General features: G+C 71.9%; 48 protein-coding genes, 2 tRNA genes and 2 pseudogenes (1 of these 52 running past the window's edge). 29 read left to right on the forward strand and 23 right to left on the reverse strand.

From position 1 onward, the window contains the following. Window positions 1-225: hypothetical protein (locus ACWCXX_RS06465; protein ID WP_451124941.1), on the forward strand; the 225-nt coding region annotated here is incomplete at its 5' end. A gap of 181 nt (window positions 226-406) precedes the next feature. On the opposite strand, the gene ACWCXX_RS06470 is transcribed toward ACWCXX_RS06465, so the two are convergent. Both ACWCXX_RS06470 and ACWCXX_RS06475 read right to left on the reverse strand, forming a co-directional pair. After that, on the reverse strand, window positions 407-892 hold the full coding sequence (locus ACWCXX_RS06470) for a hypothetical protein (protein WP_451124943.1): 486 nt from the start codon (window positions 890-892) through the stop codon (window positions 407-409). Window positions 893-1,039: 147 nt separating this feature from the next. After that, window positions 1,040-1,873 (reverse strand): thiopeptide-type bacteriocin biosynthesis protein, encoded by an 834-nt coding sequence (locus ACWCXX_RS06475; protein ID WP_451124945.1) that lies wholly within the window; start codon window positions 1,871-1,873, stop codon window positions 1,040-1,042. Window positions 1,874-2,485: 612 nt separating this feature from the next. Here ACWCXX_RS06475 and ACWCXX_RS06480 point away from each other — a divergent pair. The 3 genes from ACWCXX_RS06480 (at window position 2,486) to ACWCXX_RS06490 (ending at window position 5,230) form a co-directional block, all read left to right on the forward strand. Next, window positions 2,486-2,893, forward strand: coding sequence for a peptidase inhibitor family I36 protein (locus ACWCXX_RS06480; protein WP_451124947.1), 408 nt, complete (start codon window positions 2,486-2,488; stop codon window positions 2,891-2,893). Between the two features lie 245 nt (window positions 2,894-3,138). Further along, window positions 3,139-4,296: an acyl-CoA dehydrogenase family protein gene (locus tag ACWCXX_RS06485; protein ID WP_451124949.1), complete on the forward strand. Its 1,158-nt coding sequence runs from the start codon at window positions 3,139-3,141 to the stop codon at window positions 4,294-4,296. A 19-nt stretch (window positions 4,297-4,315) separates the two neighbouring features. Further along, window positions 4,316-5,230 carry an acyl-CoA thioesterase gene (locus tag ACWCXX_RS06490; RefSeq protein ID WP_451124951.1) on the forward strand — a complete coding sequence of 305 codons (915 nt, stop codon included), beginning with the start codon at window positions 4,316-4,318 and terminating at the stop codon, window positions 5,228-5,230. 28 nt (window positions 5,231-5,258) lie between these two features. Here the strand turns inward: ACWCXX_RS06490 and ACWCXX_RS06495 are convergent, their stop codons facing one another. The 5 genes from ACWCXX_RS06495 to ACWCXX_RS06515 form a co-directional block, all read right to left on the reverse strand. Beyond that, on the reverse strand, window positions 5,259-6,893 hold the full coding sequence (locus ACWCXX_RS06495; RefSeq protein WP_451124953.1) for an NACHT domain-containing protein: 1,635 nt from the start codon (window positions 6,891-6,893) through the stop codon (window positions 5,259-5,261). 195 nt (window positions 6,894-7,088) lie between these two features. Next, window positions 7,089-7,874, reverse strand: a complete 786-nt coding sequence (locus ACWCXX_RS06500; RefSeq protein ID WP_451124955.1) for a phosphatase — start codon at window positions 7,872-7,874, stop codon at window positions 7,089-7,091. A gap of 75 nt (window positions 7,875-7,949) precedes the next feature. After that, window positions 7,950-9,491, reverse strand: a complete 1,542-nt coding sequence (locus ACWCXX_RS06505) for a DUF6056 family protein (protein WP_451124957.1) — start codon at window positions 9,489-9,491, stop codon at window positions 7,950-7,952. Beyond that, window positions 9,488-10,498 (reverse strand): glycosyltransferase family 2 protein, encoded by a 1,011-nt coding sequence (locus tag ACWCXX_RS06510; protein ID WP_451124959.1) that lies wholly within the window; start codon window positions 10,496-10,498, stop codon window positions 9,488-9,490. Before ACWCXX_RS06510 ends, ACWCXX_RS06505 begins: the two co-directional genes overlap by 4 nt. 166 nt (window positions 10,499-10,664) lie before the next feature. Next, window positions 10,665-11,273, reverse strand: coding sequence for an SACE_7040 family transcriptional regulator (locus ACWCXX_RS06515; RefSeq protein ID WP_451124961.1), 609 nt, complete (start codon window positions 11,271-11,273; stop codon window positions 10,665-10,667). Between the two features lie 189 nt (window positions 11,274-11,462). Between ACWCXX_RS06515 and ACWCXX_RS06520 the strand changes: the two genes are divergently transcribed. The 4 genes from ACWCXX_RS06520 to ACWCXX_RS06535 are packed head-to-tail and all read left to right on the forward strand — an operon-like array spanning window position 11,463 to window position 17,352. After that, entirely contained in the window at window positions 11,463-13,085 is a 1,623-nt protein-coding gene (locus tag ACWCXX_RS06520) for a carboxyl transferase domain-containing protein (RefSeq protein WP_451124963.1), read from the forward strand. Window positions 13,086-13,098: 13 nt separating this feature from the next. Continuing rightward, complete coding sequence (locus ACWCXX_RS06525; RefSeq protein ID WP_451125350.1) at window positions 13,099-15,216, forward strand: acetyl-CoA carboxylase biotin carboxylase subunit; 2,118 nt, start codon at window positions 13,099-13,101, stop codon at window positions 15,214-15,216. After that, window positions 15,213-16,154, forward strand: a complete 942-nt coding sequence (locus tag ACWCXX_RS06530) for a hydroxymethylglutaryl-CoA lyase (RefSeq protein ID WP_451124965.1) — start codon at window positions 15,213-15,215, stop codon at window positions 16,152-16,154. Before ACWCXX_RS06525 ends, ACWCXX_RS06530 begins: the two co-directional genes overlap by 4 nt. Window positions 16,155-16,185: 31 nt before the next feature. After that, a complete protein-coding gene (locus tag ACWCXX_RS06535; RefSeq protein WP_384222630.1) occupies window positions 16,186-17,352 on the forward strand; it encodes an acyl-CoA dehydrogenase family protein in 1,167 nt (388 codons plus the stop codon). A 116-nt stretch (window positions 17,353-17,468) separates the two neighbouring features. Here the strand turns inward: ACWCXX_RS06535 and ACWCXX_RS06540 are convergent, their stop codons facing one another. Further along, window positions 17,469-17,684, reverse strand: a complete 216-nt coding sequence (locus ACWCXX_RS06540; protein ID WP_451124967.1) for a hypothetical protein — start codon at window positions 17,682-17,684, stop codon at window positions 17,469-17,471. 120 nt (window positions 17,685-17,804) lie between these two features. On the opposite strand from ACWCXX_RS06540, the gene ACWCXX_RS06545 reads away from it, so the two are divergent. Then, window positions 17,805-18,164 (forward strand): hypothetical protein, encoded by a 360-nt coding sequence (locus ACWCXX_RS06545; RefSeq protein WP_451124969.1) that lies wholly within the window; start codon window positions 17,805-17,807, stop codon window positions 18,162-18,164. A 68-nt stretch (window positions 18,165-18,232) separates the two neighbouring features. Here the strand turns inward: ACWCXX_RS06545 and ACWCXX_RS06550 are convergent, their stop codons facing one another. Continuing rightward, a complete protein-coding gene (locus tag ACWCXX_RS06550) occupies window positions 18,233-19,879 on the reverse strand; it encodes a beta-N-acetylhexosaminidase (RefSeq protein WP_451124971.1) in 1,647 nt (548 codons plus the stop codon). 135 nt (window positions 19,880-20,014) lie between these two features. Here ACWCXX_RS06550 and ACWCXX_RS06555 point away from each other — a divergent pair, with 135 nt between their 5' ends. From ACWCXX_RS06555 to glmS, 3 genes are all read left to right on the forward strand, one after another. Then, complete coding sequence (locus ACWCXX_RS06555; RefSeq protein ID WP_451124973.1) at window positions 20,015-20,953, forward strand: DUF4429 domain-containing protein; 939 nt, start codon at window positions 20,015-20,017, stop codon at window positions 20,951-20,953. An 86-nt stretch (window positions 20,954-21,039) separates the two neighbouring features. Then, window positions 21,040-21,315, forward strand: a complete 276-nt coding sequence (locus tag ACWCXX_RS06560; protein WP_072489218.1) for a hypothetical protein — start codon at window positions 21,040-21,042, stop codon at window positions 21,313-21,315. Between the two features lie 110 nt (window positions 21,316-21,425). After that, the gene (gene glmS, locus ACWCXX_RS06565; RefSeq protein WP_451124975.1) at window positions 21,426-23,255 is read left to right on the forward strand and encodes a glutamine--fructose-6-phosphate transaminase (isomerizing); all 1,830 of its coding nucleotides are present in this window, start codon (window positions 21,426-21,428) and stop codon (window positions 23,253-23,255) included. Window positions 23,256-23,590: 335 nt separating this feature from the next. Here glmS and ACWCXX_RS06570 read toward each other — a convergent pair whose 3' ends face one another. After that, window positions 23,591-24,112, reverse strand: a complete 522-nt coding sequence (locus tag ACWCXX_RS06570; protein WP_451124977.1) for a universal stress protein — start codon at window positions 24,110-24,112, stop codon at window positions 23,591-23,593. Between the two features lie 952 nt (window positions 24,113-25,064). Here ACWCXX_RS06570 and ACWCXX_RS06575 point away from each other — a divergent pair. From ACWCXX_RS06575 to ACWCXX_RS06585, 3 genes are all read left to right on the forward strand, one after another. Continuing rightward, complete coding sequence (locus ACWCXX_RS06575) at window positions 25,065-26,300, forward strand: helix-turn-helix domain-containing protein (RefSeq protein ID WP_451124979.1); 1,236 nt, start codon at window positions 25,065-25,067, stop codon at window positions 26,298-26,300. A 9-nt stretch (window positions 26,301-26,309) separates the two neighbouring features. Beyond that, window positions 26,310-26,912: an oligoribonuclease gene (gene orn, locus ACWCXX_RS06580; RefSeq protein WP_451124981.1), complete on the forward strand. Its 603-nt coding sequence runs from the start codon at window positions 26,310-26,312 to the stop codon at window positions 26,910-26,912. Window positions 26,913-27,038: 126 nt separating this feature from the next. Continuing rightward, a tRNA-His gene (locus tag ACWCXX_RS06585) sits at window positions 27,039-27,111 on the forward strand. Window positions 27,112-27,314: 203 nt separating this feature from the next. Here ACWCXX_RS06585 and ACWCXX_RS06590 read toward each other — a convergent pair. The 9 genes and pseudogenes from ACWCXX_RS06590 to ACWCXX_RS06630 all read right to left on the reverse strand — a co-directional run bounded on the left by ACWCXX_RS06590 (window position 27,315) and on the right by ACWCXX_RS06630 (window position 36,443). Further along, entirely contained in the window at window positions 27,315-28,346 is a 1,032-nt protein-coding gene (locus tag ACWCXX_RS06590) for a LacI family DNA-binding transcriptional regulator (protein WP_451124983.1), read from the reverse strand. Between the two features lie 219 nt (window positions 28,347-28,565). After that, a complete protein-coding gene (locus ACWCXX_RS06595) occupies window positions 28,566-30,029 on the reverse strand; it encodes a GH1 family beta-glucosidase (RefSeq protein WP_451124985.1) in 1,464 nt (487 codons plus the stop codon). Between the two features lie 188 nt (window positions 30,030-30,217). Then, window positions 30,218-31,135 (reverse strand): carbohydrate ABC transporter permease, encoded by a 918-nt coding sequence (locus tag ACWCXX_RS06600; protein ID WP_451124987.1) that lies wholly within the window; start codon window positions 31,133-31,135, stop codon window positions 30,218-30,220. A gap of 15 nt (window positions 31,136-31,150) precedes the next feature. Continuing rightward, a complete protein-coding gene (locus ACWCXX_RS06605) occupies window positions 31,151-32,149 on the reverse strand; it encodes a carbohydrate ABC transporter permease (RefSeq protein WP_451124989.1) in 999 nt (332 codons plus the stop codon). Window positions 32,150-32,312: 163 nt separating this feature from the next. Then, window positions 32,313-33,644 (reverse strand): ABC transporter substrate-binding protein, encoded by a 1,332-nt coding sequence (locus ACWCXX_RS06610; protein ID WP_451124991.1) that lies wholly within the window; start codon window positions 33,642-33,644, stop codon window positions 32,313-32,315. Between the two features lie 601 nt (window positions 33,645-34,245). Continuing rightward, window positions 34,246-34,473: pseudogene (locus tag ACWCXX_RS06615) on the reverse strand (hypothetical protein); the annotation flags it as partial. Beyond that, window positions 34,452-34,841, reverse strand: a pseudogene (locus ACWCXX_RS06620) (response regulator); the annotation flags it as partial. The pseudogenes ACWCXX_RS06615 and ACWCXX_RS06620, both read right to left, overlap by 22 nt. 103 nt (window positions 34,842-34,944) lie before the next feature. Next, window positions 34,945-35,880 (reverse strand): spermidine synthase, encoded by a 936-nt coding sequence (locus tag ACWCXX_RS06625; protein WP_451124993.1) that lies wholly within the window; start codon window positions 35,878-35,880, stop codon window positions 34,945-34,947. 119 nt (window positions 35,881-35,999) lie between these two features. Beyond that, the gene (locus tag ACWCXX_RS06630) at window positions 36,000-36,443 is read right to left on the reverse strand and encodes a hypothetical protein (protein WP_451124995.1); all 444 of its coding nucleotides are present in this window, start codon (window positions 36,441-36,443) and stop codon (window positions 36,000-36,002) included. Window positions 36,444-36,699: 256 nt separating this feature from the next. Here ACWCXX_RS06630 and ACWCXX_RS06635 point away from each other — a divergent pair, with 256 nt between their 5' ends. After that, window positions 36,700-38,043 carry a tetratricopeptide repeat protein gene (locus tag ACWCXX_RS06635; RefSeq protein ID WP_451124997.1) on the forward strand — a complete coding sequence of 448 codons (1,344 nt, stop codon included), beginning with the start codon at window positions 36,700-36,702 and terminating at the stop codon, window positions 38,041-38,043. A 227-nt stretch (window positions 38,044-38,270) separates the two neighbouring features. On the opposite strand, the gene ACWCXX_RS06640 is transcribed toward ACWCXX_RS06635, so the two are convergent. After that, window positions 38,271-38,867, reverse strand: coding sequence for a histidine phosphatase family protein (locus tag ACWCXX_RS06640; protein ID WP_451124999.1), 597 nt, complete (start codon window positions 38,865-38,867; stop codon window positions 38,271-38,273). 243 nt (window positions 38,868-39,110) lie between these two features. On the opposite strand from ACWCXX_RS06640, the gene ACWCXX_RS06645 reads away from it, so the two are divergent. From ACWCXX_RS06645 to ACWCXX_RS06685, 9 genes are all read left to right on the forward strand, one after another. After that, window positions 39,111-40,103, forward strand: coding sequence for a phosphatase PAP2 family protein (locus ACWCXX_RS06645; protein WP_451125001.1), 993 nt, complete (start codon window positions 39,111-39,113; stop codon window positions 40,101-40,103). Continuing rightward, a complete protein-coding gene (locus tag ACWCXX_RS06650; RefSeq protein ID WP_451125002.1) occupies window positions 40,027-41,175 on the forward strand; it encodes a hypothetical protein in 1,149 nt (382 codons plus the stop codon). Before ACWCXX_RS06645 ends, ACWCXX_RS06650 begins: the two co-directional genes overlap by 77 nt. Next, entirely contained in the window at window positions 41,166-42,776 is a 1,611-nt protein-coding gene (locus ACWCXX_RS06655; protein WP_451125004.1) for a hypothetical protein, read from the forward strand. The genes ACWCXX_RS06650 and ACWCXX_RS06655 overlap by 10 nt, the downstream gene beginning before the upstream one ends. Beyond that, window positions 42,773-44,107 (forward strand): AAA domain-containing protein, encoded by a 1,335-nt coding sequence (locus ACWCXX_RS06660; RefSeq protein WP_451125006.1) that lies wholly within the window; start codon window positions 42,773-42,775, stop codon window positions 44,105-44,107. Before ACWCXX_RS06655 ends, ACWCXX_RS06660 begins: the two co-directional genes overlap by 4 nt. A gap of 144 nt (window positions 44,108-44,251) precedes the next feature. Next, window positions 44,252-44,866 (forward strand): CatB-related O-acetyltransferase, encoded by a 615-nt coding sequence (locus ACWCXX_RS06665; RefSeq protein ID WP_451125352.1) that lies wholly within the window; start codon window positions 44,252-44,254, stop codon window positions 44,864-44,866. A 111-nt stretch (window positions 44,867-44,977) separates the two neighbouring features. After that, the gene (locus ACWCXX_RS06670) at window positions 44,978-46,252 is read left to right on the forward strand and encodes an erythromycin esterase family protein (RefSeq protein WP_451125008.1); all 1,275 of its coding nucleotides are present in this window, start codon (window positions 44,978-44,980) and stop codon (window positions 46,250-46,252) included. 123 nt (window positions 46,253-46,375) lie between these two features. Then, window positions 46,376-46,717: a hypothetical protein gene (locus tag ACWCXX_RS06675; protein ID WP_451125010.1), complete on the forward strand. Its 342-nt coding sequence runs from the start codon at window positions 46,376-46,378 to the stop codon at window positions 46,715-46,717. A 188-nt stretch (window positions 46,718-46,905) separates the two neighbouring features. Then, window positions 46,906-47,658 (forward strand): hypothetical protein, encoded by a 753-nt coding sequence (locus ACWCXX_RS06680; protein ID WP_451125012.1) that lies wholly within the window; start codon window positions 46,906-46,908, stop codon window positions 47,656-47,658. Continuing rightward, window positions 47,649-47,722 (forward strand) — tRNA-Lys (locus ACWCXX_RS06685). Before ACWCXX_RS06680 ends, ACWCXX_RS06685 begins: the two co-directional genes overlap by 10 nt. 72 nt (window positions 47,723-47,794) lie before the next feature. Here ACWCXX_RS06685 and ACWCXX_RS06690 read toward each other — a convergent pair. Then, entirely contained in the window at window positions 47,795-49,009 is a 1,215-nt protein-coding gene (locus ACWCXX_RS06690) for a M6 family metalloprotease domain-containing protein (protein ID WP_451125014.1), read from the reverse strand. A 475-nt stretch (window positions 49,010-49,484) separates the two neighbouring features. Between ACWCXX_RS06690 and ACWCXX_RS06695 the strand changes: the two genes are divergently transcribed. Beyond that, window positions 49,485-51,407, forward strand: a complete 1,923-nt coding sequence (locus ACWCXX_RS06695) for a putative bifunctional diguanylate cyclase/phosphodiesterase (RefSeq protein WP_451125016.1) — start codon at window positions 49,485-49,487, stop codon at window positions 51,405-51,407. Between the two features lie 104 nt (window positions 51,408-51,511). Here ACWCXX_RS06695 and ACWCXX_RS06700 read toward each other — a convergent pair whose 3' ends face one another. Together ACWCXX_RS06700 and ACWCXX_RS06705 are read right to left on the reverse strand one after the other, a co-directional pair. Beyond that, window positions 51,512-52,612, reverse strand: coding sequence for an LLM class flavin-dependent oxidoreductase (locus ACWCXX_RS06700; RefSeq protein WP_451125018.1), 1,101 nt, complete (start codon window positions 52,610-52,612; stop codon window positions 51,512-51,514). A 248-nt stretch (window positions 52,613-52,860) separates the two neighbouring features. Next, window positions 52,861-53,670, reverse strand: a complete 810-nt coding sequence (locus ACWCXX_RS06705; RefSeq protein ID WP_451125354.1) for a maleate cis-trans isomerase family protein — start codon at window positions 53,668-53,670, stop codon at window positions 52,861-52,863. Window positions 53,671-53,914: 244 nt separating this feature from the next. On the opposite strand from ACWCXX_RS06705, the gene ACWCXX_RS06710 reads away from it, so the two are divergent. The 3 genes from ACWCXX_RS06710 to ehuC all read left to right on the forward strand — a co-directional run. Beyond that, window positions 53,915-54,874: a D-2-hydroxyacid dehydrogenase gene (locus ACWCXX_RS06710; RefSeq protein ID WP_451125020.1), complete on the forward strand. Its 960-nt coding sequence runs from the start codon at window positions 53,915-53,917 to the stop codon at window positions 54,872-54,874. A 253-nt stretch (window positions 54,875-55,127) separates the two neighbouring features. Continuing rightward, complete coding sequence (gene ehuB / locus ACWCXX_RS06715) at window positions 55,128-56,030, forward strand: ectoine/hydroxyectoine ABC transporter substrate-binding protein EhuB (protein WP_451125022.1); 903 nt, start codon at window positions 55,128-55,130, stop codon at window positions 56,028-56,030. A 19-nt stretch (window positions 56,031-56,049) separates the two neighbouring features. After that, window positions 56,050-56,477, forward strand: partial view of an ectoine/hydroxyectoine ABC transporter permease subunit EhuC gene (ehuC, locus tag ACWCXX_RS06720; RefSeq protein WP_451125024.1) — the 5' portion only. 313 nt of this gene lie beyond the right edge of the window; 428 of the gene's 741 nt are visible here — the first part of the coding sequence; its start codon is at window positions 56,050-56,052; its stop codon lies off the right edge, out of view.

Raw genomic sequence — 56,477 nt, forward strand, 5'->3', positions numbered from 1 at the left:
AACCCCCGACAGCGTGATCTGTCCGTCACGGCAAGGGAGTTGGAGGTCGGCAAGAAGTACCTGATGACCATCGACCCGCAGAGCAAAGTGCGCCCTGCCCTCGGCCCGAGGCCCGGCACGGACGTCGCCGACCTCGTCTGGCAGGTCATCTGCGCGGTCTTCATCATGTTCTTCTGGCTCGCCGCCGCCGTCGTGGGCTTCGATCCGGACGAATTCGTCTGGTGACGCGCATGGGCACGGGCGGCGAACCGTGGACGATCGCCCCGGTCGGTCACCCGGTCGCCCCGGCGGAGTCGGTCATCCGGCGCATGATCAGCGCCTGCAGCACCGGTTCGTAGAGGTCCGCAACCACTTCGGCGGCCCGCACGTCCGCCACGTCCTGGACGAGAACCCCATGAGTTTTTGATCAATAGCACGTTGCCGCCCCCAGCGGATCCGTGATGGCCAAGGGGAGACCAGCCCCGTCGGAGATGACTGTCGAGGTGTGCCCGAGCGTATCGGTGATGGAGGTGAGTTTGCCGGTCCCGTCATAGGTGAAGTGGGTGGTTGCTCCGGACGGCTCCGTCACGGATGTCCGGTTGCCGTAGGAATCGAACGTCTGACGCGTGATATCGCCATCGCTGCCAACGATCCGGACCGGGAGCCCGAGTTCGTTGCACTCGGTTCGCGTCTGCCGTCCGTTCGGACGCCCCACCACCGTCGTGCGGCCGTGCTCGTCGCATGTGGACCGGGTGACGCGTCCGAGTGGGTTCGTGACGGACAGCAGTCGGTGATATCGGTCACACTCGAATCGGGTGACGGCCCCCAGAGCGTCGACCCCGGCTACCACTTGGGAGCGGTCGTTGATCACATACCGCGTGGTGTGGCCGAGGCCGTCGGTCGTGGACGTCATGCGCAGGCCGACGAGCGTGCCGGGGCGAGCGGAGGCGGGACCGGGGGGCCGGGACGGAGGCGGGGGCGGGGCCGACACAGGAGCGGAGGCGGGGCCGGTACAGGAGCGAGGGCCGGGACGGGGGCGGAGGCCTGGAGGCCGGTCATGTCAGTCCACCGCCCCGTCGTCGAACAGGGCCTCGGCGAGCAGACTCTGGCGGGCGTACGACAGCCGGCCCCGGTTCCAGTGGAAGATCACGGCGTAGGCGGCGGCACGGCGCGGACCGCGCACCGCTTCGCCGGACTCGAAGTAGCCGGTGCGCCAGTGGTCCGCGGCCCGGCGCACCGCCTCCCCGTGCCGTTCCCGCCATCCGTGCCAGGCCTCGGGCAGCCCGTCGAGCAGCTGCGCCCGAGGCCGCTCCCAGTAGGTGCGGATGCCCTGGGCCGCCCGGCGCAGCGCGTCGTCCCGGAGGCCGCCGGGGAAGCCGCGCCGGGTGTCGGTGCGCACCGCTTCCCAGACGCCCCGGTGTTCCCAGCCCACGATGTGCAGGCCGTCGAAGAGTTCGCGGAGCAGGGCGAGGGAGAGGCGCCAGTCCGCCACGGTGTGCCCGGTGCCGTCCCCGCGCCGGACGTGCCGGTCGAGCCAGGCCAGTGAGTCCGCCGTGAACAACTCGTGCACCCACGGCATGGCGGCGGGACCACCGAAGAGATAGGACTCCGGCTCGTACACCACGCACACCGGAGGAGCCGCCAGCCCGCCGAACTCCTCGATCCGGCCGAGGAGTTCGGCCCGCAACGGAACGGCGCCGTCCGCCCCGGGCGCCTGGAACCGCACGCACAGGCCCGGCGGCTTGTGCATGAAGAAGAACGCCCGCGCGAGGTCCGCGTCGAGGAGGCCGCGCGCCGTGTCGGCGAGCCAGTCGTACAGGCGCGGCCACGAGCTCGGCCGCGGGGCCAGGTTCACCTGCACCCAGCTCGCCTCCGGGTGCTCCACCCCCAGCATGGGACCTCCGTGTGTCGTGGTTCCGGGTGTCGTGGTTCTGGCGTGGCGGGGCGTCTCGGGGTCGCCGGACGGGGCCGCAAAGTCGGCGTCGCGGCCTCGTTCGGGTGTCGGGAGAAGCCCTGCTTCGTTCTGGGCCGTCCGCGGATCCACGGGACGTGCCGGAACGCCCGAACCGCTTGCCGGCCGGACCGGATGCGCCGGGACCGTCCGGTCGAACCGGAAGCCCTGCCCGTCTGCGCCGGACCGGTCGGACCCGTCGACAGATCAATTCCCGCGTCAACACCAGCTGAAAGAGATATGGCCATTAGTCGGATTATGGACGGGTGTGCGCTTGGCGTGACCCGTGTGCCGGGAGCGCAGAAATCCACGCCGTCGCACGGCCCGCGGCGACGACGGGAGCGGGGGGAACGAGCCGTGGCCGACCAACGCGGGCGGGGCCGCGGCCGGTCACCGCGGGCGGGTGTTCACGCCGGTGCGCGAAGGCGCGCCGCGATCTTCACAGCAGGCTTCGAGCGCCCCTGTTTCCGCCTGTCTGCGCAGGTCACAGCCGTGCCACGCTGACGCTGGCCAGGGAGCTGAACCCTGGCCGCCGTCAGGAAAGAGGTCTCCTTCATGAACCGCTTCACCGCGCTCGCCGTCACCTCTCTCGCCCTGGCCCTGGGCCTGGCCACCGGGCCCGCCGCAGCCGGAGCCGGAGCTGCAGCCGGAGCCGCAGGGGGCGGCGCCGTCGAGAGCGCCAGAGCCTCCTACAGCTGCAGTCCCGGATACTTCTGCATCTACAGCGACTGGAACGGGGGCGGCACCCGCTGCCAGTGGTCGGACAAGCAGCGGGCGAACACCGCCGACGACTGCTCGTTCATCCAGCGGGGCCAGAACGTCCGCTCCGTGTGGAACGCGACCGGGCACCGCGTGCAGTACTACACCCAGACCAACTACAACGCCCGGGTCGGCTCCACCCCCGCCGGCAACGGCGGCAACCTCCAGGGCAACTACCAGATCCGCTCCTTCAAGCCCCAGTAACCGCGACAGCCCCGGCAGCCCCCGGAAGAAAAGGGGAGCGGAAGTCCTTCCCGGCAGCCACCGGCCGGGAAGGACTTCCGCACGTCCGGGGCCGGGCGTGCCGCGCATCACCCTGGACAGCCTCCGTGACTGCCGGGTAACTTTTGAATGTATCTGAGCAAGCGCTTAGCCAGTCCGGTCGAGGCGGACCGAACCCGACCCGGCCGAAGGCGACCGCCGACCGAAGCTGATCAAGGAGGCACCCCGTGCGCCGTACGGTATTCGACGAGGACCACGAGGCGTTCCGGGAGACCATACGCGCCTTCATCGAGGCGGAGGTCGTCCCCCACTACGACGAGTGGTTCCAGCAGGGCATCGTGCCGCGCGAGTTCTACTCGAAGCTCGCCGACCTCGGCCTGTTCGGCATCAACGTGCCCGAGGAGTTCGGCGGCGCCGGCCTGGACACCCACAAGTTCGAGGCCATCCAGTACGAGGAGACCGCCCGCGCGGGCATCAACTTCGGCGGCTCCGGCGTGCACGTCCTGCTCGCCCTGCCGTACATCAAGATGCTCGCCGACGAGGAGCAGAAGAAGCGCTACCTGCCGAAGTTCGTCTCCGGCGAGGAGATGTGGGCCCTCGCGATGACCGAGCCGGGCACCGGCTCCGACCTCGCGGGCATGAAGACCACCGCCAAGCTCTCCGACGACGGCACGCACTACGTGCTCAACGGCTCCAAGACCTTCATCACGGGTGGCGTCCACGCCGACCGCGTCATCGTCTGTGCCCGCACCTCGGCGCCGACCGCCGAGGACCGCCGCTTCGGCATCTCCCTGTTCGCCGTGGACACCAAGTCCGAGGGCTACTCCCTGGGCCGCAAGCTCGACAAGCTCGGCCTGCGGACGTCCGACACCGCCGAGCTGGCGTTCGTCGACGTGAAGGTGCCCGCCGGGGATCTGCTCGGCGAGGAGAACAAGGGCTTCTACTACCTCGGCCAGAACCTGCCGTCCGAGCGCTGGGGCATCGCCTACGGCGCGTACGCGCAGGCCAAGGCCGCGGTCCGGTTCGCGCAGGAGTACGTCCAGCAGCGCACCGTCTTCGGCAAGACCGTCGCGTCCTTCCAGAACACCAAGTTCGAGCTGGCCGCCTGCCAGGCCGAGGTGGACGCCGCCGAAGCCGTCGCCGACCGCGCCCTGGAGGCCCTGGACGCCGGTGAGCTGACCCCGGCCGAGGCCGCGTCCGCGAAGCTGTTCTGCACCGAGGTCGCGCACCGCGTCATCGACCGCTGCCTCCAGCTGCACGGCGGCTACGGCTACATGAACGAGTACCCGATCGCCCGCCTCTACGCGGACAACCGGGTCAACCGCATCTACGGCGGCACCAACGAGGTCATGAAGTCGATCATCGCCAAGTCCATGGGCCTGTGAGAACGGCTACGTTCCTTCCATGAGCTCAGCACTGGACTCCCTGCTCGATCTGCTCGACCTGGAGCAGATCGAGCAGGACATCTTCCGGGGTACGAGCCGCTCGGCGATCGTGCCCCGCGTCTTCGGCGGCCAGGTCGCGGCCCAGGCCCTGGTCGCCGCCGGCCGCACCGTCCCCGCCCGGAGTGCGCGGGCCCCCGGCTCCGCCCCGGCGGGGGAGGTCCCGTCCGCCCACTCCCTGCATTCGTACTTCCTGCGGGCCGGCGACCCGGGCGCGCCGATCGTCTACAGCGTCGACCGCATCCGCGACGGCCGTTCCTTCACCACCCGCCGGGTCGTCGCCGTCCAGCACGGGCAGCCGATCTTCCACCTCTCGGCGTCCTTCCAGACGTACGAGGAGGGCCTGGAGCACCAGGCGGACATGCCGGCCGCCCCGGACCCGGAGACGCTGCCCACGACGGCGCAGCTGCTGCCCCGGTACGCGGACCGCTTCAGCGATCCGGCCATCGTGGACCGGCTGATCGAGGCGCGGGCCGCGGTCGATCTGCGGTACGTGGACGCCCCGCCCTTCGGCACGGTCGGCGAACCGCGCGAGCCGCGCTCCCAGGTGTGGTTCCGCACCAACGGCAAGCTCGCGGACGATCCGCTGCTGCACGTCTGCATGGCGACGTACGTCTCCGACATGACGCTGCTCGACTCGGTGCTCCTCGCGCACGGGCGCGGGGGCTGGGCGGTCGGTGACGTGGTCGGTGCGAGCCTGGACCACGCGATGTGGTTCCACCGCCCCTTCCGGGCCGACGAATGGCTGTTGTACGACCAGGAGTCGCCGTCCGCGTACGGCGGGCGCGGGCTCGGCCAGGCCCGGATCTACACGCGGGACGGCCGGTTGGCGATCACCGTCATCCAGGAGGGCGTGGTCCGCGTCCCCCGGAGCTGATCAGGCCGAGGACCGTTCCGGGGCCCGGTCAGGCAGACGACCGTTCCAGGGCCCGCAGTTCCGCGAGGGACATGCGCTGCGCCCGCGCCGCGAGGTGGTCCTGGATGGTCTTGTGCAGGAAGGCGTGGCCGTCCCCCACGCGGCGCATGATCGCCCGGTCGGTCGCGTAGTCGAGGAAGCCCCGCTGGAGGTGGTTCGCCAACGGCGACCCCAGCAGCGGGAAGGGCACCTGGTAGAGGCCGACCATGAGCCGGTAGACCGGGTTCGGCCTGCTGGCGGGGTTCCCGGCCTCGTACCCGCTCAGCCGGCGCATGCCCCGGAACACCGGGTACATCCCCGGCGACACCAGTTGCCTGAGCACGTCGTCCGGTGCCTGGAGGACGATGCGCGTGAAGTCGTCCGCGTAGTACACCGTCGCGTGGACCTGGCTCAGTTCCCGGGCGAGCCGCAGCAGACCGGCCCGCACCTGGCCGGCGGGGCGTTCCGGGGTGATCGGCCGGCCCTGCAGGGTCCGGTCGCGGTGGATCATGCGCTCGATGTAGGCGTCGAAGATGCGGCCCCTGCGTTCCTCGGTGTCGCCGAGGGCCGCGACCTCGCCCTCGTCCACGCCCTCGTAGGCGAAGACGGCGACGCCCAGCATGAGCGGTGTGGTCAGCAGCCGGGCCAGCACCGGATCGGCGGCCACGGCGGCCGCCAGGCCGCGCAGCCCTTCGCCCGCGCTGTTGAGCAGGGCGTGCACGGCCGCGATCTCCAGGGGCTGCACACAGACCGCGCCGCTGACGGTGAGCCGCTCCCCCAGTTCGCCGTAGTCGGTCGAACGGCACGAGACGGCGATCGCGCAGTGCGGGTACTGCTCGGCGGAGAGCAGCCCGTTGATCGCGCGGACGCAGTCGGCGCGCAGCCGCGGGGCGACCTCGTCGAGCCCGTCCAGGACCAGGGCGATGTCGTTGCCCCGCAGCAGCGCGAGGGCGGTCTCCCGGGGGACGCGGTACCGGCTGTGCAGTTCGTCCAGGACCCAGCGCGCGAACGGTTCGCCGTGCCAGTCCGTCAGCAGCAGGACGGCCGGGACGGGGGCGTCGTCGTCCCGCTCGGCCGTCTCGGCCAGCTTCTCGGTCAGTTCGAGCATCCGCGAGGTCTTGCCCGCACCGGGGGCGCCCAGGACGAGGAGCTGGGCGTTGTGACGGTCGAAGACCTCGTCGATCCGGGTCCCCGCGGCCAGCGGCACCCCGCCCTCCGGACCGTCGGTGGTGAGCCGGGACGCGCCCCACGGGTCGTGCACGGCCGCCCGGTGCTCGGCGAGGCCCAGTTCGATCCGCACGGACCGTTCCCAGGTCCGGTCCGCGCCGTCCGTCCAGCTCCGGCGCACGGCGTGCAGCAGGGCGGCGCGTGCCCTGGCCCGCTCGTCGGCACCGAGTTCGGGGGCCGCGTCGTCCGGCACGAGGCTCCGCAGATGCACGATGTAGAGGAGCAGGCCCGTCAGTACGAAGGCGACGGACGCGCCCACGACGAGTGTGCGGCGGTCCTCGCCCGCGAAGCCCTTGTAGATGTCGGGCAGCAGCCCGGCGGCGAGCTCCTGGAGGACGAAAAGGGCGAGCACGACGAGCAGTCCGGTGAGAACCGACCTCGGCCCGCGCCCGCGGGACCGCTGCCCCGATGTGAACATGCGCCCCCCACGACACTGGACATTCGTGGCGCAGGGTAGCAACTGTGCGGGCGGGTCGTGGAGTTGCGGCCCTGCGCCGTGGAGCAGGGCCGCACGCGGCACGTACTCGACGCGGGCCGGGCCCGGACTCGACACGGATCGGGCGTGGGGCAGGCCCCCGGACGACCGCTGTTCCCGTTCCCGGCCCGGCCGGGATCAGCCCGGGAGCAGCCCCGCCGCGGCCAGCAGGTAGTCCGTCATCGGGTCGTAGAACCGCGGGTCCAGCACGTGGTCGTCCAGCGGGACGACGACCTGGAGCGTGCCTTCCGCCTCGCCGAGGAACAGCGCCGGGTCGTTGCAGTCCGCGTACCCCACCGCGTCCAGCCCGCGCTGCCCCGCGCACCCCGCCCAGCCGTGGTCGGCGACCACCAGGTCCGGCAGCGGGCGGCCCTCCCGCTCCAGGCCGTCCAGGATGGCGGCCATCGGGGCGGGCGAGTGCGTGTGCCAGAGCGTCGCGCCGCGCTCCTGCACGGCGACGTCCGCGAACTGGAACACCATGCCCTCGTCGGCGACCAGCCCCGACGGAATCCGCACGATCTCGCATCCGGCGGCCCGCAGCGCCGCCGCGGTCTGCCGGTGCACGTCGAGGAGTCCGCCCGGGTGCCCGGTCGCGAACAGCACCCGTTCCGAGTCCGCCGCCGCCTTCCGCAGCCGCGCCGCCATCCGCTCCAGGGCGTCGGCCGTCAGCTCCGGGTCGATGGTGTCCTGCCCGAACCGGTGCTCCGGGTCGTCGCTGACGCCGCAGCGTTCGGCCATCACCGCCAGCACGTCCTGCTCGTCGCGCCACCGGTCCCCGAGCTCCAGGCCCAGCCAGTAGTGGCGATCGCCGTTGGCGAGCTTGCGGTAGTGGGAGAGGTTGTTGTCGCGCGGCGTGGCGACGTCCCCGGCGATACGCGTACGGACGAGGTGCTCGACGAGGGCGGCACGGCTGGGTATTGGCATGAACCCATTGTGCCGTCGGGTGTGCGCAGTGTGCCGGGTGTATTGCGCGCCGGACCGATCGGCCCGGCGCGCAAGTCAGGGCAGTCGGGTCGAATGCGTGATCTTCTTCAGATGGTAGTACTGGGCGACGCACTTCGCCGGCCATTCCCGCTTGCCGTGGTTGCCGAACGGCTCCAGCATCCCGCTGACCGACACCGGCGTGTACGGGAGCACCGTGGCGCCGCGCGCCACCGCGTCCCGCAGCGAGCGGTCCTGCCGGTCCCAGCGCTGGGCACGCACCTCCATCTGCGTACCCAGCCGGAACAGCGGGACGGCGAGGCCGACGCAGGCCGCGGCGCAGATGACGGCGGCGACGCCCGCCGTCGCCGCACGGATGCCCCGGCGGCGGGCCCGCAGCCGCCGACCCAGCACGGCACCGGTGCCGACCAGGAGCAACACGTACAGCAGGAGGAAGTCGCCCCAGAGGCGCGACGCGGTCGCCACGCTCGCCCCGAGGGCGGGGTGGGTGACGACGACGCAGAGGTAGCCGGAGACCAGGAAGGCGAGGAATCCGGCGAGCGCCAGGAGAACGGGCCTGCGGCGCAGAAGCCCGGCCTGCCCGCCCGGCCCGGCCTGCCAGTCCGTTCCGCGCTCGCCGCCGCGCACCACCAGGCCCAGCAGCACACCGACGGCGAGCGCTCCCAGGTACTGCCAGGTCGTGAAGACCGTCCCCAGGACATGTGCGAACGACCGCAGCGCCGAGGTCAGCGCCTCCGGGCCGAACATGGAGGTGCTGTCGGCGCCGAACCGTGCGCGCCGGGCGCGTGCGCCGGGCGACAAGTACAGGACGGCCGTCCCGACCGCGACCCCGGCGAAGGCGACCACGCACCAGAGGCGCGTACGGGTCCGGTCCGCCCCGGGAAGGGCCCACCGGCTCAGCAGCAGGACGGTGGTGAGCACGACGAACGCGACGACCGAGGTCTCCTCCGACAGGGTGCCGACGAAGATCCCCGCCAGATACGCGACCCCCAGCGCGAAGCCGCGCCCCCGCCACGTCCGCGCACGCAGCAACGGGATCACGGCGGCGCAGGCCAGCACCGGTGCGACGGTGTGCGAGACGGAGTTGGCGGGCCAGTAGAACGCCTTGTACGGGTTGGGCGTGGCGAGGAAGAGGAGCGCCGCGCTCGTCGCGGCCACCAGCAGCGCCGACCCGCGTGGCGCGGTCAGTCCGGCCTGCTTGAGTACGGAGGCGATCAGCGCCCACAGGATGCCCAGCATGAGCACCCCGCTGACCAGGGCGAACCACTGGTGGCCCGGGACGCCGAAGGATCCGTACCCGATGACGAGCAGCGCGTTGGCGATGCGTCCGTTGTCGTGGAGGAAGAACTTGCCGATCATCCCGGAGGCGCCCGAGTCCCGTACGACCGGGAGGAAGCACCAGTCGTCTCCTCCGGGACGGACCAGCCGTCCGATCCAGAAGGTCGCGCCGAGCAGGGCGAGCGGCAGCAGGGCGAGGCCCGACGTCCCGATCGCCGCCCACCGCCGTACGGGACGCGGGCGGCCGTCCGCGCCACCCGTACCCGTTTCCGCGCCTGTCCCCGTCTCCGTGTCCGGGCCTGTGCCGGTGTGCGGGCTCATGTGCATCGGGGCCCTTCGTACGCCGTGGCGACGGACGGGGCCTCGGACAGCGCGCCGGACGGACGCACGCCCCGGTCCGGGCACTCGCTCGTCTCCCGCACCACGTAATGCGGCCGGCGTTTCACCTCGGAGTAGATGCGTCCCACGTATTCGCCGATGACGCCCAGGGTGGCGAGCTGAATTCCGCCGAGCGCGACGACGGCGGTCAGCAGGGTCGTGTAGCCGGGCACGGCGACACCGTGCAGGGCGACGTCCGTGATGATCCACAGCGCGTACCCCAGGGCCGCCAGCGCGAGGGCGAGCCCGGCGTGGATGGCCAGGCGCAGGGGGCGGCTGTTGAAGGAGATCAGCCCGTCGATCCCGTAATTGAGCAGATTCCTGCCCGCCCATTTCGAACTTCCCGCCGCGCGGCGGACGTTCCGGTAGGAGAAGGACGCGGTGTCGAAACCGATCCAGGAGAAGATTCCCTTGGAGAACCGGTCGGTCTCGGGCATGGCGAGCACCGTGTTCACGGCCTTGCGCGACAGCAGTCTGAAGTCGCCCTCGCCGTCGACGACCTCCACGTTCATGCAGCGGCCCATGGCGCGGTAGTAGGCGGCGCTGAGGAATGTGCGCAGGACGCCCTCGCCGGTGCGGTCCCGGCGCGCGACGACCTGGTCGTATCCGCGCTGCCACAACTCCAGTATGCGGGGCAGCAGTTCCGGTGGGTGCTGGAGGTCGGAGTCCATGAGGACGACGGCGTCGCCCCGGGACATCCGCAGTCCGGCGAGCATGGCGGCCTCCTTGCCGAAATTGCGGCTGAAGGAGACGTAGCGGACCCGCCGGTCCTCGGTGGCGAGCGAGCAGATCCGGGCTCCGGTCCGGTCGTTGCTGCCGTCGTCGACGTAACAGATCTCGAAGGTGCGCCGCATCGGTTCGAGTACGGCGAGCAGCGCACGGTGGAATGTCTCGATCACCTCGTCCTCGTTGAAGCAGGGGACAACGACCGAAACCTGACATGTTTTCATTTGAATTCCCCATCAGGCGTGGCGAGACAACCCGAACCATATGCCTGGGGATCATCGCGACACTCCGACCGGAGGGGCGCGACGGAGAAAAGGGGAAAGGAATTAATCCACCCTCTCCGCCTTTCCGTATTAATTCATATGTTCAAGGCGCGGCAGGTCCCGCGCCTCATGCGCGGGCCGCCGCCGCTTCGAAGGCGCCGCGCGCCAGCCGGTGCAGCAGCGCCGCCGTGTCCGCACGGTCCGGCCGGGCGTCGGGGCGCCCCAGGTGCGGCGTCGAGTTCAGCAGGCCGAAGACGGCGTGGACGGCGGCGCGGGCCTCGTGCTCGGGCAGATCCGGGTAGAGGTCGCGGACCACCTCCACCCACACCTCGACGTACTGGCGCTGGAGCTGGCGGACCCGCTTGCGGTCGGCGTCCCGCAGCCGGTCCAGCTCCCGGTCGTGGAGGGTGATCAGGGGGCGGTCGTCGAGGGCGAAGTCGATGTGGCCCGCGATGAGCGCGTCGAGCAGGGCGCGCGGGGAGCCGTCCTCCCCGGCCGCGTCCTCCGAGACCCGCAGCTGCCCGCCGGCCAGCAGCCGCTCGCTGATGCCGACCAGCAGCTCGGCGAGCATCGCGTCCTTGCCGGGGAAGTGGCGGTAGAGACCGGGGCCGCTGATGCCGACGGCCGCGCCTATCTCGTCGACACCGACGCCGTGGAAGCCGCGCTCGGCAAAGAGGCGGGCGGCCTCCTTGAGGATCTGCTCGCGGCGGGTGGGGGCGTCCGTCCTGGTGGTCATGGATTCGATTCTAGACAGTCGGGTTAGCGAACGTTAACCGGAGCGCGGCACCCCCGCCCCGCCCGGTTCCCGCCGCAGACCTCGGGGAGCCCGCGGGCAGCCCTGGACAAGGCTGTTAGCGCTCGTTAACCTTGGGGCAGACGTTAACGGTCACTAACTACTGCGGTACGGGCAAGGGGGCTCGACACGATGCAGCAGGCACCGGTGCTGACGAGCGCGGCCGATCCCGCCTCCGAGGCCTGGCAGGCCAACGAGGCGGCACATCACGCGCTCGCCGACGAACTGCGCTCGCGGCTCGCCGCGGCCAGGCTCGGCGGGGGTGAGAGGGCCCGCGCCCGCCATGTGGCGCGCGGCAAGCTGCTGCCCAGGGACCGGGTGGACACCCTGCTCGATCCGGGGTCCCCGTTCCTGGAGCTGGCCCCGCTGGCGGCCGAGGGGCTGTACGGGGGCGCCGCCCCGGCGGCCGGGGTGATCGCCGGGATCGGCCGGGTCAGCGGCCGGGAGTGCGTGATCGTCGCGAACGACGCGACCGTCAAGGGCGGCACGTACTACCCGATGACCGTGAAGAAGCACCTGCGCGCCCAGGAAGTGGCGCTGGAGAATCGTCTCCCCTGCCTGTACCTCGTGGACTCCGGGGGCGCGTTCCTGCCGATGCAGGACGAGGTCTTCCCCGACCGGGAGCACTTCGGCCGGATCTTCTACAACCAGGCCCGGATGTCGGGGGCGGGCATCCCGCAGATCGCCGCGGTGCTGGGCTCGTGCACGGCCGGCGGGGCGTACGTCCCCGCGATGAGCGACGAGGCCGTGATCGTCCGGAACCAGGGCACGATCTTCCTGGGCGGGCCGCCGCTGGTGAAGGCCGCGACCGGCGAGGTCGTGACGGCCGAGGAGCTGGGCGGCGGGGAGGTGCACTCCCGTACGTCGGGGGTGACCGACCACCTCGCCGAGGACGACGCGCACGCGCTGCGGATCGTGCGGAACATCGTGGCCACCCTGCCGGACCGGGGCGCGCTGCCGTGGTCCGTGCGCCCGGTCGACGAGCCGAAGGTCGATCCCGCGGGCCTGTACGGCGCCGTCCCGGTCGACTCCCGCACCCCGTACGACGTGCGCGAGGTGATCGCCCGGGTCGTGGACGGCTCGCGCTTCGCCGAGTTCAAGGAGGAGTACGGGACGACCCTGGTCACCGGCTTCGCCCGGATCCACGGCCACCCGGTCGGGATCGTCGCCAACAACGGCATCCTGTTCTCCGAGTCCGCCCAGAAGGGCGCCCACTTCATCGAGCTGTGCGACCAGCGCGGCATCCCGCTGGTCTTCCTGCAGAACATCTCCGGCTTCATGGTGGGCCGGGACTACGAGGCGGGCGGCATCGCCAAGCACGGCGCCAAGATGGTCACGGCGGTCGCCTGCACCCGCGTGCCGAAGCTGACCGTCGTGGTCGGTGGTTCGTACGGCGCGGGCAACTACTCCATGTGCGGCCGGGCCTACTCCCCCCGCTTCCTGTGGATGTGGCCCAACGCGAAGATCTCCGTCATGGGCGGCGAGCAGGCCGCGTCCGTCCTCGCGACGGTCAAGCGCGACCAGTTGGGCGACGACTGGAGCACGGCGGACGAGGAGGCGTTCAAGGCCCCGATCCGCGAACAGTACGAGACCCAGGGCAACGCGTACTACGCCACGGCCCGGCTCTGGGACGACGGTGTGATCGACCCGATGGAGACCCGGCAGGTGCTGGGACTCGCCCTGACCGCGTGTTCAAACGCCCCACTTCCCCAAAGGGACTACACAGCGCCCGGCTTCGGCGTCTTCCGGATGTGAGGAACAGATGACGATGTTCGACACCGTTCTCGTCGCCAACCGCGGCGAGATCGCGGTACGTGTCATCCGTACGCTGCGGGAGCTCGGCATCCGCTCGGTCGCCGTCTTCAGCGACGCGGACGCGGACGCCCGGCACGTCCGGGAGGCCGACACGGCGGTACGGATCGGGCCCGCGCCCGCCGCCATGAGCTATCTGAGCGTGCCCGCGCTCCTGGACGCGGCCCGCCGCACCGGCGCGCAGGCCGTCCATCCCGGCTACGGGTTCCTCGCCGAGAACGCCGACTTCGCGCGGTCGTGCGCCGAGGCGGGGCTGGTCTTCATCGGCCCGTCCGCCACCGCCATCTCGCTGATGGGCGACAAGATCCGGGCCAAGGAGACGGTCGCGGCGGCCGGGGTCCCGGTCGTGCCCGGCTCCGCCGGGAGCGGGCTCACCGACGACCAACTGGCCGCTGCCGCCCGGGAGATCGGGACGCCGGTGCTGCTGAAGCCCTCGGCGGGCGGCGGCGGCAAGGGCATGCGGCTGGTGCGCGACGAGACGCTGATCGCGGACGAGATCGCGGCGGCCCGGCGCGAGGCACGGGCCTCGTTCGGCGACGACACACTGCTCGTGGAGCGGTGGATCGACGGGCCCCGGCACATCGAGATCCAGGTGCTGGCCGACACCCACGGCAACGTGGTCCACCTCGGCGAGCGCGAATGCTCGCTCCAGCGCCGCCACCAGAAGATCATCGAGGAGGCGCCGTCCGTCCTGCTCGACGAGGAGACCCGGGCGGCGATGGGCGAGGCGGCCGTCCAGGCGGCCCGCAGCTGCGGCTACGTCGGCGCGGGCACGGTGGAGTTCATCGTCCCGGGCGACGACCCCGCCTCGTACTGCTTCATGGAGATGAACACCCGCCTCCAGGTCGAGCACCCGGTCACCGAGCTGATCACCGGCCTGGACCTGGTGGAATGGCAGCTGCGGATCGCGGCGGGCGAGCAACTCCCGTACACGCAGCGGGACATCGCGCTCACCGGCCACGCGGTCGAGGCCCGGATCTGCGCGGAGGACCCGTCCCGCGGCTTCCTGCCCTCCGGCGGCACGGTGCTCGCGCTGCACGAGCCGCAGGGCGACGGCGTGCGGACGGACTCCGGGCTCGGCACGGGCGGCGAGGTCGGCAGCCTGTACGACCCGATGCTGTCGAAGGTCATCGCGTACGGCCCCGACCGCGCCGCCGCCCTGCGCCGGCTGCGGGCGGCGCTCGCGGACACGGTGACCCTCGGCGTTCCGACGAACGCCGGGTTCCTGCGCCGGCTGCTCGCCCACCCGGCGGTGGTGGCGGGCGATCTGGACACCGGCCTCGTGGAGCGCGAGGTGGCCGGGCTGGTGCCGGAGGGCGTGCCCGAGGAGGTGTACGCGGCGGCGGCGCTGCTGCGCCGGTCCGCAGCGTCCGGCACCTCCTCCGCCGCCGACGCCTCCGGTTCCGCCGACGCCTCCGGCTGGGTCGACCCGTTCTCGGTGGCGAGCGGCTGGCGGCTGGGCGGCACCCCGGCCCGTACCGTGTTCGACTTCCGCATTCCGGGCCACGAGCCGGTGCAGATCTCGCTGCGCGACTGCCCGGCGGGCACGGAGCTGACGTTCGGCCACGTCGGCGAGGGCGCGCAGCCGCCGGAGCCCGCGACGGGCGCCTGCGGTCCGCTGGCTCCGCTGCCCGGCGGCCGGGAGACGGCCGGGATCACCGAGCTGTCCCCGCACCGAATCGTCGTCGAACTCGCCGGTGTCACCCACGCGTTCACCCATGCCGCGTCCCCGGACGGGGTCTGGCTGGGCCGCGACGGCGACAGCTGGCACGTACAGGACCACGACCCGGTGGCGGCGTCGCTGGCCGGTGCCGCCCGGTCCGGGGCGGACACCCTCGCCGCGCCCATGCCGGGCACCGTGACGGTCGTGAAGGTGGCCGTCGGGGACGAGGTCGTGGCCGGTCAGAGCCTGCTCGTGGTGGAGGCGATGAAGATGGAGCACGTCATCTCCGCCCCGCACGCCGGGACCGTGACCGAGCTGGACGTCGGCGCCGGTGCCACGGTCGCCATGGACCAGGTCCTGGCCGTGGTGGTCCCCACCGAAACAGCCGAAACCGCCGGGGAGGAAGCATGACGACGTCCCGCACCCTGCCCATGACCGTGCCGGCCCAGGATCTGCCCGCCCGGGTCCGCATCCACGAGGTCGGTGCCCGCGACGGACTGCAGAACGAGAAGTCCGTCGTACCGACCGAGGTGAAGGCGGAGTTCATCCACCGACTGGCCGCCTCGGGGCTGACCACCGTCGAGGCGACCAGCTTCGTGCACCCCAAATGGGTGCCCCAACTGGCCGACGCCGAGGACCTGTTCCCCCGCCTGGCCGATCTCGACGGCGTCGCCCTGCCGGTCCTCGTGCCGAACGAGCGCGGTCTGGACCGGGCGCTGGCGCTCGGCGCCCGCCGGATCGCCGTGTTCGGTTCGGCGACCGAGACGTTCGCCGCCCGCAATCTCAACCGCACCGTCGACGAGTCGCTCGCCATGTTCGAGCCGGTCGTCGCCCGCGCCAGGGCCGAGGGGGTGCACGTCCGCGGCTATCTGTCGATGTGCTTCGGCGACCCGTGGGAGGGACCCGTCCCCGTCCACCAGGTCGTGCGGGTCGCCAAGGCGCTGATGGACCTCGGCTGCGACGAGCTCTCCCTCGGCGACACCATCGGCGTCGCCACGCCCGGCCACGTACAGACCCTGCTCGCCGAGCTGAACGAGGAGGGCGTGCGCACCGACACCATCGGCGTGCACTTCCACGACACGTACGGGCAGGCCCTCTCCAACACCCTTGCCGCGCTCCAGCACGGGGTGACCACGGTGGACGCCTCCGCGGGCGGCCTCGGTGGCTGCCCGTACGCGAAGAGCGCGACCGGAAACCTCGCCACCGAAGACCTCGTGTGGATGCTCCAGGGCCTCGGCATCGAAACCGGGGTCGATCTCGACGCGCTCACCGCCACCAGCGTGTGGCTCGCCGATCAACTGGGTCGACCCAGCCCGTCCCGTACCGTCCGCGCGCTCTCGGTGCAATAGACACCCGTTCCCACAAGGAGTGACCCCTGCCATGTCCCTGGACCACAGGCTGACCGCCGAACACGAGGAACTGCGCCGCACCGTCGAGGAGTTCGCGCACGACGTCGTCGCCCCGAAGATCGGCGACTTCTACGAGCGGCACGAGTTCCCGTACGAGATCGTGCGCGAGATGGGGCGGATGGGCCTGTTCGGGCTGCCGTTCCCCGAGGAGTACGGCGGCATGGGCGGCGACTACCTCGCCCTCGGGATCGCCCTGGAGGAGTTGGCCCGGGTCGACTCCTCCGTGGCGATCACCCTGGAGGCCGGGGTCTCCCTCGGGGCGATGCCGGTCTACCGCTTCGGCACCGAGGAGCAGAAGCAGCGGTGGCTGCCGAAGCTCTGCTCCGGAGAGGCGCTCGGCGCGTTCGGCCTGACCGAACCGGACGGCGGCTCGGACGCGGGCGGCAGCCGGACGACGGCGGTGCGCGACGAGGCCACCGGCGAGTGGGTGATCAACGGCTCCAAGTGCTTCATCACCAACTCCGGCACGGACATCACGGAGCTGGTCACGGTCACGGCGGTGACCGGCCGCAAGGAGAACGGCGCCCCGCTCATCTCCTCCATCATCGTGCCGTCCGGCACCCCCGGCTTCACGGTCGCGGCCCCCTACTCCAAGGTCGGCTGGAACGCCTCGGACACCCGCGAACTGTCCTTCACCGACGTCCGCGTCCCGCTGGAGAACCTGCTCGGCGAGGAGGGCCGCGGCTACGCCCAGTTCCTGCGCATCCTGGACGAGGGCCGGATCGCCATCTCCGCCCTGTCCACGGGCCTGGCCCAGGGCTGCGTCGACGAGTCGGTGAAGTACGCCGCCGAGCGCCACGCGTTCGGCAGGCCGATCGGCTCCAACCAGGCGATCCAGTTCAAGATCGCGGACATGGAGATGCGCGCCCACATGGCCCGCATCGGCTGGCGCGACGCGGCGTCGCGCATGCTGGCGGGCGAGCCCTTCAAGAAGGAGGCCGCGATCGCCAAGCTGTACTCCTCGACGGTGGCCGTGGACAACGCCCGCGAGGCGACCCAGATCCACGGCGGCTACGGCTTCATGAACGAGTACCCGGTGGCCAGGATGTGGCGCGACTCCAAGATCCTGGAGATCGGCGAGGGCACGAGCGAGGTCCAGCGCATGCTGATCGCCCGCGAACTGGGCCTTCCGTCCTGACGCACGTACGCATGGCATGACGGGGGCGGGTCCGGATTCCGGGTCCGCCCCCGTTCGCGTTCCGGTACCGCCGTGCGGGCCCCGCTCCGAGCCGCACCCCCGGACGGCCCCCTTGCTCAACCCGCCGCTGCCTTGAGCCGCTGCTGATGCAGTGCGTCGATCGCCCCCAACTGCCGCCGCTCGTAAGCGGTACCGGGTCGCACGGAGGCCGATCGGCTCTTCCAGGTGAGGCCGGTGGGGCGCCACAACATGACGATCGGACCGGCGACGTCGTCCACCACGCCCACCATGTCGTGGGCCCGGTCGAAGACCACCGTGCCGACGTGGAGCACCCGCCCCGCGGCGGTCGCGCAATTCGTTCGACAGTGTTCGGGTGCGGACGGCAGAGTCGACGCAGCGAACCGAGCCACCGGCCGGGAGCAACTCGACGAGCATCGAGGGGAGTTCGGGACATGACACTGCTGGTGCACACCTTCGTGTACGACGAGAAGGGGGACTGGCGGCTGCTCGACGACCCCGACGACGGAGGCGACATGGCCGGCTTCGAGAGCAGCCGGACCAAGCTCTGGGGGTCGGAGTGCGCCCGTGCGCTCGGGGCCCGGTTCCTGCCCCGGCTGGCCGACGAGAACATGTTCGTGGAGCCGGGGGAGGTCGAGGACTTCCTGGCCGAGTGCGAGCTGTTGCACGGGAACACGGCGGTCCTGGGCGCGCACAGCGGGTACGGGGAGGACTACGTGGTCGCACGGCTCGGCAACATCAATCGTGCCGCCCTGCGGGCGCGGGCGGTGGGCGGCGGGGTCCTGGTCTGGTGAACGTGCAGGTGAGTGGGGTGTAGGGGCGAGGGCGGCCCCGGCCTGGACCGGGCCGCCCCGCTCTCACCTCACTCCGTCGCCCAGGGGACCTCCGGCGCGCGGTAGTAGTTGACGCCGAGTGCCGAGAGCCTCGGGCCCTGCGCACCCAGGCGCACCTTGTACGCGTCCCAGTCGTGCGTGGCCGCGGGCGACCAGCCGAGTTCCGCGACTCCGGGCAGCCGGGGGAACGCCAGCTGCTCGATCTCGTCGCTGTCGGTCAGGGTCTCCGACCAGAGCGGCGCCTCGACGCCGAGGATCGAGTCCTGCGGGACACCGTCCAGGTAGGCCGCCGGGTTCCAGTCGTACGAGCGCCGGACGGAGACATAGCCCGCCCAGGCCAGGCCCAGCTCGGTGTCCTTGTCGTACTTCATGTCGAGGTAGCTGCGGTCCGCCGGGGACAGCACCAGCTTCGTGCCGTTCGCGGCGGCGCGGGCCACCTGTTCGCGTTCGGCCGCGCCCGTCCGGTCGTAGCCCCAGTACTGGGCGATCGCGCACTTCACCGGTACGGCGCCGGTGAGTTGGTGCCAGCCGATCACGGTCTTGCCGTACTTGCCGACGACGGCCTGCGCCTTGTCCATGAAGGCCACGTAGTCCTCGTGGCTGGTGGAGTGCGCCTCGTCCCCGCCGATGTGGACGTACTTGCCGGGGGTCAGCGCGGCCAGTTCGCGGATCACGTCGTCCACGAATTCGTACGTGACGGCCTTCGGGACGCAGAGCGAGCTGAAACCGACCTTGGTGCCGGTGTACAGCGGCGGCGCGACGCCGTCGCAGTTCAGCTCCGCGTACGAGGCGAGCGCCGCGTTGGTGTGGCCGGGCAGGTCGATCTCCGGCACGACCTCCAGGTAGCGGGAGGCCGCGTACCGGACGATCTCCCGGTAGTCGCTCTTCGTGTAGTGGCCGCCGGGGCCGCCGCCGACCTCCGTCTGCCCACCGTACGTGGCGAGCCGCGGCCAGGAGTCGATGGCGATCCGCCAGCCCTGGTCGTCGGAGAGGTGCAGATGGAGCTTGTTCATCTTGTAGAGGGCGAGCTGGTCGATGTAGCGCTTGACCTCGGCGACGGAGAAAAAGTGCCGGGACACGTCGAGCATCGCGCTCCGGTACGCGTAGCGCGGCGTGTCCGTGACCGTGCCGCCCGCGACCTTCCACGGCCCCTTCCGCGGGCTCTTCCTCTCCACGTCGGCCGGGAGCAGCTGACGGAGCGTCTGGACGCCGTGGAAGAGTCCAGCGGGGCCGTGCGCGGTGATGGTGACGGAGCCGCCGGTGGACTTCAGGCGGTAGCCCTCGGCGCCCAGTTCGGGGTTTCCCGCGTCCAGACGGAGCCGGATGCCGTCCTCGCCGCCGCCCGTGACCGGCAGCGCGTACCCGGTGGACGGGCGCAGCACGCCCGCCAGGTAGTCGCCGATCCGCCGGGCCTCGCCGGAGTCGCCGTCGACGCGGATCCTGGTGGCCGGGGTGATGGTGTACGGGGAACCGCCGGGCTCCGCCTTCGCGGGTGCGGGCACGATCTGCCCGAGCGGGCGGGGCTGGGCGGCGGCCGGGCCGTTGTCCGCCGCCGGTCCCTTCGGGGCCGGTCCTCCCGGAGTCGCGCCGATGCCGGAGATCCCGGCCGCGGTGACGAGCAGCAACGAGCCGAGAAGGCGGGGAAGGGCGACGCGTCGTGTCCTGTGCAGTCTCACAAGCCGGGTCCCTTTCGACGGGTTCACACCTGTGGATCTCCTGAACAGCCGAACCATCACCATGCGTATCGCGCGCCTCACGGATGGTCAAGGTGTAGACCACTCCCCCGTGGGACGGCTGGCAGAATCTGCCGCATGGCGGAAATAATCCAGCGCGACGGGACCTGGACCTTCGACGGCGAGACGGTGCGGATCGTGCCGGGCCGGGGCAAGGGCGTCCATCCGCTCCGGCAGGAGCTGGGGGAATGCGCCGTACCGCTGCGGGCGCTGGCGGGCATCTCCTTCGAGCCGGACCGCAGGGGCGGCCGGCTGCGACTGCGGCTGCGCGACGGCGCGTGCCCGGTCCTGCGCGCGGCCGACGGCCGGCTCAAGGACGCCGCGGACCCCTATCAGCTCGCCGTGGAGAAGGACCGGAACGGGGTGGCGGAGTACTTCGTCGACGAGGTGCGCAACGCCCTGCTGGTCGAGCAGGTGCCCACCGGCGCGGTGGACGGCTTCCTGCTGCCGGGGCCCCCGGTGCCGGTCGCCGGTGGCGGCGGGGACGGCACGGCCTCGTTCGACGGGGAGACGATCCGCCTCACCTGGAACTGGAAGGCCGGCAGCGCCAAGCTCTCGGGCGGCCCGGTCGCGTTCCCGGTGTCGGAGGTGACCGACGTGCGCTGGGTGCCCTCCATCGGCCTGGAGAACGGGTATCTGCGCTTCGTACGGGGCGGGGGCTCGGCACCGTTCCCGGCGGCCGAGCACGACCCGTATGCGCTGGACCTGTGGGGGCTGTCCAAGAAGGAGTACACGGCGGCCCTGGTCGCGGCGGCGGTCCTGGTCCGGCTGCCCGGCGCGACGGGGAGGGCGGCGGGAGCGGGCGTCGCCCCCGAAGGCGCCGCGCCCGCGGAGATCGGGGCCCCTGCCCCGGCCGCGTCCGCACCACTCGCCCCCTCCGCACCGCCCGCACCCTCCGGCGACGATCACGACACGCTGCTGCGCCGACTGCGCGAGCTCGGCGAACTGCACCGGTCCGGGGTGCTCACCGACGACGAGTTCACCGCCGCCAAGCAGGCCGTGCTCAAGCGCCTGTAGGGCACCGAGAGCACAATCACATCCATCCCTGCCCGATATCGGGCAGAATTGTTGCGGAAGTGCCCCATCCACCGCAATATCAACGAGTGCTCGAACGCCGCCCGTCGCATGACGACCTCATTGACCACCTGGTCCGCAGCACCGCGCTCCAGCGCGGTGAAGCCGCCCGGGTGATCCTCGACGTGCTGGCGTACTTCGACGAGACGACCGACGACTTCGTCCGCCGCCGCCACCGCGAACTGCAGTCCGGCGGCCTGGTCAACGCGGAGATCTTCGAGCGGATCGCGGCCGAGCTGCCGCACCGCGCGGTGGCGCCTCCGGAGCTCTCGCTCCGCCAGCTGCGCCGCATCGTCTACGGCTGAAGGACCCGCGGCCGGACGGTCCACGACCGGACCGTCCACGGCCGCACGGACGAGCCGACCCGACCGGGCGGCGAGCACCACAGGTACATCGATGGAGGGGCAGAGAATCCATGTGCGGAATCGTCGGATACATCGGGAAGCGTGACGTGGCTCCGCTGTTGCTGGAAGGGCTGCAGCGGCTGGAATACCGGGGTTACGACTCCGCGGGCATCGTCATCACCGGCAAGGCGTCGGCCGGGAAGCCCGCCGCCCTGAAGATGGTCAAGGCGAAGGGCCGGGTCCGCGAACTGGAGGCCCGCGTTCCCAAGCGCTTCACCGGCACCACCGGTATCGCCCACACCCGTTGGGCCACCCACGGCGCCCCGAGCGACGAGAACGCGCACCCGCACCTGGACGCCGAAAACAAGGTCGCCGTCGTCCACAACGGCATCATCGACAACGCCTCCGAGCTCCGTGCGAAGCTCGTCGCCGACGGTGTCGTCTTCCTCTCCGAGACCGACACCGAGGTGCTGGTCCACCTGATCGCCCGCGCCCAGGCGGACACCCTGGAGGAGAAGGTCCGCGAGGCGCTGCGCTCGGTCGAGGGCACGTACGGCATCGCCGTCATGCACGCCGACTTCAACGACCGCATCGTGGTCGCCCGCAACGGTTCCCCGGTCGTCCTCGGCATCGGCGAGAAGGAGATGTTCGTCGCCTCGGACGTCGCCGCGCTGGTCGCCCACACCCGCCAGGTCGTCACCCTGGACGACGGCGAGATGGCCACCCTCAAGGCCGACGACTTCCGTACGTACACCACGGAGGGCTCGTCCACGACGGCCACGCCGACCACCGTGGAGTGGGAGGCCGAGTCGTACGACATGGGCGGCCACGACACGTACATGCACAAGGAGATCTCCGAGCAGGCCGACGCCGTCGACCGGGTGCTGCGCGGCCGGATCGACGACCGTTTCGCCACCGTGCACCTGGGCGGCCTCAACCTGGACGCCCGCGAGGCGCGCGGGGTCCGCCGGATCAAGATCCTGGGCTGCGGCACCTCGTACCACGCGGGCCAGATCGGCGCGCAGCTGATCGAGGAGCTGGCCCGCATCCCCGCGGACGCCGAGCCCGCCTCCGAGTTCCGCTACCGCAACCCGGTCGTCGACCCGGACACGCTGTACGTCGCGGTCTCCCAGTCCGGTGAGACGTACGACGTGCTGGCCGCCGTCCAGGAGCTCAAGCGCAAGGGCGCCCGGGTGCTCGGCGTCGTCAACGTCGTGGGTTCGGCGATCGCCCGGGAGGCGGACGGCGGTACGTACGTCCACGCCGGCCCCGAGGTCTGCGTCGTCTCCACCAAGTGCTTCACCAACACGGTCGTCGCGTTCGCGCTGCTCGCCCTGCACCTGGGCCGGATCCGGGACCTGTCGGTCGCCGACGGCAAGCGGATCATCGAGGGGCTGCGCAAGCTCCCCGCCCAGATCAGCGAGATCCTCGCGAACGAGGACGAGATCAAGAGGCTGGCGGCCGAGTACGCGGACGCCAAGTCGATGATGTTCATCGGCCGGGTGCGCGGCTACCCCGTCGCCCGCGAGGCCTCGCTGAAGCTCAAGGAGGTCTCGTACATCCACGCCGAGGCGTACCCGGCGTCCGAGCTGAAGCACGGGCCGCTGGCGCTGATCGAGCCCGCGATGCCGACGGTCGCGATCGTGCCGGACGACGACCTGCTGGAGAAGAACCGCGCCGCGATGGAGGAGATCAAGGCCCGCAGCGGCCGCATCCTCGCCGTGGCCCACCAGATGCAGGAGAAGGCCGACCACACCATCGTCGTGCCGAAGAACGAGAACGAGCTGGACCCGATCCTGATGGGCATCCCGCTCCAGCTCTTCGCGTACCACACGGCGCTGGCCATGGGCCGGGACATCGACAAGCCGCGCAACCTGGCGAAGTCCGTCACCGTCGAGTAGGCAGCGGGACGTGTCGCCTCATCGGCCGGAGGGAGGGTGTCTCTCCGGCCGGTGATCCGCGGGGGAGATGGCCGAAGGCAGCGGGGTCGGAACCACCCGTACCGGCGTCGCCGCCCCCGGCGGACGCCCTGCGCATGCGTCGCCCCCGCGCCCCGGCGCCCCTCGCCCGCCCTCCGCGAGGGCACGATCCGCCCCCGTACACCGGCGAACTGTCGGTTTGTGCAGACGATTTGACGCCATGTCGATGCAGGGCGCGGCCCACCGGTCCACAGTCCACAGGAGGGGCAGGAGGCACCGGTGGCGCGGAGGACGATCACGGCCGGGCGGCGTGACGCTCAGGGAATGACCACGACCGGGCGCTGTGCGCGGCGGGCGAGGCGGCCGGCGACCGAGCCGAAGATGCGGCCGACGACGCCGTGCGTGGAGCCGACGACGATGGCGTCGGCCGAGTACTCCTGGCCGACCTCCTCCAGTTCGTGGCAGATGTCGCCGCCCCGCTCGACGAGCACCCAGGGCACCTCGGAGAGGTAGTCCGCGCAGGCCAGCTCCAGGCCGAGCACCTCGGTGCGGTGGTCCGGCACGTCCACGAAGACGGGCGGTTCGCAGCCCGCCCAGACCGTGGTCGGCAGCCGGTTGGCGACGTGGACGATGATCAGGCCGGAGCCCGATCTCCTGGCCATCCCGATGGCATACGCGAGGGCGCGCTCGCTGGAGGTGGAGCCGTCGAAGCCGACCACGACCCCGTGACGGAACGCGGGATCGCAGGAATGACGTGGTTCTTCGACCGTCTGCGGGTCCGACATGGGGTCGGCTACCTGCTTGCGGTCGGCGGGTTCGGGGATTTCGTGACCGGCCATCGGTGTCTCGGCGAAGAGAGTCCTCGTGAGGAGAGCGACTTGGGGAAGGTGCGTCAGCGGGCGGTGTTGCGGTGTCCGGGAATCATCTTCCCAACCCCTTACCCCCAAGGGTACGGCTCCACTCCTCCACTGCCCAGACCCGCGCAAAGCGCGCGCGACGTTCCACGGAGCATGCCCGAGGCGGCCCCGTATGGCAATGCCGGTTGTGCCGTACACCGACGACGAGGGGCCCGGACGGCTTCCCTCGGTGACCGGACGGGACCGTATCCGTCACCCCCTTCGTGACAACCCGGGGCCTCCGCGCCCCGGCCGGACGCCGGGCGGGATGCCCGGACCGACGTCGGCCACCGACGGCCGAATGTATGTTCTCCCGGGCCCCACCGCCCGCCCCGCCCCCTTCCGCCCCGTCCGCGACGGGGCACCCGACCGGGAAGCGACGTCGGCCCGCCGGACGGGAACCGCTCGCACCCGACCGCCGTCGCGCCGTTCCGTACGATCGGTCGTCCGGCCTGCCGAGGGGGCGCAAAGAAGCGCCTGCTCACTCGGGTTGTGCGCCGGTCCAATGACTGAATCACGTATGCACAACCGTCTATTTTCAGCCAACTTCACACCCGCCCCGATTCCTTGTCGAATTGGCCGATCAACCCCCTTGTCACCAGGCAGGAAGAGACCGCGCGGTACGCTTCCACCCAACGGGGACGGGCCATGAACGCGAGGCGCACTTCCCTGTGCGGCCGACGAATGAAACGCTTCGTGATCGAATGCTTCCCGCCAAGTTGCCTTGTCGACATAACGCCGGTTGGTGAACTTGTCACGACGGCGCCACGGGACGCAGTAGATTCGATCTTGGGTACCGAAGACTGGGGACTCGTGCAGGACCGAGGGGAAAAGTGCAGGAGCGACAGGCCCGTAAGGACCAGGAAGACGCGAACACCGAGGGGGGCTTAGCGTCATGAGCCAGGACTCCGCCGCCGCAACGGAGGCTGTACGGAAGCTCAGTGGCCGTCGACGACGAGAAGTCGTCGCCGTGCTGCTGTTCAGCGGCGGCCCCATCTTCGAGAGTTCCATCCCGCTCTCCGTGTTCGGAATCGACCGCCAGGACGCGGGTGTTCCGCGCTACCGACTCCTCGTCTGCGGCGGGGAAGAGGGACCGCTGCGGACCACCGGGGGACTCGAACTCACCGCACCCTACGGGCTGGAGGCGATCAGCAGGGCCGGCACCGTCGTGGTGCCCGCCTGGCGTTCGATCACCTCGCCGCCGCCCGCCGAGGCGCTGGAGGCGCTGCGCCGCGCCCACGAGGAGGGCGCCCGCATCGTGGGCCTGTGCACCGGCGCGTTCGTGCTCGCCGCCGCCGGCCTGCTGGACGGCCGCCCGGCGACCACGCACTGGATGTACGCACCGACGCTGGCCAAGCGCTACCCGTCGGTCCACGTCGATCCGCGTGAGCTCTTCGTCGACGACGGCGACGTGCTCACCTCCGCCGGCACGGCGGCCGGGATCGACCTCTGCCTGCACATAGTCCGCACGGACCACGGCACGGAGGCCGCCGGGGCACTGGCCCGCCGGCTCGTCGTGCCGCCGCGGCGCAGTGGCGGTCAGGAGCGCTACCTCGACAGGTCTTTACCTGAAGAAATCGGCTCCGACCCGCTCGCCGAGGTCGTGGCCTGGGCACTGGAGCACCTCCACGAGCAGTTCGACGTGGAGACGCTGGCCGCGCGCGCCTACATGAGCAGGCGGACCTTCGACCGCAGGTTCCGTTCGCTCACCGGCAGCGCACCGCTCCAGTGGCTCATCACCCAGCGGGTGCTGCAGGCGCAGCGGCTGCTGGAGACGTCCGAGTACTCGGTCGACGAGGTGGCGGGCCGCTGCGGCTTCCGCTCGCCGGTCGCGCTGCGCGGACACTTCCGGCGTCAGCTGGGCTCCTCCCCCGCCGCGTACCGGGCCGCCTACCGGGCCCGTCGTCCGCAGGGCGGGGGCGCGGAACCCGTCACCGCGGCGTCCGAACCGATCGTGCCCGCGCAGAGCGGCTCGACGGTCCGGCGCGCCACGGCTCCGGTCGTCCCGCCGGGCCCCCACTCCTCCGTCGTGCCGGCGGCGGGCGGGGGGCAGCCGGAGCACGGGAAACCGGGCCTCGACGCGTACGCGGCCGGACGCCCGACCCTGCCGGGGCAACGGAGTGCCCCGTAGGGTGGAGCCATGAACGATCGCATGGTGTGGATCGACTGCGAGATGACCGGGCTCTCGCTGACGGAAGACGCACTCATCGAGGTGGCCGCGCTGGTCACCGACTCGGAGCTGAACGTGCTCGGCGAAGGGGTGGACATCGTGATCCGCCCGCCGGACGCGGCCCTGGAGACCATGCCCGAGGTGGTGCGGCAGATGCACACCGCCTCGGGCCTCCTCGACGAGCTGGCCGGTGGCACCACCCTGGCCGACGCCGAGGCCCAGGTGCTGAACTACGTCCGCGAGCACGTGAAGGAACCCGGCAAGGCCCCGCTCTGCGGAAACTCGGTCTCCACCGACCGCGGTTTCCTGGCGCGGGACATGTCGGCCCTGGAGAGCTACCTCCACTACCGGATCGTCGACGTCTCCTCCATCAAGGAGCTGGCGCGCCGCTGGTACCCGAGGGCGTACTTCAACAGCCCGGCCAAGAACGGCAACCACCGGGCGCTCGCGGACATCCGTGACTCCATCACGGAGCTGCGTTACTACCGCGAGGCGGTCTTCGTGCCGCAGCCCGGCCCGGACTCGGAGCGCGCCAAGGCCATCGCGGCCCGCGTCGCACCGCCCGCACCGTAGGTCTTTGTGAAGCCGCTGGTCATAGCCCTTTCGGGGGTTGGGACCGGCGGCTGAACAACTGGGGCGCGAGCACCCTCTCGGACCCTGTACACTTTTTCTCGGCCGGTCAGAAAAAGACCGGGCATGGTGGGTATAGCTCAGATGGTAGAGCACCTGGTTGTGGTCCAGGATGTCGCGGGTTCGAGTCCCGTTACTCACCCTGAAGGGAAAGGCCCCGGTCGATGACCGGGGCCCTTCTCGTATCTCCTGAAGTGATGAGGCGCCTTCACCCGGCGCCGTGTGACGGGCATCACGGGCATCACGGGCATCACGGGTGGAGAAGCCGCCCGGTGCGGCGGCTCCTCCGCGCCGGGGTCGGCCCGTGGGCGACGGTGTGCCGACCCCGACCCTTTCTGGCGGCCGTCACGAGGAGTCGCGGACGACCAGTTCCGTGGGGAGCACGGTCTGCGGGCGTTCCTGGGTCTCGCGGGCGATTTCCTGGAGCAGGACGCGGGCCATCGTGCGGCCCATCTCCTCGATGGGCTGGCGCACGCTGGTGAGGGGCGGGTCCATGTGGCGGGCCACGGCCGAGTCGTCGAAGCCGACGAGGGCCACGTCGTCGGGGATGCGCCGGCCGGCCTCGCGCAGGACCTGGCGGGCGCCCGCGGCGGTGACGTCGGAGGCGGCGAAGACCGCGTCGATGTCGGGGCGGCGGGCCAGCAGCTCGCGCATGGCGCGGGCGCCGCCCTCCTCGGTGAAGTCGGCGGGGGCGATCAGCTGCTCGTCCGGTTCGAGACCGGCCTCAAAGATCGCCTCGCGGTAGCCGTCGAGGCGGCACTGCGCGCCGTAGACGTCCAGCCGCCCGGTGATCGTGGCGATGGTGCGGCGGCCCCGGGAGAAGAGGTGGTCGACCGCGGCGCGGGCGCCGCCGAAGTTGTCGGAGTCGACGGCGGCGAGCGGTTCGGAGGCGGACCTGCGGCCGCTCATCACGGCCGGCATGCCGAGCTGTTCCAGCAGTTCCGGCAGCGGGTCGTCGGCGTGCACGGAGACCAGCAGCACGCCGTCCACGCGGTGCGCGGTCAGGTACTGGGCGAGTCGGCGGCGCTCGCGGTCGCTGCCTACGAGGGTGAGCAGCAGTTGCATGTCGGTGTCGGCGAGCGCCGCGCCGACACCGCGGACGATGTCGGAGAAGTACGGCTCGGCGAAGAAGCGGGTCTCCGGCTCGGGCACGACCAGGGCGACGGCGTCCGTGCGGTTGCCGGCGAGGGCGCGGGCCGCCCGGTTGGGCACGTAGCCCAGTTCGGCGACGGCCGCCTCGACCGCCTCGCGGGTCTGGGCGCTGACCTTCGGCGAGCCGTTGATGACCCGCGAGGCCGTGCCGCGTCCCACCCCCGCCCGCGCCGCGACCTCTTCGAGCGTGGGCCGCCCACCGCTCCGTACTCGCGCTGCCGCCATGGCTGCCTCCCGTTCGCGGTCAATTTCTCACAGCCGGATTGGTCAAACCAAGTCCTGACACCGGGCCCCGGACCGGGCCGGAGACGACGGAGACCCGGCACGGGCGGCCGGGTCTCGGACGGGATCGGGCGGGGTCGGGCGTGCCGCGTGACCGTGCGGTCACGCGGTCGGGCGGCCTTGTGGTGGTACGGTCACGCGCGGCCTTGCGGCCTTGTGGGGTCAGTCGAGGCCGGGGGCCGGGGGCAGGGCGTGGCGGCGGATGACGTCGGCGTACCAGAGGGCGCTCGCCTTGGGGATGCGGCGCTGGGTGGCGTAGTCGACGTAGACGGCGCCGAAGCGCTTGGAGTACCCGTACGCCCACTCGAAGTTGTCCATCAGCGACCAGAGGAAGTAGCCCCGGACGTCCGCGCCGTCGGCCACGGCCCGCCGCACCGCGTCGAGGTGGCCGTGCAGGTAGTCGATCCGCTCGGGGTCCGCCACCCGGCCCTCGGGCGAGACGTAGTCGTCGAAGGCCGCGCCGTTCTCGGTGACCATCAGCGGCAGGCCGGGGTGGTCGCGGGAGACGTCCATGAGCAGGTCGTACAGTCCGTCGGGGTCTATCGCCCAGTTCATCGCGGTGCGCTTGCGGCCCTCGGCGAGGTGGAAGGCGACGTGCTCGGAGCCGGGCCACGGGGAGTGGTCGCTGTTGCCGTGGCCGTCGTCGCGCGAGTCGCCGACGCCGTTCCCGGGCGTGGAGACCAACGTCGGCGTGTAGTAGTTCACGCCCAGGAGGTCGATCGGGCCGGAGATCGTGGCCGGGTCGCCCTCCCGGACCAGCTGCGACCAGTCCACCAGGTGCGAGGTGTCGGCGATCAGGTCCGCCGGGTACTCGCCGCGCAGCATCGGACCGGTGAAGATCCGGTTGCCCACGGCGTCGATGCGGCGGGCGGCGTCCGCGTCGGCCTCGCTGCCGGTCAGCGGACGGACCTGGTGGAGGTTGAGGGTGACCGAGGTCCGCGCGGCAGCGGGGAGTCGGGTGCGCAGGACCTCGGTCGCCCGGCCGTGGGCGAGGTTGAGGTGGTGGGCGGCGCGCAGTGCGTCGGCGGGGTCGGTGCGGCCGGGGGCGTGCACGCCGGAGCCGTAGCCGAGGAAGGCCGAGCACCACGGCTCGTTGAGGGTGGTCCAGGTGCCGACCCGGTCGCCGAGGGCACCGGCCACGAGGTCGGCGTAGTCGGCGAAGCGCTCGGCGGTCACCCGCTGGGGCCAGCCGCCCGCGTCCTCCAGTTCCTGCGGCAGGTCCCAGTGGTAGAGGGTGACGACGGGCTCGATTCCCGCTTCGAGGAGCTCGTCGACGAGTCCGCGGTAGAAGTCCAGGCCGCGTTCGACGGCGGGGCCGCGGCCGGTGGGCTGCACCCGGGACCAGGAGACGGAGAAGCGGTAGGCCCGCAGCCCGAGCCGCTTCATCAGCGCCACGTCGTCGCGGTAGCGGTGGTAGTGGTCGGCGGCGATGTCTCCGGTGTCGCCGTTGCGGACCTTGCCCGGGGTGCGGCTGAAGGTGTCCCAGACGGAAGGGGTGCGGCCGTCCTCGGCCGCGGCGCCCTCGACCTGGTAGGCGGCGGTGGCCGCCCCCCAGACGAAGCCGGTCGGGAAGCCCGCCGCCTCGGGCGCCTGCTTCGGGGCGGTGTCGGGTCGTACAGCAGTCATGCGGGAGCGCTCCCAAGAGTGGAGGAGGGGACGAGAGGAGGGGACGAGAAGAGCGAGGAGAGGGGGTGGAGTGACGAGGGAGCGGGGCGGGCGGCCGTACGACACCCCCGTCGGCGCGGGCGGCCGTACGGCACCTCCGTCGAGGAAGAGGCCGTACGGACGCCCCGAGAAAGACTGTTGACGTCGCGTCAGCCCTTGACCGCGCCGGACATGATCCCCCCGACGATCTGCTTGCCGAAGATCACGAACACCACGAGCAGCGGCAGGGTGCTGATCAGCGCGCCGGCCATCACGATGCTCTGATCGGGGGTGTACGAGGCGCTCAGCTGGCCCAGGGCCACCTGGAGCGTGGGATTCTGCTGGTTGAGGGCGAGGTAGGGCCAGAAGAAGTCGTTCCACGTCTGTACGAAGGTGAGCATCCCCAGCACCGTCATCGCCGGGCGGGCCACCGGCAGGACCACGCTGCGCACGATGCGGAAGTTGTTCGCGCCGTCGATCTTGGCGGCCTCGACGAGCTCGTAGGGCAGCGCCTCGCTCAGGTACTGGCGCATGAAGAACACCCCGAACGCGCTCACCAGCGTCGGGAAGATCACCGACTCCAGCTTTCCGCCCCAGCCGATGTCGGACATCATCATGAACAGCGGGACGACGCTGAGCTGCGGCGGAATCGTGAGCGTGGCGACGACCCCGGTCATCAGCGCACCACGGCCCCGGAAGCGCATCTTGGCGAAGGCGTAGCCGGCCAGGGTGCAGAAGAAGAGCGTCGCCGCCGTGACGCAGCCGGCGACGATGGCGCTGTTGAGGATCGCCTTGCCGAGGTGTGCCTGGTTCCAGGCCGCTTCGAGGTTGTGCGTCAGTCGTCCGCCGGGCAGGAACGGCGGTGTGGTGGCGAGCACTTCGTCCTGGGTGTGGGACGCGGCCACCAGCGTCCAGTAGAGCGGCAGCAGTGAGCCGATGCCGACGACGATCAGGGCGAGGTAGGCGAACGGGCCGCCCTTCAGCTGCTGTCCCGCGCCGGGCCTGAAGCGGCTCGGGCGCCGTGCGTCCTTCCGACGGGCGGGCGGGACGTCGCGGGCCGGGGTCTTGACGGTGCTGGTCGTGGTCATGGAATTCGCTCCCGGTCAGACCGCGGATGTGCGTACGAAGCGGCCGATGAGCCGGTTGACCGCGGCGATGATCAGCAGCAGGGCGAGCATCGCCCAGGCCACCGCGGCGGCCGGGCCGAGGTGGCCCAGGTTCCAGCCGTAGTTGTAGAGGTAGACGCTGAGCGTTTCGTACTGGTGCTCGTTCCCGCCGATCGCGCCGAGGGTGCCGCCCTCCAGCAGCAGGGGTTCGCCGAACAACTGCATGGAGCCGATGGTCGAGATGACGATCGTGAAGAGGATCGTCGGCCGCAGCGCGGGGATCGTCACCTTGCGGAACTGCTGCCAGCGCGAGGCGCCGTCCAGCGACGCGGCCTCGTACAGATCGGTCGGCACGGCCTGCATCGCGGCCAGGTAGATCAGAGTGTTGTAGCCCGTCCAGCGCCAGATCACGATGACGGAGATCGCGATCTTCGACGTCCAGTAGCCGTTGGTCCAGTTGGTGTCGCCGAGGCCGACGAAGTGCAGCACCCAGTTCAGCAGGCCGCCGTCGGCCCGGAAGACCAGGGCGAAGACGAGGGCCGCGGAGGCCACCGAGGTGGCGTACGGGGTGAGGACGACCGTCCGCCAGAAAGTGCTGGCCCGCAGGCGGTAGTTGAGCAGATGGGCCAGGCCGAGCGCGACCAGCAGCTGCGGGACGGTCGACATGACCCCGATCAGGAAGGTGTTGCCGACGGCCGTCCAGAACTCGGAGTCGTGCAGGATCTTGTCGAAGTTCTCCCAGCCCACCCATTCCATCCGGTCCATCCCGGTCATCTCCACCCGGTGCAGGGCGATCCATCCGGTGTAGAGCAGCGGGTAGAGCCCGAAGGCGCCGAAGACGAGGAAGAACGGGGCTATGTAGGCGTACGGCGACGCCTTGTCGTCGAACCTCCACAGCCGACTTCGCCAGGTCTGCCCGCGGGATCGGGCCGGCGCGTGCGGGGAACCGCCGGGCGGCGGGGCGTATGCGTCCCGGGTGGGAGTCGAGGTGACCACGGGCGGGAGTCCTTCCCTGGGGTACGTACCGGCGCGAGAAGAGCGTGCGGGGAGTGCGAGATGTGCGGGCGGAGGCGAGAGGAACAGGCGGGAGTACGGGGAGCGAGAGAGGCGTACGTACCGGTGCGGGCGGTTCCCGGGCCGGGGCCCGCACCGGCGGTGGTCAGCCGATCGCCTTGTCGATCGCCTCGGTCGCGGCCTTCCACGCCTTGTCGGGGCTGGTCCCCCGCTGTTCCATGTTGGTGATCTGAGTGGAGATGGTGTCCTTGATGACGGCGTCCTTCGGACCGAGGACCGCCTCGGGGATGGACTCGGCCTCGTCGGCGTAGATCTTTCCGATCGGGGCGTCGTTGAAGTACGGGAGCTTCGCGTTCTTCACGTCCGGCAGTTCGTACGCGCCCCTGTTGGAGGGGAAGACACCGATCGCCTTGAACACGGCGGCCTGCTGCTCGGGTGCCGTCAGCCACTTCACGAGCTTGCCGGCCTCCTCGACGTTCTTGCCCGACTTGGGCACGGTGAGGAAGGAGCCGCCCCAGTTGGCGGCGGTCGCACCGGGCGCGGTGGTGATGTTCCACTTGCCCTTGTTGCCCTCACCGGCGTTGGTCGAGATCTGACCGGCCATCCACGCGGGGCAGACCACGGTGGCCACGGTGCCCTTGCGCAGCGCGGGAACCCAGGTGTTGGTGTCGAACTGGGCCAGGCCCTGGGAGAGCTTCTTGGCCGCGACCTCGGCGGCCAGGTTCCAGCCCTGCCGGACGCTGGGGCTCTCCTTGTAGATCGGCTTGCCGCTCCCGTCGTAGTACTGCTGGGAGTTCGAGCTCACGACGGCGTTGAACATCGCGCTGGCGGAGTCCATGAAGTACGTGCCCGCCGGGGCCTTCTTCCGGTACTCCTCACCGAGCTTGATGTAGTCCTCCCAGCCGCCCGCGACCCGCTTCGCGACCTCCTCGCGGTCGGTGGGCAGACCGGCCTTCCCGAACAGGTCGGTGTTGTAGCAGAGCGACATAGGGCCGATGTCGGTGCCCGCGCCGATCACCGCGCCGTCGGCGGTGGTGGCCTGCTTCGCCTTCCAGGGCACCCACTCGTCGACGTCGATCACCTTGCCGAGGTCGGCGAAGGCGTCCGCCTTGGTGTCGACGATCTCCTTGATCCGGCCCACCTCGATGCCCTGGATGTCGGAGAGGCCGCTGCCCGAGTTCAGCTGCTGGAGCAGCTTGGGGTAGTAGACCTTCTCGTCGGCGGTGACGTCCTCCTTGATCGTGATGTTCGGGTGCAGCTCGTGGTACTTCTCGAAGAGCCCGGCCTCCTTGTAGCCGAACTGCCCGAAGTCGGCGATGGTCAGCGTGACGTTCCCGTTCGCGTCGGGGCCCGTGCTGCCCGACGCGTCCGAGTCTCCGCTGCAGCCGGTCAGCAACAGGGCCGAGACCGTCAGGCCCGTGGCGGCCAGGACCGCGGTTCTGCGGCTCCGGCCTGCGAGGGTGCGGGTGATGCGCATTCCACTGCTCCTTGTTCCGGGGGTGGGACATTCCGGGGCGTTCCGGGATGGGGCGTTCCGGGGGTGGGGCTGGTGTTCTGACCGCGTGGCACACGTACCGGTGGGGCGCGGGTGCCGGAGGTTCAGGGGGAAGGGCACGGGCAGCGCCGATCGGGCGGGCCCGCCTGATATGGGAGCGCTCCCATGCATCGTTGCCGGAAGGTTCCTGCCTGAAGGGGGCGGGTGTCAAGAGTTGAAGACGCTTCCGTTGCCCGAGCGTGTCCCGCAAGTCACGGGACCGTGTCCCGCCGAGGTCTTGCCATAACTCGCGGGAAACGCGGCGGAGTTCGGCCCTCCGTTCGGTACGTCACGGGAGACCGCAGGTCAGCGGCGTAACGGCGGGGACAAACGGCGGGCGTACGGGCATGGCCGCGCCGAGCCGCCCGGACCGGGCCGTGTTTCCGGCCGTCGGTGGGAACGGAGGGCCTCGCCCCTGGTTCGTCCCCGGTCGCCCGCCGGAAGGTGAACGGGGCGCTGTGCGGCCGGGGCGACCGGGGGCGCGTCCGCGTTCTTTCTCCGAAGCCGGAACCCGTACCGGAAGCCGTACCGAAATCGGAACCGGTTAAAGCTCCGCGCCCTTCCCGTGCCGGGAGCTGTGCCGGAAGCCGCGCCGGAATCGGAGCGCCGTGTCCCTGCGCGTCGCCCCGCGCCGTTCCCGCCCCACCCGGTGTCCGCGCCGGTCGCGTTCCCGCCGGTGGCCGTCGAGGCCGATCCGGACGCTCACCTCCGTGCCGCCGAGCACCGAGCGCCCGATCCGCACGTCGCCGCCGGTGGACTCCGCGACGCGGCGGGCGGGCGGCGCAGCACGGCGGCCGTCCGCGCGGACAGGTGCTCCACCGAGAACGGCTTGGTCAGGTAGTCGTCCGCGCCGTCGTTGAGCAGCCGGACGATCTCGCTCTCGTCGTCCCGCGCGGTGGCGATGATCACGGGCACGTCGGTGATCCCCCGGAGCATCTTGAGCGCCTCGGCGCCGTCGAGGTCGGGCGGGCCGAGGTCGAGGATGACCACGTCGAAGCGGAAGTGGGCGACCTCGCGCAGGGCTTCGAGTGCGGTGCCCACGCTCCGTACCGTGTGGGCGGCCTCGGTCAGGTGCCGGATGAGGGCGGAACGTACGAACTGGTCGCCCTCGACCACGAGCACACTTGCCGTGGGCGGCACCGTACGCCATCCGGTGGCGGCGGGTCCCGCCCACCGGGTGCCTCGGCGGGCCGGGGCCCCGCCCGCAGGGTGCTTCAGCGGGCCGGGGCCCTGCGGGCGCGGGTCACCGGAAGACCGACGGGGGCGGGGGCGGGGACGGGGCCGCGGTCGCGTCGTGCACCGCAGCCGCGCCGCCGGTGAAGTCGGCGAGCGCCCGCCCGTGTTCGACGCGGCCGGGGTGCGGATCGCTCGCGACCCGGCGGGTCAGTTCGGCGACCTTCGGCGGCAGGTCCGAGGCGAGCAGCACCGCGTTGCCGAAGCGCCGGCCGCGCCACACGGTCGGGTCGGCGGCGAGCGCCAGTTCGGGGAAGACGGTGGCCGCGGTGGCGATCTGGCCGCGCAGATGGGCCAGCGGCGGCCCGTCCGCCAGATTGGCCACGTAGCTCCCGCCGGGTTTCAGCACCCGCCGGACCTCGGCGAGGAACTCGGTGCTGGTGAGGTGTGCGGGGGTGCGGGCCCCGCTGAAGACGTCGGCGATGACGAGGTCCGCCCAGCCGTCCTGGATCCTGCCGAGCCCGGCGCGGGCGTCGGTGGCCCGGACCCTGATCCTGGCCTGCGGGTCCAGCGGCAGTTCGCGGCGGACGAAGCCGACGAGCGCGGCGTCCACCTCGACGATCTGCTGGGTGGAGCGGGGCCGGGTCGCGGCGATGTAGCGGGCCAGCGTGAAGGCGCCGCCGCCCAGGTGCACCACGTGCAGCGGCTGTCCGGCGGGGGCGACGAGGTCGGCGATGTGCCCGATCCGGCGCTGGTACTCGAAGGACAGGTACGTGGGGTCGTCGAGGTCCACGTGGGACTGGGGCGCGCCGTCCAGCGTCAGCGTCCAGGCGCGCGGGCGTTCCCGGTCGGGCACCAGCTCGGCGAGGCCGTCGTCGACCTGTTCGGCGAGGGGTTCCGCCCGGCGCCCGGCGCGCCCCGCACCGCGTTCGGCCCTGCCGTCGGCCCTGCGGTCCGGGCGCCCGCGACCGCCCGCACCCCCGCTCGACGCTCCTCGACGTGCCACTGCTGCTCGCGCCCGCCCACTGCTCTTCGCTCCGGGCCGGTACGCGACCGGCCAGGGCGGGGAAACCCGCCCACCGGGCCATTATGGGCGCGGGCGGACCCCGGGAGCCTCTCGTGCGGTCAGCGGCAGTTGTCGGCTGCCTCGATGAGCCGGGCGGCCTGGTCGAGGGCGGCGCGCAGCACGGCGGGGTCGGTGACCGGGGCGTCGTCCTCCGGCGGCAGCAGCCAGCCGCTCCCGGTCATCGGCGGCTCGGCGGGGATGCGCAGCCCTCGGCCGGCGGTGCGCGTACAGGCGCTGCCGGGTACGTCCCACGCCTCGGCGGTGCCCGGGGGCACGAGGAAGCCGAGGGTGTCGCAGGCGCCGTCGTGCAGGACCGGGCCGATGTCCTGTTCGGTGTCCCGGCGCAGGATGTCCACGGCCTCCAGTCCCTGGCGGGCCGGGACGGTCACCAGGTCGCAGGGTTCGGCCCCGTGGCCCTCCGTGGTCGCGGGTGCCGGGGCACCCGTCGCGGCCGGGGTCGTCGCAGTCGTCCGTGCGTCGGTCTCCGTGCCGAGATGCAACAAGGGACCTCTCCTCTCATCGCCGGGCGGAGCCGGATTCCGTCTCCGCATGAACCAACGCCCCGAATGCGTCAAGGGCTACGGTGCCACGCCGCCGCAAAGGGTGGCAGTTCATGGCAAATCAGGGGTGAGATGCCAGCTTTGCCCGCAAACGCCCTGTGTGGGGTTTGTCACAGCAGGTACGTTCTTGCTCCGCCGGGAGCCCACGAGCGGGACGCCAGAAGCGGGAACTCCGGCTGCAGAAGAGAGGTTCCGGTCCATGGTGTCGACAGGAGCAGTTCCCAACCTCACCTTCCGGCGGCTGCGCGGACCGCGCTCCGCCGGGGAGTTCGCCGCCGCGGTACGCAGGGCCGCCCGCGAGATCGGCGAACGGGTCGCGTGCGACGCCCGGTACATCGGACGCGTGGAGTCCGGGGAGATCCGCTGCCCCAACTACGCGTACGAGCGGGTCTTCCTGCACATGTTCCCCGGCACGACCCTGGCGGACCTGGGCTTCTCGCCGCGTGAGACCGTACGCGGCCGGGCGGCGCGGGCCGCCGCCGACATCCCGGCGCCCACCGCGCCCCACCGCGACACCGACGAGGAGAGCGACGTGCTGCGTCGCATGTTCATGACGAGCGGCACCGCCACGATGGCGACCGCGACCCTCGGCCTCGGCGGCACCTCCGCCGCTGCCGACCGGCCCGATCCGCGCCGGGTCGGCGAGGCCGAGGTGAGCGCCGTCGAGAAGGCGGTCCGGCAGATCCGGCTGCTCGACGACCGGCACGGCGGCGACGGCCTGTACCGCAGGGCGTCGCAGCCGCTGCGGGCCGCGTACGCGCTGCTCGACTCCGGCGCCGCCGCCAAGCGTGCCACCGTCGGCCGGCTGCACGCCGGGGCGGGCGAACTGGCCATCTCGGTGGGCTGGCTGGCCCATGACTCGGGCCGCTTCGAGGACGCCCGCTCGCACTACGCGGAGGCGCTGGCCACGGCACGGGTGGCGGGCGACGCGGCGCTGGAGGCGCACGCGTTCTGCAACGCCTCGTTCCTGGCCCGGGACACGGGGCGGCCCCGGGAGTCGGTCCGCGCGGCGGAGGCCGGGCAGCGGGCGGCGCAGCCCCTGGGCTCGCCCCGGCTGCTGGCGCTGCTCGCGCTGCGGGAGGCCGGGGGCCGGGCGGGGCTCGGCGACCGCACCGGCTGCGAGCGGGCGATCGGCCGGGCGCACACCGCGTTCGGGCGCGGCCGGTCCGACGCCGATCCGGAGTGGATGAGCTTCTTCCGGGAGGCGGAGCTGGAGATGCTGGAGGCGCAGTGCTGGTCGATGCTGGGCGAGTGGTCGCGGGCGGCCCGCCACGCACGGCGCGCGGTGCGGCTCCAGGACCCGCACTTCACCCGGAACCTGGCGCTGTACCGGGCCGAGCTGACCTGGGACCTCGCCCGCGCGGGCCGGGTGGCGGAGGCGGCGACGGAGGGCCACCGGGTACTCGACCTGCTGGACCGCGTCCGGTCGACCCGCATCCGGGCGATGCTGGCCGAGTCGGTGACGGTACTGAGGCCGCGGCGGGACGCACGGGAGGTACAGGGGTTCCTGGAGCGGCACGCGGACATGAGCACGAAGGCGTGAGCGGCACGCGGGCATGAGCGGGCACGCGGACGTGAACGGGGCAAGCGGATGTGAACGGGCACGAGGACGTGAGCAGCACGCGGACGTGAGCTGCGTACGGAAGTGACGGAGCCCGGACGTGGCGGAGCCCGGCGCGCAGGGCCGGGCCCCGTTCCGTCGGCCCTGCCGTCCTCGCCCGTACCTGTATCCGCGCCCGCGTCCGTGGCCCCGGCGGCCCGGGTGGTGGGCTACCGCTCCAGGTGGCCCGTGTCGTTCCAGCGTTCCAGCGCGGGCGCCCCGTACGCCCATCCCAGTACCGACAGGGACGTCGGGTCGAGCCGGATGCGCGCCGCGAACGACACGTCCTCGCCGAGCCACCGGGCGCCCAGCGCCCGCAGGATGTGCCCGTGGGCGAAGACCAGCACGTCGCGGTCGGCGGACCGGGCCCACTCGACGATCTCGTCGGCGCGGGCGGACAGCTCGGCCGGGGTCTCGCCCTCCGGGACCCCGTCGCGCCAGATGAACCAGTCGGGCCGGATCGCCCGGATCTCGGCCGGGGTCATCCCCTCGTACGCCCCGTAGTCCCACTCCAGCAGCGCGTCCCACGGCTCGGCCCGGTCCCCGAACCCGGCGAGGGAGCAGGTCTCGCTGGCCCGCAGCAGCGGACTGGTGCGGACCTCCAGGTGCGGGATGTCCGCCCACGGTCCGCGGTGCAGCCGCTCGCCGAGGAGCTTGGCTCCGGTGCGGCCGGTGTCGAGGAGCGGGATGTCCGTCCTGCCGGTGTGATTGCCCTTGACGGACCACTCCGTCTGGCCGTGCCGGGCGAGCAGGATACGCGGTGCCATGACGGCTCTCCCTGAAACCGAGGTGCGGGGCCGGAGATCACGACAGAATGGCCGTCCGGCTCTCCCATCATCGCGCACGTGATCGCGAGGCAACCTCCGGGGCCGAACCGACGTCCCACCGGTCACGGAGGAATCCGTGCACACGGGGCCCCACCGGGACCCCCGGGGGAGTCGCGACCGACCCGCACCGTACGGTTGAACGCCCGCCGTCGGCCGCCCGAACACATGATGGAGAGCTTCCGGATGCAGCATGCCAGCACCGCGCCCGTGGCGCGCCCGCGGCCCCGTTGGTGGACCGAGCTGTCGCTGCTGGTCCTGGTGTACGCGGCCTATTCGGGGGGCCGGCTGGTGGCCCGCGGCGACGTGTCCACGGCCATCGACAACGGCCTGGCCATCCTGCGCCTGGAGAAGGCCTTCCACCTCAACGCCGAGCACCCGCTCAACCGGCTGCTCACCGCCCACCCCTCCATAGGCATACCCTCCGACTTCGCGTACGCGTCCCTGCACTACCTGGTCACCCCGGCCGTCCTGGTCTGGCTGTTCCGCCGCCGCCAGGAGGTGTACCGCAGGGCCCGCACCTGGCTGATGACCTCCACGATGTTCGGCCTGATCGGTTTCACGCTGATGCCGACCTGCCCGCCCCGGCTGCTGGAGGCGAAGTACGGCTTCGTCGACACGATGGCGCAGTACAGCTCCTACGGCTGGTGGGGCGCCGAGGCGAGCGCCCCGCGCGGCATGGGCGGGATGACCAACCAGTACGCGGCGATGCCGAGCCTGCACGTCGGCTGGTCGCTCTGGTGCGGAATCCTGCTGTGGCGCCACTGCAGGAACCCGTATCTGCGGGCCGTGGGCGTCGCCTACCCGCTGATCACCACGTTCGTGGTGATGGGAACGGCCAACCACTATCTGCTCGACGCGGTCGCGGGCGCCGCCGTGATGGGGATCGGGGCCCTGCTGGCCCGGCCCGTGATGCGTCTCGCGGACCGGGTCGGGGAGCGGATCGGGGCCCGGTTCCCGCGAATCGCCCCGACCGCCAAGTCCCCGATTGTCAGTGCCGGATGCAACACTTCCGCGGGTGAGCGAATCCCCGGCCAGCGGACCTCCTCCGCAGACTCCACCGACGCCGCGGCACCGGCCGACGCAGACCCCCCGGCCGGTCGTGCGTCCCGGACCTCCCCCGGCACCCCCGCGGGAGCGGGAGCAGCGGGCGGCGACGCTCCGGCGGCGGCTCGCTGACCTGCGGGGCCCGGACGTGGCACCGCGCCCGCTGGACGCCCGCGCGCTGGCCGCCCTCGCCGCCAACCCCGGTTGCAGACGCCGCGCCCTGCTGGACGGTGCGGGGGTGGACAAGGGCGCGCTGGCCGCGGCGCTCGGCTCACCGGCGCCCTTCGGCCAGTCGCAGTTCGCCTTCGTCCGGGGCAACGCCTTCGAGGCCAAGGTCAAGGGCGACGGCGGCGCGGAGCTGATGCGGCTGCTGTACGAGCGGCTGGGCGGCGGTGCCGGGGAGCCGCGCGAGGTCCTGGTGCCCGATCTGACGGCGGCCGGTCCCGAGGGCCGCGCCGCGCGTACGGCCCTGGCGCTGCGCGAGGCGACCGGGGCGGGCGGCTGGGCGCTGCTGGACCACCCGATGCTGGCCCTGGACGTGGCGGGCTCCCCCGCCTATCTGGAGCCGGACGCGGTGGCGGTGCATCCGGACGGCACCTGGACGGTCATCGAGATCAAGTCCTTCCCGATGCTCGACGGCTCCGCCGACGCGGCGAAGGTCGGTGCCGCGGCCCGGCAGTCCGCCGTCTACGTCCTGGCGCTGGAGCGGATCGCGGAGCTGACCGGGGGTGCCGAGGTCGGCCACCGGGTGCTGCTGGTCTGCCCGAAGGACTTCTCCAACCTGCCCACCGCCTCGGTCGTCGACGTGCGCAAGCAGCGTGCGGTCACCCGGCGTCAGCTGACCCGGCTGACCCGGCTGGAGGACATCGCGGCGGCCCTGCCCGAGGGCACCACCTTCGATCCGGGGTGTCCCCGGCAGCAGTTGGACGCCGCGGTCGCGTCGGTCGACGCGGCGTACGCCCCGGAGTGCCTGGCCGCCTGCGAGCTGGCCTTCCACTGCCGGGAGAAGGCCCGGCAGGCCGGTGCGGTGGAGGCGCTGGGGCGGAGCGTGCGCGGTGAGCTGGGCGGGCTGACCACGGTGGGGGCGGTGCTGGCCGCCGCCGCGGGCAAGGAGGGCGACCCGGCGGACCCGACGGTCGCGGCCCTGCGGCGGGCGGCGGCCCTGCGTGCCGAGGCACTGGAGGGCGGTGCGGCATGTCGCTGATCAGCACCCTGGCCCGGATGGAGGCCGTGGAGAGCGGCCGTGCGCAGCCGTTGGCGACGGTCCGGCACCGCCGTCTGACCGACCGGCCGCTCGTCCTGGTCCCGCTGACCACGGCCGGCGAGGCCGGTGCCCCGCTGGGTGCGCTCGTCGGGACGGACCGGGAGGCGCCCCGGCTGCTGGCGGTCCCGCAACCGCGCGACCGGGACCTGCGGTTCGCGTTCCTCGCCGAGCTGGCCGAGGCGGTGCTGCCGCACATCGAGGCGTACGAGGACGTCGTCGAGCCGACCGAGCGCAACGAGACCGATCCGGCGACCGGGAAGAAGGTCCGGGTCGAGGTCGAGCTGTGCGCGGACGCGCCGCAGTTGATCGTGCCGAGCCGGGCGGGCATCGAGTTCGTACGGCTGCTGGGCCGTTCCATGCGGTTCCGGCGCACGGCCGAGGACGACCCCGACGCGCCGTACCCCGCGCCCGCCCGGGTTCCGCTGCTGGGCCGCTGGCTGACGCATTACGGGGAGCGGGCCCGGGTGCCCGGTTCCTCCCTGCTGCTCGCCGCGACCGATCTGCTGAACCGGCACTGGGCGACCGGGCAGAGCAGCCTGGAGGACCAGCACCTGGGCGCGCTGCTCGCCTGGATCGACGTCCCGGTGGGCGGCTCGGGGGCGTCGGCGGCGCTCCGTGCGGAGCTGGAGCGGGACGGCGAGGGCCAGTTGTGGTGCCCGCCGGCCGGTCCGGCCACGGACCCGGCGTTCGACAACCGGCTGCTGGCGCCCGCCATCGAGCGGTACGACCGGGCCCGCACCGCGCTCGCGGCGGCCGAGGACGGTCTCGCCGCCGATGCCCTGCTCGCCGGGGTGACCGCCGCCGAGCGGGAGATCAGGGCGTTGCTGGCCGGGGTGATGCGGCCGACGTGGGACGCGGTGTGGCGGGGGCTCGATCTGCTGAAGGGGCTGCCCGAGGGGTCCAGGGTCGAGGAGCGCTGGACCAGGGACCGCTGGTCGTTCACCGGCCACCGGGACCGGGTGCGCTCCGGCGAGCCGCCGCAGCCGCGCCGGGACGACGCGGTGACGGCGGCGCAGAAGCTGGCCTCGCGGGAGACGGCGCAGGCCCAGTTGGAGGCCCAGGAGGCGTTGGACGATCCGCTGGTGCTGGCCGGGCGGCGGCTGGCCGGGGAGGCGTTCGTCGGTGAGGTGACGGAGGTGGTGATGGCGTACAGCGAGTCCAAGCGCCCGTCCCCGCGCCCGCTGGTCACGGTCCGCACGGACGAGCGGCCGCATCTGGGCGAGCGCACCAAGGTGTACCGCTCGCTGGACGGCAGGCCGCAGACCGCCGAGTTCGTGGCGTACGCCGAACCGGAGGACGGGGGTGCGCCGTGGCTGGTGCTGCGCGTCCTCGACCGGATGGGCCGGAGCAAGGAACCGGCCCCGGGTTCGGTGCCCGAGCCGGGCGACCGGATCGCCTGGACCCTGTTCGAGCACGACCAGCGCGGCGGCCCGAAGCTGCCGGACCCGGAGGAGACGCCCTGGACGCACGGCGGTCCGCCGGGCGCGGCGGCCGGACATGCCGAGCATCCCGACCCGGTGACTGCGGAGGACCTGCTGTGACGGATGTTTTCGACCCGGGTGCCCGAGCCGCGCGGGCGACCGAGGCGATCCTCGCCGACACCCTCGACGGTACGTCGCGCGGCATCGTGGTGGACTCCCCGCCGGGCGCGGGCAAGTCGACGCTCGTGGTGCGCGCCGCGCTCGAACTCGCGGCGGCCGGGCATCCGTTGATGGTGGTCGCGCAGACCAACGCCCAGGTCGACGACCTGGTGGTGCGGCTGGCGGAGAAGGACCCGGGGCTGCCGGTGGGCCGGCTGCACAGCAACGACTCCGACCCGTACGACAAGGTGCTGGACGGTCTGGCCAACGTACGGAAGTCGGCGAAGGCGGCCGAGCTGGCCGGGCTCGACGTGGTCATCTCGACGGCCGCCAAGTGGGCGCACGTGAAGAACGTCGAGCCGTGGGGGCACGCGATCGTCGACGAGGCGTACCAGATGCGTTCGGACGCGTTGCTGGCCGTCGCCGGCCTCTTCGAGCGGGCGCTGTTCGTCGGCGACCCGGGGCAGTTGGACCCGTTCTCGATCGTGGGCGCGGACCAGTGGGCGGGGCTCTCGTACGACCCGTCCGCGAGTGCGGTCTCCACCCTGCTCGCGCACAATCCCCAACTGCCGCAGCACCGGCTGCCGGTGTCCTGGCGGCTGCCCGCGTCCGCCGCGCAGCTGGTCTCGGACGCGTTCTACCCGTACACCCCGTTCCGCAGCGGCACGGGCCACGGCGACCGGCGGCTGTCGTTCGGCACGGCGTCGGACGGTTCGGCCCCGGACCGGGTGCTGGACGAGGCCGCCGAGTCCGGCTGGGGCCTGCTCGAACTCCCGGCCAGGCACACGCCGCGCACCGACCCGGAGGCGGTGCGGGCGGTGGCCCTGGTGGTCCGCCGGCTCCTGGACCGGGGCGGCGCGGCGACGAGCGAGCGCTCGCCGGACCCGGTGCCGGTGACGGCGGACCGGATCGCGGTCGGCACCGCCCACCGCGACCAGGCGGCGGCGGTCCGGGCGGCGCTCGCGGAGCTGGGCGTGACCGGTGTCGCGGTGGACACGGCGAACCGGCTCCAGGGCCGCGAGTTCGACGTCACGGTGGTCCTGCACCCCCTGTCCGGCCGCCCCGACGCCACGGCCTTCCACCTGGAGACGGGCCGCCTCTGCGTACTTGCCTCCCGCCACCGGCACGCCTGCATCGTGGTGTGCCGGGCGGGCGTCACGGAGCTGCTGGACGAGCATCCGTCCACGGAGCCGGTGCAGTTGGGCGTCACGGTGAAGTTCCCGGACGGCTGGGAGGCGAACCACGCGGTACTGGCGCATCTCGCGGAGCACCGGGTGTCCTGGCGGCCGTGAGCCGGGCATCGTGTGCTTGCCGACACCGGCTCGGGCCGCGACCATCGACGAACCGACCTGCAGCGCCACGGACCGGGCGCCGACCAGCAATCGAAAAGGATTCACCCCGTGCTCGACCCCGCCGACCCGACGATCCTTCACCCGATGCCCGGACAGCCCAGGGTGGTGCTGCTGAAGCCCCTGGTGAAGTCCGAGCTGATCGAGGTCGGGGAGTACTCCTACTACGACGACCCGGACGACCCGACCGCGTTCGAGACCCGCAACGTGCTCTACCACTACGGCCCGGAGAAGCTCGTCATCGGGAAGTTCTGCGCGCTGGGGACCGGCGTGCGGTTCATCATGAACGGGGCCAACCACCGGATGGACGGTCCGTCCACCTTCCCGTTCCCCTCCATGGGCGGCTCCTGGGCCGAGCACTTCGACCTGTTGACCGGACTGCCGGGCCGGGGCGACACCGTCGTCGGCAACGACGTCTGGTTCGGCTACAACTCCATGGTGATGCCGGGCGTACGGATCGGGCACGGCGCGATCATCGGCGCCGGTTCCGTCGTCACCTCCGACGTGCCCGACTACGGCATCGTCGGCGGCAACCCGGCCCGCCTCATCCGTACCCGCCACGACGAGGAGACCGTCGCCCGGCTCCTCGCCGTCGCCTGGTGGGACTGGCCCGTCGAGCACATCACCCGCCACATCCGCACCATCATGTCCGGCAGCGTCGACGACCTGGAAGAGGCGGCGTCCGCACTCCCCCAGCGGTGATCCGCCATCAGTGATTCACCGTCGGCGATCCGCCGCCGGTGAGGCGCCTCGGCGATCCGCCCGAGTCTCCGCACCGCAGAATCCCCCACACCTCTGAATCGAGCCGCCGGCATGTCCGCTCCGTACCGCAATCCGTTCACCGACTGGCTCCACGACCACGCCGTCCCGCTCAGTCACCTCGACCCCGCGGCGCCGCTCGACGACCTGGAGCCGCTGCGCGACGTCATCGGCGGCGCCCGCGTCGTCGCGATCGGCGAACACTCCCACTTCATCAGCGAGTTCGACCTCGCCCGCAGACGCATCCTGAGGTTCCTGGTCGAACGCTGCGGATTCACCGTCCTGGCCTTCGAGTACGGCTTCAGCGAAGGCTTCCCCCTCGACGCCTGGGCCCGGGGCGAGGGCGCCGACCAGGACCTCTCGGCCCACCTCGCCACAGCGGTCCCCGTCGGGATCGACGGGCCCCTGCGCTGGATACGCCGACACAATCGCACCGCCTCGACGCCGGTGTGCTTCGCCGGAATCGACATCCCGGCAGCGGGCGGGTCCCTGCTCCCGGCACTCGTCCCCCTCGCCGACTACCTGCGCGCGGTCGATCCCGAGACCCTGCCGATGCTCGTTTCGGCGATGCGGATCGCCGAAACGTTCGCCGGTAATTCCGGGGCCGTGGCCGCACCCGCGTGGGCGCGGCTGGACCCCGCCGAGCAGGACGCCCTCAGCGCGACCCTGGCCCGCCTGCTCATCCGGTTCCGCGCGCTGGAACCGCTGTACGTCTCCCGGGGGGACCAGCACGGCTACGACGTCGCCCTGCGCCGCCTCGAAGGTGCCTGCCACGCCGACCACACCTTCCGCGCCATGGCCGGCCTCTTCGCCGGAAACGGCCTGACCGCCGACACCTCGGCCCGCGACATCTACATGGCCGGATCGGTCCAGTGGCACCTCGATCGCCTCGGCCCCGGGGCCCGCGTCGTACTGGCGGCGCACAATGCCCACATCCAGAAGACGCCGATCTCCTTCAACGGCCATCTGACGGGGCTCCCGATGGGACAGCACCTGAGCAGAGCCCTCGGCGACGACTACTTCGCCCTCGGACTGACCAGCGTCACCGGACGCACCGCCGAAATGCACCGCGACGAGAAAACGCCCTTCGGTTTCACCGTCGACCACACCCCGCTGGCATCGCCCGAGCCCGGAAGCGTCGAAGCCGCGTTCGGCGACACCGGTCTCGAACTCGGCTTCGCCGATCTCCGCCGGGCGCGCCGCGACACTTCGAGCGGTCCCGACCGCATCCGGATGCAGAGCACCTACGTGCAGACCCCCGTCCTCGACGCCTTCGACGGCATTCTCAGCACCGCGGTCTCCACCGTCGCCGACGGCCTCCGCATCTGAGGGGTGGCGCGCGGACCGATGCCCGGACCGGGCGGGCCCGGTTCCTGCCGTGAACCGGGCCCGCTTGCGGGGCGTTGGAGAATGGAAGGTGGCCGTCCGGCCCATCGAGGAAGGGAACACCACATGCCACAGCCCGAGCGGAACGAGCGGCAGCGGATGCGTCCGGCACCCCTGCTCTTCGAGCCGTCGGCGGCCGTCGCCGATCCCGAGCACTTCTTCGACCTGGAGTCGATGGACGACCCGAAGGAGCTGCTGTCCCGGGCCACCGAGCTGACCCTGGCGTTCCGTGCCGCGACCGACCGCGCGGTCGAGTTCCAGGCGATCGCCGCCGCCCGGCTCGCCGATCCGAGCCGGTTCGACCGGCTGACGACGGCGGACATCGCGGAGCGCGCGGAGTGGACCGAGGACTACGCCAGGAAGATGGTCGAGTTCGGCCGGGGCCTGCTGGGCGGGGCCGTCTCCTGACCCCGGGCACGGATCCTCGCGCCGGGCCGTCTCCCTGCCCCCGGGGACCCGCTCCTGACCCCGGGTACCGGCTCCGGGTACGACCACTGGCATATGCCCGCGCGCAAGATACTCCTTGCCACCCCGCCCTGTCCCGGTTTCCGGCAACTCTCGGAATCCACTTGATCACCCCGGGTAGACATGGGCGCATGACCGCATGGCTGCCAGACGACACCACCTCCCGGTACGGCGACGCCCCTCGCTACGACGCCGGCGTCCTCACCGTTGCACCCCACCGGACCGCGCACCAGACGTCCCAGGTCACGGCAGCCGGGGCCGCCTGGCTCGCCGGGGCCGCCGCCTATCCGCGCAGCACGCTGGCCCAGTGGGAGGCCCATCCGTCCTCGCCCGGAGTGCTTCCGTGCGGCTCGGCCTTCGACGTGGTGAACGTGCCCACCCTCTTCGGGCGCCGGATGCTGGAGCACCTGTGGTCCGACGGCCCGGGATCCGGACCCGTCGCCACGCACCGCGGGCGGATGCTGTTGTTCGCCTCCCCCGGCACCGCCCAGCGGCTGCCGTCGCTGCTCGACTGGGAGGAGTGGGGCAGTGGCCCCGAGCCGCGGACGCTCATGGACCCGCAGCTGCGGGACGACGAGGACGCCGAGCAGGCCGAGGGAGCCGACGGCGACGGTGACGGCAGCGACGGAAAGATTCCGCCGCTGCTCTGCCACGGCACCGGGGACGCGGTGACCGTTCCGGCCCTGACCTGCGCGCCCACCGCTTCCGGCCCCCGCTGGGTGGTCGCCCCCGACACCCGTACCCCCTGGCTTCCCGGCCCCGACGTACTGCTCTGGGCCTGTGTGCGGGTGACCAGGTCGACGCCCTCCGCGGCGGCTCGGAAACCGATTTTTCCTCCCGCCGATCAGGATGCTAAGGTCTACAACGTCAGCAGGCGCCGCTAGCTCAGTTGGTTAGAGCAGCTGACTCTTAATCAGCGGGTCCGGGGTTCGAGTCCCTGGCGGCGCACAGACGGGAGAAGCCCTCCTCGCGAAAGCGAGGGGGGCTTCTTCGTGTGCGGGGAAGGTGCGGGGACAGCCTTCAGGCACCGGTGGTGATCCGGACGGTCCAGGCGCCCGACGGGGTCCGGTCGGCGACCTCGATCCTGGTGTGCCCGCCGGGGATGCTGTACGTCTCGCCGACCCGCAGCGGGGCGTCCGCGAGCGGGGCGTAGACCGATCGGTCCCCGCAGCCGTCGGTGCCGGGGTGGGTGTCGATGACCTGCACCGGACCACCCCCGGACGGGATCTTGCTGCGCACCCGGTAGAGCAGGACGCCCTCGGCACAGGTCGCGCCGTCGTTGCCGGTGGAGCTGCGGGCCTCGATGGCGACGGCACTGTCCTCGCCGGTCCTGATCACCGCGAGCCGGGTGCCGAGGGAGGCGCCCGGGACGGGCACGGCCGCCATCGACTCCAGGGTGATGTCCCGGCTGCTCTGGACGCAGACCACCTGCCTGCGGTCCAGCCAGCCCAGCTTCCACTTGTGCCAGCCGAAGAAGTCCGGCGCGAGTCCGAACTGGCTGCCCATCACGTCCCAGTCGCCGACGTAGGTGTCCCAGTCACCCCTGCCGTCGGCCGGCCGGTGGTAGAGGTCCGGCAGGTCGAAGACGTGACCGGTCTCGTGCGCCAGCACATTGCGGTCCGGCGGGTGCTGCTCGAAGACGGTGACGACGCGCCGGATGTCCGTGCCGTCGGCGCGCAGCGGCTCGTGGAAGTTGACGACCTTGGTCGCGTCGGAGTCGACGCCCGGGGCGTCCGGGTCGGCGACCAGGTAGACGACGGTGTAGCGGGAGAAGTCGACCTGTGGATCGGCCGCGGCGACGGCGTCGCGCAGATAGGCGCCGCGTCGGCCGTTGTCCCAGTCGCGCCGTATGCCGTACCGGTCGGACGCCTCGGGCATCCGGATCCACTGCCGCAGCGGGTGCGGGCGCAGGGTGAACTTCCCGTACGAGGCGCGCTGGAAGAACTGGCTGGTGGCGGGGAAGTGGTCGGCGGCGAGTTCGGCGGGGGTGACGGTGGGGCGGTGGTCCGGGAAGGACAGGAAGACCATGACCGCGTCGAGGGGGTGGTCGGGACGGGGGTAGGCGTCGTTCCAGTCGCTCACGCCGAGCGAGTGGTGCGCCTCGGTGCGCGGCAGGGCGCACGGACCCGCCTCACCGGTGGCCGCCACGGCGGGCCCGGCGACGAGGGAGGTGGCAGCGAGCGCCAGAAGAGAGGTCAGGGCCGCGCCCACACCGCGCAGACTCGGTCGCTCCACTCCTCCGGCCCTGCACGGACTCGACCGCTTCGCTCCCCCGTTCCTGCGCTGACGCGACCGCTCCACTCTCCCGGTCCTGCGCTGACGCGGCACGTCTACCTCCGGGTACGAGATGTGATCACGCACCCACCCTGTGTTGATTCAGGTCTTCCGTCCTGTTGGGCTGCCCCAGTCGAGTCAGCCACCGATCAACCCCTCAGCCTTCACGGACAGTCACGATCGATCATCAGGGCATCACTGAAGTACGGAAGTACTCAGAAAAGATCAGTTACGGGCAAATCGGATCGGCGCGCGAATGACCCATGCGAGGCGTACGCGGGGCGTGGAAGGGTCGGGCGCTGGAACGGCCGACCCCCCTGCCTCTATGCTTCACCAGGCTTTCCCGTGCGGTTTCCGCCTCCCTTCAAGGCGATCCGCGCGGCGGGCCAGTCCGGCCACACCTGTTCAGGACAGAACTGCACGGCGGGAGCGAACGGTGAGCGGAACGTCCGAAGGGCCGAGGCCCCCGACGGGCACGCCCCCCTGTTCCGCGGGGCCGACGACCACGGAACGTAACGAGTCGTGGCCCCCCGTCGGGGGCGGCTCCGAGCCGCACGGCTACCGGGCGGCGTTCCGGGCCGCCGCGCTCCCGATGGCCGTGGTCGACCACGAGGGTCTGGTCGTCACCGCCAACGACGCCCTCGGCAACCTCCTCGGCCACCCCGCCGCGGCGCTGGCCAACCAGTCCGCGGCCGATCTGCTCGACCTGGCGGCGGACGGCCGTACCTGGCACGCGTACCGCGAGGTGCTGCACGGCCGGCGCTCGCGGTTCCGCCGCACCCACCAACTCAAGCACCCCGACGGCCGCCCACTGTGGGCCGAGGTCACCGTCGTACCGATGCCGGCCCCGGAGAACGGAACGGGGACGGGGGCAGGGGCGGAGGCGGAAGCCGGAGCGGGGACCGGGGAGCGTGCGGGCGCGGAGGGCGGCGGACAGGTGCTGCTCTCCGTCTCGGACATCAGCGACCGGCGCGAGCTGCAGAAACGGCTGCGCCATCTCCAGATGCACGACCCAGTGACCCGGCTGCCCAACCGGACGCTGTTCTTCGAACGGCTCACCGCCGTCCTGGAGAATCCCTCGCACCAGGACGAGGGAACCGACTCGGAGAGCGGCCGGGTCGGGCTCTGCTACCTGGATCTGGACGGTTTCAAGGCCGTCAACGACACGATGGGCCACCGGGTCGGCGACCGGCTGCTCGCCGCCGTCGCCGCGCGGCTCACCGACTGCGCGGCGCAGGACGGCCCGCACCGCCCCGGCTCGCACCTCGTGGCCCGGCTGGGCGGCGACGAGTTCGCGATCCTGGTCGAGGACTCCGCGGGCACGCAGCAGCTCACCGACCTGGCCCGCGCGGTGCTCCTCGCGATCCAGCAGCCCTTCGACCTGGCCGGGCAGCGGCTCTCCGTGTCCGCGTCGATCGGGGTGGTGGAGCGCCCGGTGGCCGGGACCTCGGCCACCGGTCTGATGCAGGACGCCGACACCACGCTGTACTGGGCGAAGGCGGACGGCAAGGCCCGCTGGACGGTCTTCGACCCGGAACGCAACGCCCACCGGATGACCCGGCAGACGCTCTCCTCGAATCTGCGGCCCGCCGTGGAGCGCGGCGAGTTCACCATCGAGTACCAGCCGCTGGTCGGCATGGCCGACGGAGTGGTGCGCGGGGTGGAGGCGCTGGTGCGCTGGAACCATCCGCAGTTCGGCATGCTCTCGCCGAACCGGTTCGTGACGATCGCCGAGGAGGACGGCTCGATCGTCCAGCTCGGCCGGTGGGTGCTCCGGTCCGCCTGCCGCCAGGCCCGGCGCTGGCAGCTCGACCACCCGGACGAACCGCCGCTGTTCATCAGCGTCAATGTCGCCGTGCGCCAGGTCTGGGACTCCGACCTGGTCACCGATGTCGCGGAGATCCTCGCCGAGACCGGTCTCGATCCGGCGCTGCTGCAACTGGAGCTGACCGAGTCCGCGGTGATGGGCTCGGCAGGCCGGCCGCTCCAGGCCCTCCAGTCGCTCAGCGCCATGGGCGTGCGCATCGCCATCGACGACTTCGGCACCGGCTACTCGAACCTCGCCTATCTGAGCCGCCTCCCGGTCTCCGTGCTGAAGCTGGACGGCTCGTTCGTCCGCGGCTTCCGCTACGACGACGGCGCCCACCCGAGCCCGGCCGACGAGACGATCGTCGAGGCGATGGTGCAGCTGGCGCACCGTCTGGGCCTGACCGTCACCGCGGAGTGCGTGGAGACGGCCGGGCAGGCGGAGCGGCTGCGCAGGATCGGCTGCGACACCGGGCAGGGCTGGTTGTACTCGCGCGCGGTGGCCCCGGAGCGGATCGCCGAGCTGATCGGCAGCGGGAAACTTCCCGCCTGAACACTCCGGGGCAGTGCCGTGCACGGGAACGAGCCGCGTACGGAAAGCGGGCGGCGTAAGGAAAGCGGGGCGCCCCGGGTGTGCGGGGCGTCAGCTCGCGCAGGTCAGGCCGTCGTGGGCAGTCCGTACGCGTCCGCGATCAGCTCGTAGCTGCGCAGCCGGGCCTCCCCGCTGTGGGCGTTGGCGGTGATCATCAGTTCGTCGGCGCCGGTGCGCTTGGCCAGGGCGTCGAGACCGCCGCGGACCTCGTCCGCGGTGCCGTGGACGATGTTGGCCAGCCAGCCGTCGACGAACTCGCGCTCCAACGGGGTGAAGGCGTACGCCTCCGCCTCCTCGGGTGTCGGGACCAGGCCGGGGCGGCCGGTGCGCAGGCGGACCATGGACAGCGCCCCGGAGAGCACCTGGCGGCGGGCCTCGCGCTCGTCGTCGGCGGCCAGGGCCGCGACGCCGATCAGGGCGTACGGGGCGTCGAGCACCGCGGACGGCCGGAACGACTCCCGGTACAGGTCGAGGGCGGGCACCGTGTTCTGCGCCGAGAAGTGGTGGGCGAAGGCGAAGGGCAGTCCGAGCGCACCGGCCAGCCGGGCGCTGAAGCCGGAGGAGCCGAGCAGCCAGATTGGCGGCCGGGCCGGGGACTGGACGCCGCCCTCGGCCGTGGCCTGGACCGGGCCGGGGACCGCGTGGACCCGGGCGTAGGGGTGGCCGTCGGGGAAGTCGTCGTCCAGGAACCTGGTCAGCTCCGCGAGCTGCTGCGGGAAGTCTTCCGCCCCTTCGTTCAGCCGGTCGGTACGGCGCAGGGCGGCGGCCGTCGCCCCGTCGGTGCCGGGGGCCCGGCCGAGGCCGAGGTCGATGCGGCCGGGGGCCATGGCTTCCAGGGTGCCGAACTGTTCGGCGATGACGAGCGGCGCGTGGTTGGGCAGCATCACACCGCCGGAGCCGAGCCGGATGCGCTCGGTGCGGGCGGCGAGGTGGGCCAGGATCACGGCGGGCGAGGAGGAGGCGACACCGGGCATGGAGTGGTGCTCGGCGACCCAGTAGCGGTGGAATCCGCGGCGCTCGGCAAGCTGTGCGAGGTCCACGGAGGTGCGCAGTGCCTGGGTGGCGGTACGGCCCTGTCCCACGGTCACCAGATCGAGTACGGAGAGCGGCACCGGGGCCGTTCCCTCCGCCTTGCCACGGATCTCGTCGCCTCGAATCTCGTCCACGTCCTGGCCTCTCCGGTAATGCGCCCGCGTCTTGCTCGTACGTCCGGCAGAACAGAACGGGAGGGAGTCTCCGGTTATTCCCGCCCGGAGGCTTGTTCCCGGGCGGGGAGCTGTTCACGGGCGGGACGCGTGGCCGGGCCGGGCGCGCGGTCGTGCCGGGCGCACGGTCGGGCCACCCGCACGAGGCCACCCGTGCAAGGCCGGGGCACAGGGCCCAGGACACGAGGCAGGGGCTCAAGGGCCCCGGGTCAGCCCTCCCGGTGTCCGCCTTCCCGGTGTCCGTGCCTTCCGCTGTGGGCCCAGGCGCGGCCCTCGCCCCAGGTCGCCACCGGGGCCGGGGGTGCCTCCCGTTCGGCGAAGAGCCTGCCCAGCCTCGGGGACCAGGCGCGGCGGCCCGCCAGCCGCAGCCCTTCGCGGACCGTCACCTGGTTCCCGGTGAGGACGGGCTTGCCCAGGGCCTCCTCCAGCTCCGCCTCGTGGCCTGCGGTGTGCAGCGCCGTGTCGGGCAGCAGCACCGCGTCCGCCTCCGGCCGGTCGGCGGCGACGGCGAGCTCCTTCACCCGGCCCAGGTCCCAGGCGGCGGCCTCGGCGGCCGAGCCGAGAGCGGCGGAACGGGCGGCGGCCACCTCGATGCCCGCGGCTCGGAGGAAGTCGGTGAGCAGGGCGGTGATGCGCTCGGGGTAGGTGGAGGCGACGGCGATCCGGTCGGCGCCCAGCTCCCGTGCCGCGTGGGCGAAGCCGAACGAGGCGCTGGAGGCGGGCACGCCCACGGCCTTGGCCAGGGCGGCGGTCTGTTCGTGGGCGCCCTCCCAGCCGTAGAGGAAGCTGCCGCCCGCGCTCGCCCACACGACGGCCTCGACACCGGAGCGCCGGAGCTCCTCCACCCCGGCGGCCAGGCGCTCGGGCGAACCGGTCCGCACCAGCGCGTCGACCCCGTAGGAGTCCTCCTCGACGTCGGTGCGGTACACGACGAGCCGGACGGCGTCGAGCAGGATCTCCATCCGCGGGAAGTCGTCCTCCGCGAAATGGCCCGGGTAGAGAAAGCCGAGGGTCGTCATGTCCATGCTTCCCGCCTTCCTGCGCCTGCGCCCGTACCCGCGCGCCCGCGCCCTTGCCCCGGCCGAACCGGGTCGGGCCGAACGGGTCGGGGCACACTGCGCCGCTCACGACCCCCTTTCCCCCATTTCCTCCCAGTATTCCCCCATCCGCCGTCACCCCCACCACGACCTGTTGACGGGGCGGGTTGCGACTGCGAGCGTGGGTCGTCCGCCCATCCCAGAGGCAGCGGAGCGACCGTCTCTCATGTCAGAGCCCACCCTGCTCGTCCTGGACACCGATCCGTCACCGCGTCTCGGCCGGCTGACCGGCCGGGCCCGCATCCGGTACACCGACGGGGCCGGGCTCGCCGCGCGGCTCCCGGAGGCCGATGTGCTGCTGGTGTGGGACTTCACCTCCGACGCGGTACGGGCCGCCTGGCCCGGCGAAGGGCCCCGCCCGGCGTGGGTGCACACGGCGAGCGCGGGCGTGGACCGGCTGCTGTGCCCGGAGCTGACCGCCTCCGACACGGTGGTGACCAACGCCCGGGGCATCTTCGAGCGGCCGGTGGCCGAGTACGTGACGGGCCTGGTGCTGGCGTTCGCGAAGGACCTCCCGGGCACCCTGGACCTCCAGCGGCGGCGGCAGTGGCGCCACCGGGAGAGCGGACTGCTCGCGAACAGCCGCGCGGTCGTCGTCGGCGCGGGCCCGATCGGACGGGAGATCGCCAGGCTGCTGATGCCCCTCGGGGTCCAGGTGGCGCTGGTGGGCCGCACCGCGCGGCGCACCATTCACGGCCCCGAGGACCTGGACCGGCTGGCGGCCCTGGCCGACTGGGTGATCTGCGCGGCGCCGCTGACCGAGGCGACCCGGGGCCTGTTCGACGCCCGGTTCTTCGGGCTGATGCAGCCGTCGGCCCGCTTCATCAACGTGGGGCGCGGGCCGACGGTCGTCGAGGAGGACCTGGCCGACGCGTTGCGCAAGCGCTGGATCGCGGGGGCGGCGCTGGACGTGTTCGAGCAGGAGCCGCTGGGTCCGACGAGCCCGCTCTGGGACGTACCGGACCTGATCGTGTCGCCGCACATGAGCGGGGACGCGGTGGGCTGGCGGGACCGGCTGAGCGAGCAGTTCGTGGCGATGTACGAACTCTGGCTGTCCGGGGCCCGGTTGCCGAACGTGGTGGACAAGCGGCGCGGGTACGTCCCCTTCCCGGAACCGGGCGAGTGACCCCGACGGGACCGTCCCACCGCACCGCCGCCCGACCGTGACGGACCGACGGATCTGCCGCTCCGTCACATCCCTTCGTCGGCAGGGAGTTACGCCTCGTGCGACGGTCACCCGAACCGACCGACGGAGACACGGGAAGGTCACGCCCCGGTCACCGTTCGGTCACATGCGGTCGCTTTCTGCATAGCCGTACGGGATCGGGCAGGCGCTTCCCCTGTCCGGACTGTTCGATCCCTCCAGGAGATTGCGAACCATGGCTGACTTCCCGAACCTGTCCCGCCGGGGCTTCTTGAACCGATCGGCGGCCGTGGGTGGCCTGCTCGTCGTCCCCGGGCTGCTCTCCGCGTGCAGCAGGACCGACGCCGGTGCCGCGGACGGTGCGGGTGCGCTCGACAAGCTCCGCAAGCAGGGCTTCGTCCGGGTGGCGTACGCCAACGAGGCCCCGTACGGCTATCTGGAGGGCAAGCAGCTCAAGGGCGAGGCGCCCACCCTGCACCGGGAGATCTTCAAGGCGCTCGGCGTCGACGAACTCAGGCCCACCCTCTCCGAGTGGGACGGCCTGATCCCGGGGCTGCGGGCGGGCAAGTACGACGTGGTCAGCGCCGGCATGGCGATCACGCCCGAGCGCTGCGCCAACGCCATCTTCTCCGAGCCCGAGTTCATCTCGCCCACCGCCCTGATGGTGAAGAAGGGCAACCCGAAGAAGGTCACCGACCTGGCGTCCGCGAAGGCCGCCGGGATCACCGTCGGCGTGATGTCGGGCGCCGTCGAGGGCACGTACGCCGAGGGGGCGGGCATCCCCGAGGACCGGATCAAGACGCTGCAGAAGCCGCAGGACGGCGCCGACGCGGTCAAGGGCGGCCGGGTCGACGCGTTCCTGCTCACCGGGATCTCGTTGCGCTGGCTGGCGAGGACCAATCCGGAGACCGAGGTCACCGAGGCGTTCCTGCCGGAGCTCGACGGCACGAAGCAGTACAGCCCCGGCGGGGCCGTCTTCCGCAAGGGGAACGAGGAGCTGCGGGACGCCTTCAACCGCGAGCTGAAGAAGATCGTCTCGGACCGGTCCCGCTATGTGGAGCTGCTCCGGGAGTACGGCTTCTCGGCGTCCGAGGTCCCGCCGGCCACGCTGAAGACGGCCGATCTGTGCAAGGGCTGACGGGGACGGGCCGCGCCGCATGAATGATTTCTTCTCCGCCTTCTTCGACGAACTCCCGCAGGTGCGCTCGGGGTTGTGGGTGACCCTGGAAGCCACCGTGCTGGGTGCGCTGGCCGCGCTCCTGCTGTCGTTCGCCCTCGGTCTGATGTCGATCAGCCGGCTGCTGGTACTGCGCGGAGTGTCGCGCGTGGTCGTGGAGTTCTTCCGCGGCACCTCGCTCTACATCCAGTTGTTCTGGCTCTACTACGCGATGCCGACGCTGACGGGGTACGAGCTGGATCCGCTGCTCTGCGGCGTCGTCGCCTTCGGCCTCAACTACGGTGCGTACGGCGCCGAGGTGGTGCGCGGGGCGATCGGCTCCGTGCCGCGCGGCCAGTACGAGGCGGCCGTCGCGCTGAACATGTCGCCGCTGCACCGGATGCGGAAGGTGATCCTTCCGCAGGCCTG

The sequence above is a fragment of the Streptomyces sp. NPDC001732 genome, from assembly GCF_053596315.1.

Excerpts from the sequence above, each read along its gene's own strand:
- ACWCXX_RS06665 (WP_451125352.1), top strand. The coding sequence starts at position 44,252 with ATGCCCGGACAGCCCAGGGTGGTGCTGCTGAAGCCCCTGGTGAAGTCC.
- ACWCXX_RS06635 (WP_451124997.1), top strand. The coding sequence starts at position 36,700 with ATGGTGTCGACAGGAGCAGTTCCCAACCTCACCTTCCGGCGGCTGCGC.
- ACWCXX_RS06535 (WP_384222630.1), top strand. The coding sequence starts at position 16,186 with ATGTCCCTGGACCACAGGCTGACCGCCGAACACGAGGAACTGCGCCGC.
- ACWCXX_RS06515 (WP_451124961.1), bottom strand. The coding sequence starts at position 11,273 with ATGACCACCAGGACGGACGCCCCCACCCGCCGCGAGCAGATCCTCAAG.
- ACWCXX_RS06525 (WP_451125350.1), top strand. The coding sequence starts at position 13,099 with ATGTTCGACACCGTTCTCGTCGCCAACCGCGGCGAGATCGCGGTACGT.
- ACWCXX_RS06480 (WP_451124947.1), top strand. The coding sequence starts at position 2,486 with ATGAACCGCTTCACCGCGCTCGCCGTCACCTCTCTCGCCCTGGCCCTG.
- ACWCXX_RS06590 (WP_451124983.1), bottom strand. The coding sequence starts at position 28,346 with ATGGCGGCAGCGCGAGTACGGAGCGGTGGGCGGCCCACGCTCGAAGAG.
- ACWCXX_RS06505 (WP_451124957.1), bottom strand. The coding sequence starts at position 9,491 with ATGAGCCCGCACACCGGCACAGGCCCGGACACGGAGACGGGGACAGGC.
- ACWCXX_RS06600 (WP_451124987.1), bottom strand. The coding sequence starts at position 31,135 with ATGACCACGACCAGCACCGTCAAGACCCCGGCCCGCGACGTCCCGCCC.
- ACWCXX_RS06675 (WP_451125010.1), top strand. The coding sequence starts at position 46,376 with ATGCCACAGCCCGAGCGGAACGAGCGGCAGCGGATGCGTCCGGCACCC.
- ACWCXX_RS06640 (WP_451124999.1), bottom strand. The coding sequence starts at position 38,867 with ATGGCACCGCGTATCCTGCTCGCCCGGCACGGCCAGACGGAGTGGTCC.
- ACWCXX_RS06575 (WP_451124979.1), top strand. The coding sequence starts at position 25,065 with ATGAGCCAGGACTCCGCCGCCGCAACGGAGGCTGTACGGAAGCTCAGT.
- ACWCXX_RS06530 (WP_451124965.1), top strand. The coding sequence starts at position 15,213 with ATGACGACGTCCCGCACCCTGCCCATGACCGTGCCGGCCCAGGATCTG.
- ACWCXX_RS06490 (WP_451124951.1), top strand. The coding sequence starts at position 4,316 with ATGAGCTCAGCACTGGACTCCCTGCTCGATCTGCTCGACCTGGAGCAG.
- ACWCXX_RS06500 (WP_451124955.1), bottom strand. The coding sequence starts at position 7,874 with ATGCCAATACCCAGCCGTGCCGCCCTCGTCGAGCACCTCGTCCGTACG.
- ACWCXX_RS06710 (WP_451125020.1), top strand. The coding sequence starts at position 53,915 with ATGTCAGAGCCCACCCTGCTCGTCCTGGACACCGATCCGTCACCGCGT.
- ACWCXX_RS06470 (WP_451124943.1), bottom strand. The coding sequence starts at position 892 with ATGACGTCCACGACCGACGGCCTCGGCCACACCACGCGGTATGTGATC.
- ACWCXX_RS06670 (WP_451125008.1), top strand. The coding sequence starts at position 44,978 with ATGTCCGCTCCGTACCGCAATCCGTTCACCGACTGGCTCCACGACCAC.
- ACWCXX_RS06570 (WP_451124977.1), bottom strand. The coding sequence starts at position 24,112 with ATGGCCGGTCACGAAATCCCCGAACCCGCCGACCGCAAGCAGGTAGCC.
- ACWCXX_RS06510 (WP_451124959.1), bottom strand. The coding sequence starts at position 10,498 with ATGAAAACATGTCAGGTTTCGGTCGTTGTCCCCTGCTTCAACGAGGAC.
- ACWCXX_RS06545 (WP_451124969.1), top strand. The coding sequence starts at position 17,805 with ATGACACTGCTGGTGCACACCTTCGTGTACGACGAGAAGGGGGACTGG.
- glmS (WP_451124975.1), top strand. The coding sequence starts at position 21,426 with ATGTGCGGAATCGTCGGATACATCGGGAAGCGTGACGTGGCTCCGCTG.
- ACWCXX_RS06555 (WP_451124973.1), top strand. The coding sequence starts at position 20,015 with ATGGCGGAAATAATCCAGCGCGACGGGACCTGGACCTTCGACGGCGAG.
- ehuB (WP_451125022.1), top strand. The coding sequence starts at position 55,128 with ATGGCTGACTTCCCGAACCTGTCCCGCCGGGGCTTCTTGAACCGATCG.
- ACWCXX_RS06680 (WP_451125012.1), top strand. The coding sequence starts at position 46,906 with ATGACCGCATGGCTGCCAGACGACACCACCTCCCGGTACGGCGACGCC.
- ACWCXX_RS06595 (WP_451124985.1), bottom strand. The coding sequence starts at position 30,029 with ATGACTGCTGTACGACCCGACACCGCCCCGAAGCAGGCGCCCGAGGCG.
- ACWCXX_RS06610 (WP_451124991.1), bottom strand. The coding sequence starts at position 33,644 with ATGCGCATCACCCGCACCCTCGCAGGCCGGAGCCGCAGAACCGCGGTC.
- orn (WP_451124981.1), top strand. The coding sequence starts at position 26,310 with ATGAACGATCGCATGGTGTGGATCGACTGCGAGATGACCGGGCTCTCG.
- ACWCXX_RS06655 (WP_451125004.1), top strand. The coding sequence starts at position 41,166 with ATGTCGCTGATCAGCACCCTGGCCCGGATGGAGGCCGTGGAGAGCGGC.
- ACWCXX_RS06520 (WP_451124963.1), top strand. The coding sequence starts at position 11,463 with ATGCAGCAGGCACCGGTGCTGACGAGCGCGGCCGATCCCGCCTCCGAG.
- ACWCXX_RS06645 (WP_451125001.1), top strand. The coding sequence starts at position 39,111 with ATGCAGCATGCCAGCACCGCGCCCGTGGCGCGCCCGCGGCCCCGTTGG.
- ACWCXX_RS06475 (WP_451124945.1), bottom strand. The coding sequence starts at position 1,873 with ATGCTGGGGGTGGAGCACCCGGAGGCGAGCTGGGTGCAGGTGAACCTG.
- ACWCXX_RS06495 (WP_451124953.1), bottom strand. The coding sequence starts at position 6,893 with ATGTTCACATCGGGGCAGCGGTCCCGCGGGCGCGGGCCGAGGTCGGTT.
- ACWCXX_RS06705 (WP_451125354.1), bottom strand. The coding sequence starts at position 53,670 with ATGACGACCCTCGGCTTTCTCTACCCGGGCCATTTCGCGGAGGACGAC.